The following is a 57287-nucleotide window of genomic DNA, read 5'->3' as shown; positions in this document are numbered from 1 at the left end:
GCGCTGCGGTCGGAGGAGCGGATGCGGCGGTTCGTCGCGGACGCCGGCCACGAGCTGCGCACCCCGCTGACCGCGATCCGCGGTTTCGCCGAGTTCTACCGGCAGGGCGCGGCCCGCGGCCCGGCGGAACTGGACCGGCTGATCGGCCGCATCGAGGAGGCCGCGTCCCGGATGGGGCTGCTCGTGGAGGACCTGCTGCTGCTCGCCCGGCTGGACCGGCAGCGCCCGTTCGAGCGGCGCCCGGTCGATCTGCTCGCCGTCGCGGCCGACTCCGTCCAGGAGGCGAGAGTTCTTGCACCCGAACGCAAGATGGACCTTTCGGTCGAGGGAGGGCTGGCGTACCAGGTGCGGGGGGACGAACCGCGGCTGCGCCAGGTGATCGGCAACCTGCTGAACAACGCGATCGCGCACACCCCGCGGGGCACGCCGGTCGAGGTGCGGCTCGCCCCCGGCACGCTGCGCGGCGCCCCGGCGGCGGTCGTCGCGGTCGCGGACGAGGGGCCCGGCCTCTCCCTTGAGCAGGCAGAACGCGTCTTCGAGCGGTTCTACCGGGCGGACAAGGCCCGCTCCCGCGACTACGGCGGCACCGGCCTCGGCCTCGCGATCGTCGCCGCGATCGTCGCCGCGCACGACGGGCTCGTGGAGGCCGGCTCCGCTCCGGGCGGCGGGGCGACGTTCAGGGTCGTCCTCCCCATGGACGAGGACTAGCGGCATTCAGGAAACGTTCAGGAAAGTGCGCTTAGGTGGTCGTACAGGGCGCGCCCCGGTTTCGACGGAAACCGGGAGCCCGCGCCCTGGCCAGCTTCGCCGCGTGGCCCTTCCACGGGTCACGCGGCCGTTCAGCTCCGCACCCCGATCGCGGGCTTCCGCTTCATCTTGGCCAGCGTCTGCCGCGTCGAGTGCAGGTAGTACTCCCTCGGCAGCGTCCGGACCCGCACCGGCAGCCGCGGATACACCAGGGCCAGCGCGGCGATGAGAAGCCGGAACCGCCGCTCCCGTCCCGCGTCCCACTTCCACCCGTACTGCTCGCGGATCGGCGGCGGCGTCAGCCCCGCCGTGAGCAGCCGGATCGCCATCAGACCGGGTGCGTGCAGCGGCCCGCCGGGCAGCTTCGGGCGCAGCACCCGCGCCGCGATCGCCCGCGACGCGTCGCTGATCTCCAGGCCGTTGAGCATGTCCGCGTAGTACGCGCGGAACTCCCGGTAGGTCCCCGGCATCCGCTCCTCGGGGCAGCCCAGGATGGTCGCGTAGACCTTGCTCTGCCCGTAGAACTCCGCAAGCTCGGCCTCGGTGAACGTCCGGCGGAACAGCAACTGGTAGAACTGCGTCGCCACCGCGAACAGCGTGGACGCGACCCACACCTGCAACTCGGGATCGTTGGCCTCGTAGCCGGGTCCGGTGATGGCCTCATGTCCCTTCGTGACGAGCGCGCTGAGGGTCTCGGCCTCCTCCCGCGTCCCGAACTGCACCGTGTAGAGCCACCCCATCGTGTTGCGCAGGCGCCGGAGCGGATCGTCCGCCGTGTAGCTGTGGTCGTACACGCCCTGCGCCACCTTGGGATGCGCCGTCTGCAGCAGCGAGGCCGCCCCGCCCGCCGCGATGAGCGCGCCCTCCTGCGCGATGACGCGGATGAGGTCGCCGTCCCGGAAGAGTCCTTCGGTCATGCCGATCATTGTAAGTAAGTACTTGCAGTTGTCACCAGTGGGGTGTTAATCGAGCGACAAGATCACACCTGCCTGCGACAATGGGGACATGCCCGGCCAGATCCACGTCCGCGGCTCGGTCTCCATCCCCGAGTCCGAGCTCAGCTGGCGTTTCTCCCGCTCCTCGGGCCCGGGCGGGCAGCACGTCAACACCAGCGCCACCGCCGCCGAACTCTCCTTCGACGTCGCGAACTCCCCGTCCCTCCCCGAACCCCTCCGAGCCCGCGCCCTGGACCGTCTCGCCGGCCGCCTCGTCCGCGGCGTCCTCACGATCCGCGCGGAGGAGTACCGCTCCCAGCAGCGCAACCGGGACGCCGCCCGCACCCGCCTGGCGACGCTCCTCGCCGAGGCGACGGCCCCGCCCCCGAAGAAGCGCATCCCCAAGAAGGTCCCGAGGGGAATCAACGAGCGCCGCCTGGAGAACAAGAAACGCCGCTCCTCGGTCAAACGCCAACGCTCCACCCGCTGGGACTGACCCCCTCCCGAGCCGCCATCGCCCGAACAGGCGCCGGATGGCAGCCGCGTCCGACAGGGTTCCGCGCAGGCAACAAAGCAAAGCTCTATGTGATCACTTGGACACGGAGAGTCCCGACGTGTGGGAGGATGGAGCTTCCCCCCGTCCGGCGGAGGTGCCGGAACTTGAAGGAGAGGTAGCATCCCGTCATGGTGTCGAAGCCCCTGGAACAGGTCACCCTGGCCGACCTGGCCACCAAGGACGACCTCAAGGACCTGGTCACCAAGGACCACCTCAAGCAGGAGTTGGGATCGGCCGTCAATCTGCTGCTGGGCGAGATCGGCAAGATCGCCGCTCGCCAGGAGGAGATGGCCGGGCATCTGGCCCGTCTGGTCGCCAGGTCCGACGGCGTGATGCGGTAGCGACTCCGGCTCTTCGATGCCCCCGGGAATCCTCCCGGGGGCATCGTCGCGCTTGGGCGGACGGCGGAACGGCGCCTCTTAGCAGTCCCCCGTTCCACTTAGGGTTCGCCGCGCACCGTGATCGAAGGGTGGGGGCCGGGGACGCGGACGCCCGTCCGGCCGGGTGGGCGGGACGGGAGGTCCGGGGTCGGGTCAGCTGAAGTACTCGATGAAGGGGGTCTTCTTGTCGGGGTGGGAGGCGGTGCCGACGCTCACGATGGCGGTGGTGCCGGGGCGCGGGTCGGCGTCGGTGGCCTGGACGGTGCCGGTGCGGGCGGGGCCGTTCAGGGTCGTCCAGGACGAGCCGTTGTAGTGCATGTACTGGGTCTTGGTCCCGGTGGTGATCGGGAGCATGACCACACCGCCCCTGGCGTCGGACGACAGGCCGATGCCGGCCGCGTTCAGCGGGGTGCTGACCGTCTTCCAGGTCGAGCCGTTGTAGCGCTGGATCGCGTTGGTGATCTGGGCGTTCTGCCGGACGCGCAGGACGTAGACGTTCGTCGGGGAGTTGGCGACGATGCGGTGCAGGGTGCCCTGGTAGCCGGGGACGCCCAGGGAGCCGGGGACGTCGATCTTCTTCCAGGACGTGCCGTTGAAGTGCATCACCAGGCCGGTCACGGACGTGCCGGTGGCGGACGTGGAGCCGGCGAGCCACACGTCGTTCTTGGCGCGGACGTCCACCGCGGTGATGGACGAGGACGCCGGCAGTGGGACCTTGGTCTCGGCCCACGCGCTGCCCGTCCAGCGGAGGACGGCGCTCAATCCGCCGGAGGCGGCGTCGGCGCCGGCGATGGAGTAGGCGGCGCCGTCGGGGGCGGCGGACACGGCGGTCGGGAAGCCCACCATCGGGTAGGCGACCTGGCTCCACTTGGTGCCGTTCCAGTAGAGGCCGAGGGTGCCGCCCAGGTTGTAGCCGATGATCCATGCCTTGGACCCGCTGGAGACGGCGACGTCGGTCGGGGTGAAGCCGACCGGGCTCTTGTCGGCGGCCCAGGCGGAGCCGGTCCACCGGACGATCTTGGCTTGGGGGCTGAAGAAGGAGCCGGCGGCGCCGACGGCCCATCCGGCGTTCTTCGCGCCGAAGTCGACCCGGTCGAGGCTGCCGTTGTAGCTCAGGGCCGCGCTGGAGATGTTCCTCCAGCCGGCCGCGTTCGCCGGGGCGGCCAGCGCGACCGTCCCGGCGCCGCAGGCCAGGGCGGTGGCGGCCACCAGCGCCGCGTTGCGTCTCATATGCTCCCACTCCCAAGATCACAGCAAGCGTGCGCCAAAGAGTACGGCATTACTTACTTCCGGGTAAGCGGAACCCCCGATCCGGCCGGATCAGGACGCACCAGGCACATGGGTCACAGACGTCAAGACGCCCAGAACCGGGCGGTTCCGGGCGTCCTGCACGGGAGAGGCTATTCGCCCTTCCAGTTCGGCTTGCGCTTCTGGGCGAACGCCGCCGGGCCCTCCTGGGCGTCCTTGGACGTGAAGACGGGCAGGATGATGTCCTGCTGCTTCTTCCACGCCTCCTCGGCCGTCCAGTCGGCGGACTCGACGATGACCCTCTTGGTCGCCGCGAGCGCCAGCGGGGCGTTCTCGGCGACCTTCAGGGCCAGTTCCCTCGCCGCGGCGAGCGCGCCGCCCGGCTCGGCGAGCCGGTTGACGAGCCCCACCTCGGCCATCCGCTCCGCCGGGTACTTGTCGCCGGTGAGGGCGATCTCCATGGCGATGTGGAACGGGATGCGCCGCGGCAGCCGCAGCAGGCCGCCGGCCCCCGCGACGAGGCCGCGCTTCGGCTCGGGCAGCCCGAACTGCGCGTCCCGCGCGGCCACGATCATGTCGCAGGACAGCGCGACCTCGCAGCCGCCGGCCAGGGCGTAGCCCTCGACCGCGGCGATCAGCGGCTTGGCCGCCGGACGCTCGGTGATGCCGGCGAACCCGCGGCCCTCGACGGTCGGGTTGTCACCGGTCAGGAAGCCCTTGAGGTCCATGCCCGCGCAGAACGTCCCGCCGGCGCCGGTGAGGATGCCGATGGACAGGTCCTTGCGGGAGTCGAGTTCGTCCACGGCCGCCGCGAGACCCTTCGCCACCTCGCCGTTGACCGCGTTGCGGGCCTCGGGGCGGTTGATGGTGACGATGAGGACGGCGCCGTCTTCCTCGGTCAGAACAGCTTCGGACATGCGTGCCTCACTTCGGCTGGAAGCGGATGCCGCCGTCGAAGCGGATCGTCTCGCCGTTCATGTAGTCGTTCTCGATCAGGGACTTGACGAGGTGCGCGAACTCCGACGCCTTGCCCATCCGCTTCGGGAACGGGACGGGCGCGGCGAGCTTGGCCTTGAACGCCTCCGCGCCCTCGCCCTCGCCGTAGATCGGGGTGTCGATGATGCCGGGGCAGACGGTGTTGACCCGGACGCCGACCGCGGCGAGGTCGCGCGCGGCGGGCAGCGTCATGCCGATGATGCCGCCCTTGGACGCCGAGTAGGCGACCTGCCCGGTCTGCCCCTCGATGCCGGCGACGGACGCGGTGTTGATCACCACGCCGCGCTGGCCGTCGGCGTCGGCGGGCTCGGTCTTGGCCATGGCGGCGGCGCCGATCCGCATCAGGTTGAAGGTGCCGATGAGGTTGATCCGGATGACGGTCTCGTAGGACGCGAGGTCGTGCGGGCTGCCGTCGCGGTTCACGGTCCGCGACGCCCAGCCGATGCCCGCGCTGTTGACGATGACGCGCAGCGGGGCGCCGGTGTCGACGGCGGCCTGGACGGCGGCCTGCACCTGCTCCTCGTTCGACACGTCCGTCTTGACGAAGACGCCGCCGACCTCGTCGGCGACGGCCTTGCCCTTGTCCTCGTTGAGGTCGGCGACGACCACCTTGGCGCCTTCGGCGGCCAGCGCGCGGACGGTGGCCTCGCCGAGGCCGCTCGCGCCACCGGATACGACGGCGGAAACTCCGTTCAGGTCCATAAGCGACACCTTACGTGAGGGACCGAATGTGGTTCGGGGTGATGCTATCCAGACGGCGTCGCACGCACCGCTCACACCCCGGCGATCACGGGCGCGCGTGGTTACCCATGGGTCACACTAGGGGGCGCGTTTGCCCCTCCCGGCCACGGGCACCCGCCTGCACATGAGCGAGCGACCCGCACAGAGCCAGTCCTACCCCGGCCGGACGGAGGACATGGCACCCGAACCCCGCGACGAGATGCGCGACCACACCGGCAGCGACCTGCTGCAAGGGCGCCGGGCGCTGATCACCGGCGGCGACTCCGGCATCGGGCGCGCCACTGCGGTCGCGTTCGCCAAGGAGGGCGCCGATGTCGCGATCACGTACCTGGAGGAGGACGACGATGCCCGGCACACCGCGTCCCTGGTCGAGGCCGCGGGACGGCGCTGCGTCATGTTCGGCGGCGACATGGCCGAGGAGCGGCACTGCCGCGAGGTCGTCGAGCACACCGTCCGCGACCTCGGCGGGCTGGACGTGCTCGTCCTGCACCACGGCACACAGGAGCCGGTGAAGGACGTCCGGGAGATCGACGACGCGCAGCTCCGCCGGACGTTCGAGGTGAACGTGTTCGCGGTGTTCTGGACGGTCCAGGAGGCCCTCGACCACATGGGGCCGGGCTCGTCCATCATCATCACCGGGTCGATCAACGGGCTGCGCGGCAACAAGACGCTCATCGACTACTCCGCGAGCAAGGGCGCCGTGATGTCCCTCGCGGCGAGTCTCGCCCAGAACCTCATGGACCGGGAGATCCGCGTCAACTGCGTCGCGCCCGGCCCGGTCTGGACACCGCTCATTCCCGCGACGTTCGACGAGGAACGCGTCGAGAGCTTCGGCAAGAACGCACCGATGGGACGTGACGCCGATCCCGACGAGATCGCGCCGTCCTATGTGTTCTTCGCGTCCAACCGCCTGTCCTCCTACTACACCGGCCAGACGCTCGTACCGGCCGGCGGGGAGATACATCCGGGCTGATGGACCTGCAACGTAGCGACCCTGGGAGCCGGGATACGGACGGCAGAGGGCCGGCAAGGGCCTCGTGTATCCGGGGCTCGACGGCCGCCAGTGCCTCTACCGCTCGGCGGCCTGGGTGGTGGGACGGCCGCGAGACCACTCCCCCTCTCGTGATCTCGCGACCGCCCACCGGCATCACGTAGAGCGAACGTCACCAGGCGGAGACGCGTTCCCGGACGCTGCGGCGGAATGTGGCTTCGGGGACGTCCAGGCGGTACAGGGCGTAGGCGTGCTGGATCACCGGCAGCGCCACGTTCCGCACCCGTACCCCGCCGGACGTGAGGCCCTTCTCCGTCCCCTTGTGCGCGTGGCCGTGGACGGCGAGGTCGGCGCCGGCCGCGTCGATCGCCTCGCCCAGCAGGTAGCTGCCGAGGAACGGGTAGATCTCCAGCGGCTCCCCTTCGAGGGTGTCGGCGGACGGCGAGTAGTGCGTGAGGGCGACCGTCACGTCGGCGTCCAGGTCCTGGAGGCAGGCGCCGAGCCGTTCCGCGAAGTCCCTGGTGTGCCGGACGAACGCCTTCATCTCGGGCTCGCCGAAGTCGCTGGCGCAGCGGCCCTCGAACCCGCCGCCGAAGCCCTTGCCGCCCGCGATGCCGAGCCGTGTCCCGGTGCAGTCGAGGACCGTCCCGCCGCCTTCGAGGACGGTCACGCCGGCGTCCCGCAGGACGCCCGTGATCTCCTCCTCGGCACCCGAGTGGTAGTCGTGGTTGCCGAGCACGGCGATCACCGGGACGCCGAGATCGCGCAGCTCACCGGCGGCGATCCGGCCCTCCTCGGCCGTCCCGTGCCGGGTCAGGTCGCCGGCGACCAGGAACACGTCCGCCTGGCCGGCGAGCGCGGACAGCCGCGCCCGGTACGCACCCGCCACCTCCGGCCCCACGTGCAGGTCCCCGGCCGCCGCCACCCGGATCATGAGAGCCGCTCCTCAGCCTCCGGTTCGGCGACCGCGACGACGTGCAGCTCGTTGCAGATCTCGCGGCCCTCGGCGGCGGCGCGGGCGGCCTCCTCGGCCTCCCGGCGCCGCTGCTCGCTCATCACCTCGCCGCGCAGATGGACGACGTCACCACGGACGTCCACGCGGATGCCGAGCTCGTAGGCGTCCGCCGCGAGCCGCTCCTGGATGTGCGCGGCCAGATACTCCGACATGCCGGTCACAGTGCGTCCTCCTCGATCACTCCGAGCCGGGCCAGCAGCGTCAGGAAGGCATGGGCGTACGGGGACTGCGCGGTCTGCGCGGCAACCCGGCGCCAGTCCACCTGTTCCCGCAGGGCCCGGCCGACGTGCAGGAACGCGCTGAAGTCGCAGGCGGTCTCGGTGAACGCCAGCACCCGCATGATGATCAGGTCGGTGGCGGTCAGGACGGGCATGAACACCGCCCCGACCGTCATCTCCTCAGCCCGCCCCAGCAGTTCTCCGTCCACCGGTCGGCCGGACGGGGTGTGGATGAGGTCGATGTAGTGCTCCCCATCGCACACTTTCGCCAGCCAGTTCTCCGGGCTCTCCACATGCGTCATGCCCGCGTCGGCCAGTGCGCCCAAGGCCACCTGGACGTCCCGCTCACGCACCACGAAGTCGACGTCATGGGTGGGTAGGGCCGCGCCATGCGCGTACGCGGCGAATCCGCCCGCGAGCGCGTAGTCGATGCCGGCCTCGCGGAGCGCGGCGGCGGCCCGTTTCAGAGCCGTCAGCAAGCCGTCCACGACGCCGGCCGAGCCGGACCTCGGGAGGCCGGACCCGCGTGTCGGGGTGCTCGGCTCCGTCTGCACGTCCCACGCGTCCCCTGGTCGATTGCGGTCGCGGTGGCGGTACCCGGGGACGCGCGGGTCATGCGGGCGGTGTCCAGGTCATGCGGGCGGTGTGGGGGTCGTGCCGAGGCAGGTCGCGACGGGATCCTCGATCGAGCACCAGCCCGGCTTGCGCACCGGGACGTACCCGGACGGAACGCCCCGGTTCGCGATGATCGACCGGTAGGTGGGGACGGCGTCGGTCGGGCGGCGCGTCAAGGTCGGGTCTGTCAGCACGTCCACCGTGTAGAGGCCGAACCGTGGCCGGTAAATGCCCCACTCGTAGTTGTCGGTGAGGCTCCAGTAGTTGTAGCCCATCATCTTCACGCCGTCGGCCATCGCACGCTGGATCCAGTAGATGTGGTCGCGGAGATTGTCCGAGCGCGTGTAGCCGTCCTTGCGCGGCTTGCCGTTGTCGGTCGCCATGCCGTTCTCGACGATGTACACGGGCAGGTGCGGGAGCCGCCGCTGGTAGTTCTTGAGGACGTAGTACAGCCCCTCCGGCTCCGGGTCCACCTTCCAGGGCTCTCCGGTGAGCATGTGCGCCGAGGTGAAGTTCTGCAGGTTGGCGCCGTAGTAGTAGTCGATGCCGATGAAGTCGAGCTTGTCGGCGGCATCGTTGAACAGGGCCGCGTCGAAGAAGCCGTTGAGGACCGACCCATAGGCGACGTTGCTGGAGACGGGGGCGCCCGGGTCGATCTTGTGGATCATGTCGTAGGCGGACCGGTGGGCCTTGATGAAGGCGTCGCGTATCTGCATCATCTGGCCGGGGTGGGCGGTCATCTCCTTGAAGATGGGGATGGTGGCCTCGTTGAACGTGATCCAGATGACGCCCTGGCCCTTGTAGCGGTTGACGACGAAGCGCGCGTTGCGGAGCCAGTCGTCGCGCGTGCGGGGGTTGCTCCAGCCGCCCTGGTCGACGACCCAGCCGGGATACACCCAGTGGTCGAGGGTGAGCATGGGCCGCATCCCGTTCGCCTTGATGCGGCGCACGAGGTCGTCGTAGTAGGCGAGCGCCTTCGGGTCGCGGTGGCCCCGGCGCGGCTCGACCCGGGCCCACTCGATGGACGTCCGGAAGACGTTCACGCCGAGGCCCTTGGCGAGCTTCAGGTCGGACGGGTAGCGGTGCCGGAAGTCCACGGAGTTGCCGTAGGGGTCCGCCTTGCGGTCGGAGTTCCTCGTCCAGTTGCTATCGGGGAAGTGTCCCTCGCTCTGGAAGCCGGAGGTGGACACGCCCCAGAGAAAACCGGGCGGGAACCTGACGGTCGCGGGCCTCGCCTCGGCGGACGCCCCGGGCGGGGCGGTCAGGGTGAGGACGAGGGTGAGAGCGGTCAGGACGCGGACGATGCGTGCTCTGCTCGACGTGCCGAACACGGGTCTCCCTCCGGGCACCGAACATGAATCTCCTTCAACTACAGGGAGCGCGGCGGTGTCCGCAACGGCCGGGCGTGGCCGGATCCGGTCTCCCTCCGGGCGACTCCAAATGTGCGGCAAATCACAGGTCGGTAAATGAACCACGATGTCCGGGCGGATCTGTGATCCACTTCACAATTCACTGAAGGCGCTTTGAATTGATCCAGGCAGCGCGGTGGACCGCCGTCTCATTCGGACCGCCCGCACCTGATCGAAATAGCTTCGTGATTTGCCAGATTCGACAGGCCCTGGCTAGCTTCCTGCCCGGTTCATGCGGCACAGCAGCCGGCCGGGCGACAGGTCCCGGCAGGAACCGGATAACAGAACACGCACCCCGACGCGCGGCGGCGACGCGCCCGGTCGTCCGAGGACGGCCGGAGCGGACCCCCAGGTCGTTCCCCCGGCCCCGCCCGGAAGCCGCCGTCGAATCGCCGAGTCCGTGCAGCCGAGAGGCACGGAGCCGGAAGCGGCCGAAATTCCACTGCGTTTACGAACAATGACGCTCCGGAAACGGCCGCGCGCATCCAGAACCCCCATGAACGACCGGTGGGTGACGGCTGCCCGGTAGGCATCACCCGCGAGGTCTGGAGTCATTCTGCATACCCCCCGAAACACCCTGAAGACCGGAATCGCCACCGGCGGCCTCATCCTCACCACCACCGCGGCGTCCGGCGCGGGCGTCCTCGCCGCAGGGCCGGTCGAGGCGACGGCCCCGCCGCAGAAGACCGCGGCCCTGTCGGCGGCGGTGCCCGCGGCCGCGACGGTCCCCGCGCAGGTCACCGCGCAGCAGTCCCGGGCCGCCAGGCAGAAGAAGCGCGCGGCCTACGCCGTGAAGTACGCGGCGAAGCAGATCGGCGACCCGTACCGCTACGGCGGGACCGGGCCCTACTACTGGGACTGCTCCGGCCTCGCCGGCGGCGCCTGGCGCAAGGCCGGGGTGAAACTGCCCCGCACCACCCAGCAGATCTACCGCGCGGTCAGGAAGAAGGTCTCCTGGAAGGGCGCCGTGAAGGGCGACCTCCTCTTCTTCTACGGCGGCCGGTCCCACATGGGGATCTACGCCGGGCACGGCTACATGATCCACGCGCCGAGTTCCGGCAAGCGGGTCCAGAAGATCAAGCTGACGAGGTACTACAAGCGCCACTTCAGCGGCGCGGTCCGGCCGGGTCTTTGACCCTGCCGCGAAAAGGCCCCGCACTCGGCCCGGTGCGGGGCCTTTCCCCTGCTCGGCGCCCCCGTTCAGCCCAGTGTCGGGTAGTCGGTGTAGCCGCGGTGGTCGCCGCCGTAGAACGTCGCCCGGTCGGCCTTGTTGTAGGGGCCGCCGGCCCTGATGCGGGCGGGCAGGTCGGGGTTGGCGAGCCACAACTCCCCGAAGGCGATCGCGTCGGCCACCCCGTCCCGCAGCGCCTCGGCCCCGTCCTCCGGCTTCGCGGGGAACGACTCCGGCGTCGGATGCGGGTTCAGGATCAGCGTCCCCGGCCACTCCGCGCGGATCCGCCGCGTCGTCTCCCGGTCGCCCTCCTCCAGGACGTGCAGGTAGGCGAGACCGAGGGGCGCGAGGGCGGCGACCAGCGCCGAGTACAGCTCGGGCGTGTCGCTCTCGCTGACGCCGCTCGCCCTGCCGCCCGGCGACACGCGCAGGCCCACCCGCTCCGGCCCGATCGCGTCCGCCGCCGCCCGGACGGCCTCGACGGCGAACCTGATGCGGTTCCCGGCCGTCCCGCCGTAGGCGTCGGTCCGGACGTTGCTGCCGTCCGCGAGGAACTGCTGGATCAGGTAGCCGTTCGCGCCGTGCAGCTCGACCCCGTCGAACCCGGCCCTGATCGCGTTGCGCGCCGCGCCGCCGAACTCCTCGACCGCCCGCGCGATGTCGTCCAGGGTCATCTCCCGCGGGACGGGATGGTCGAGCATCCCCTCGGGGGTGAACAACTGCTCCCCGGACGCGATCGGCGACGGGCCCAGCGGCAGCCCTCCGTCCGGGTACAGGACGGGGTGGCCGACGCGCCCGGCGTGCATCAGCTGCGCGAAGATCCGCCCGCCCTCGGCGTGCACGGTGCCGGTCACCGTCCGCCACGCCGCCACCTGGTCGTCCGAGTGCAGGCCCGGCGTCAGGATGTACCCCTGGCCCCGGACGCTCGGCTGCGTCCCCTCCGTGATGATCAGCCCGGCACCGGCGCGCTGCCGGTAGTACTCGGCGTGCAGCTCGCCGACGGTGCCGTCCGCGCCGGCCCGGCTGCGGGTCATCGGGGCCATCACCAGGCGGTTGGGCAACTCCAGCTTCCCGGCCGACAGCGGCTCGAACAGTTCCTGCATGACATCCTCCAGACGGCGTTATCGCTGATCAAGAACGTACGAGCCACCGGGCACGGGGCGAATCCGTAGGGTTTCGGTATCCGGCCCCGTAGTTTGGAGCCGTGCTCTACGGGCGGAACGACGAACTGGCGCGGCTCACCTCACTGATCGACGGCGCACGCGACCACCGGCGCAGCGGCGTCCTCGTGCTGCGCGGCGAGGCCGGCATCGGCAAGTCGGCGCTCCTCGCGCAGGCCGCCGGCCGCGTGCCGCGGGTGCTGCGGGCGACCGGGATCGAGGCGGAGTCCGGCATCGCGTTCGCCGGCCTCAACCAGATGCTGTGGCCCGTCCGCGACCGGCTGGACGCGCTCCCGCCCGCGCAGGCGGGCGCGCTGCGCGCCGCGCTCGGCGAGACGTCCGCCGGGCAGGGCCGATTCAGCACCGGCCTCGCCGTGCTGACGCTGCTCGCCGACCTCGCCGAGGACGGCCCCGTCCTCGCCGTCGTCGACGACGCGCACTGGCTCGACACGGCGACCGGCGAGGCGCTGCTGTTCGCGGCGCGGCGGCTGGCCGCCGAGGGCGTCGTCATGCTGTTCGCCGCGCGGGACGAGGCGTTCACCGGCACCGGCCTGCCCGAACTGCGGCTCGGCCGGCTCGACCGGCACGACGCCGAACGGCTCCTCGCGGCGCGCGACCTGCCGCCGCTCGTCCGCGCCCGGGTGCTGCGGGAGGCGGCCGGCAACCCGCTCGCGCTGCAGGAGTTCGCCGCCACCGGGGAACGTCCGCCCGAGGGCACGCCGCTGCCCGTCGCCGACCGCGTCCTCGGGTCGTTCCAGGCGCAGATCGCCCGGCTGCCGGAGAAGGCCCGGCTGATGCTGCTGATCGCGGCGGCGGAGGGGCGCGGCTACATGCCGAGCCTGCTCTCCGCCGCCGCCACGTTCGGCACCGGCCTCGCCGACCTGGGGGCGGCCGAATGCGCCCGGCTGGTGGAGGTCACCGGGCACAGCATCGCGTTCCGGCATCCGCTGATCCGGGCGGCCGCGTACCAGGGCGCGACCGCGGCGCGGCGCGTCGAGGTCCACCGGGCGCTCGCCGAGTCCGCCGACGACCTCGACTGCCGCGCGCGGCACCGCGCCGCCGCCGCCCTGGCCCCGGACGAGGCCGTCGCCACCGAGCTGCAGGAGACCGCCGAACGCGCCCGCTGCCGTGCCGGGCACGCGACGGCCGCCGCGCTCTACCGGCAGGCCGCCGACCTGACGCCCGGCCGGGAGGAGCGCGCCGCCCGGCTCGCCGCCGCCGCGTCGCTGACCCTGGGGGCGGGACGGCTGGACGAGGCCGAGGACCTCGCCGTCCACGCCGAGAAGCTCACCGCGTGCCCGGCCGCGCGGGCGCGGCTGGCCCGCGTCCACGCCGCCGTCGAGTACGAGCGCGGCGATCCGCGCACCGCGGCCCGCATGATCGTCGACCGCGCCGCCGACGCCCCCGCGGACGAGCGCGCGGCGATGCTGCGGACCGGCGCCATGTACGGGTGGACGTCCGGCGAGCTGCCCGCCGTGCTGCGGGCCTCCGAACTCCTGCCGGGCGACCGGACGCTCCGCGGCCTCGCGCTGCTCGCGGACGGCGACCACGCGGGCGGCCTGCCGCTGCTCGCCGAACAGATCACCGCCGCGCGCGACGGCACCGGCGACCGGCTGCGCGCCGCCCAGCTCGCGCTGCTCACCGGCGCGGACGCGGCGGCGCTCGAACTGGCCGCCGCCGAGGCCGCGCACTGCCGCCGACACGGCCTCGTCGGCGAACTGCCGACGATCCTGCAGGTACAGGCGCAGACGCTGATCGCGGTCGGCCGGCACGCGGACGCGGAGGCCGCCGTCGCCGAGGCGATCGCGCTGGCCCGCGACACCGGCCGGCCGCACCGGGAGGGACGCCTCGGCGCCGTCCTGGCCCGCGTCGCGGCGGTCGAGGGCGACGAGGCGCGGCTCCACGAGCTGACCGTCTCCGCCCCGCCGGGACCGGCCGACGGCGCGCTCGCCCTCCTCGACCTGGGTCTCGGCCGCTACGACGACGCCCTGCGCCGCCTGGAGGAGATCGCGCACGGCCCGCACCGGCACGGCAACGTCCTCTACGCCGCAGACCAGGTGGAGGCCGCGGTACGTTCCGGTGAGCCCGCACTCGCGGACACGGCGTTCTCCCGGTTCCGTGCCTGGGCCGAGGCAGGTGAGCAACCATGGGCTCTCGCCGTGGCCCTGCATTGCGAGGCCCTGCTGAACGACAGCGAGGAACCGTACCTCCAGGCCATCCGGCTACACGAGCAGTCGTCACGGCCGTTCGAGCGGGCCCGCACCGAACTCCTCTACGGCGAGTACCTGCGCCGTGCCCGCCGCCGCTCGGACGCCCGCGTCCCGCTCCGCTCGGCGGCGTCCATCTTCGGACGCCTCCACGCCACACCATGGCTGGAACGCGCGCGCGCCGAACTACGGGCCACGGGCGAGTCGGGCACTTCCGCGCCGGCCTCCCCGGACCTCCTCGACCGCCTCACCCCGCAGGAACTCCAGGTCGTCCGCCTGGCGGCGGCGGGCACCAGCAGCCGCGAGATAGCCGCCCAACTCTTCCTGAGCCCGCGCACGGTCGAGTACCACCTCTACAAGGCGTACCCGAAGCTGGGCATCTCGTCCCGCAAGGAACTGTCCCACCTCACCCTGGAACCCGCATGAGCGCGCTATGACAGAGTTCGGGCGAGGAAGTCTTCGGTGAGCCGCCAGGCCCGTTCGGCGGGCTCCGGCTGGTAGAACATCGGCGCCTTCCGGTTGTGGAAGGCGTGGCCGCCGTCCTCTTGGACGTGGATCTCCATGTCGTCCCGTCCGGCCACGGCCTGCTCCACCCTGGCGACGTCCTCCCTGGGGATGTAAGGGTCGGACCCACCGAAGTGGAACTGCGCCGGGCCCTGGATGGCGTCGAACTGGTCCAGCATTCCGGGCACACCAGACCCGTAGAACGACACCAGGGAATCGACCTTGGTCTTCGCCGCCAGCAGATAGGCGAGCGTCCCGCCGAAGCAGAAGCCAAGGACACCGACCTTGCCGACCTCTGGCAGGCCCTTGAGAACCTCCAGCGCGGCCACCGCGTCCTCTACGCCCTTCTCCCAGTCGAACTGGGAGACCATCGACATCCCCTTGGGGACAGCCTCTTCGTCGTGGGCGGTCGTCCAGTTGGGCTGGATGCGCCAGAACATGTCGGGGGCCGCCGCCACGTATCCGAGCGCCACCAGGTCCCCGGCGACCGCCTCCATGTAGTCGCCCACCCCGAAGATCTCCTGGAGGAGCAGGACCCCCGGCCCGCGCTCTCCCCATACGTGCAGGTCGAACTCACCGTCCGGAACAGCAACCTTCTCAACGCGCCTCATATCACCCGATGATCGCGTAAACGGCGCTCGCATGGGCCACGGTCACGGAATCCACGGTCATGTCGATCTCCGCGAACGCCAGCGTCCGTCCCAGCTTCGTCAACTCGACCTCGATCAGCACGTCGCGTCCCGTCACGGGCCGCTGGAAAGACGTGTTGAGCTGCACGGTCGTCATGGGCACGAACCCGCCCTTGGCGCCCGAAACGGCCAGCACCACGGCCGTGTCGGCCGCCGCCATCAGGGCCTGCCCGGACAGCGCGCCGCCCTCCCGGGCCAGCCGGTCGGACCACGGCAGCCGCAGCACCGCCTTCCCGTCCCCCACCTCCTCGGCGACCAGGCCCAGGTCCAGCACCCAGGGCGCGAAATTCTCTTGCAGGATCTCGTCGGGCTTCACCGTCATCCCGACATGATGCACGCTGAAGGCATGCATGAGGAGATCTTCCTGCCCGCCACCTATGCCGCCGGGGTCCCCTACGACACCTTCAAGCGGCTCCGGGCCGAATCCCCGGTCACCTGGATCTCCGAACCCGCCGTGGGCCCCTGGCCCGCCGGCCCCGGCTACTGGGCGGTCTTCCGGCACGCCGACGTCAAGCACGTCCTGCGCTCCCCGGACCTGTTCTCCTCCAACCTCGGCGCCACCCAGATCCGCGACCCCGACACGCCCGAGGACCTCGCGTTCGTCCGCGCGATGATGCTCAACCAGGACCCGCCCGACCACTCCCGCCTCCGCCGCATCGTCGCCGCCGCGTTCACCCCCCGCGCCGTCCGCGCCCTGGAGGAGACGATCGACCACAGGGCGCGCATGCTCATCGCCTCCGCCCTGGACGAGGAGACCGACTTCGTCGAACTGGCCGCCGACCTCCCCGTCTGGACGCTGGCGCACATCATGGGCGTCCCAGACCACGACCGCCGCCTCCTCTACGACTGGGCGTCCCGCGTCATCGGCTACCAGGACGACGAGTACGCCGGCCTCTCCACAGCCGACACCGCCTCGATGACGCCCATGGCCCAGAAGGCGATGAACTACCGTCCGACCACCACCACCCACCCCGACGGACGTCCCGTCAACCCGCGCTCCTACACGGCCCTCGCCGACATGTTCGCCTACGCCCACGCGCTGGCCGCCGAGAAGCGCAAGCACCCGTCCGGCGACATCATGTCCCGCATGCTGGAGGGCGGCCTCACCACCCACGAGTTCGAGAACATGTTCTTCCTCTTCGCCGTCGCCGGGAACGAGACCCTCCGCAACGGCATCCCCGGCGGCCTCCTCACCCTCCTGGAACACCCCGCCGAACTGGCCCGGCTCCGCGCGGACCCGTCCCTCCTCCCGTCCGCCGCCGAGGAGATGCTCCGCTACTGGCCCCCGGTCATGGACTTCCGCCGCACCGCCACGGCCGCCCTCGAACTGTCCGGCCAGAAGATCAACGCCGGTGACAAGGTCGTCGTCTACCACGCCTCCGCGAACCGGGACGAATCCGTCTTCCCGTCCCCCGACCGCTTCGACATCACCCGCACCCCCAACGACCACGTCAGCTTCGGCTTCGGCCCCCACTTCTGCCTGGGCGCCCACCTGGCCCGCACCCAGATGCGCGCCCTCTTCCGCGAGCTCCTCCCCCACCGCATCACCCTCACCGGCACCCCCGTCCGCCTGGCCTCCAACTTCCAGAACGGACTGAAGCACCTCCCCGTCCACCTGACCCCGACCCCCTAACCACGTCGCGAACCCCCCGCCGATCTCGGTACGCTTGCGGGACGGGTCGCTAGCTCAATTGGCAGAGCTCCGGACTTTTAATCCGTAGGTTGTGGGTTCGAGTCCCACGCGACCCACCACCCTGACCGGGGCGAACACCCTTCTTCGGGTACGCCGGAGATCTGGCCTGAGGCCGGCCTGAGGCCATAAACAGCAGGCTGCGGACACGCCCGCCGGCTCCCACGGCCTCCCGCTCCGACCGGCGACCGGGCAACGGCGATCCGGCGTCCGTCCCCTTCCTCGGCACCGGACGCGGTCTAATGCTCAGCTAGCCCTTTCTGCAGAGGACGACGCAGGACCAGGGAGCGGACGCTCTCAATCACGCAACAAACGCTGAGGCGGATCGACCACCAGCACGCGCGGCGGCGGTCGGTGTGCGCGAGCTTGGGGAGCACGCTGGTGTAGGTGTCGGCGATCAGCACGATGCTGGAATGCCCGAGCATCTCCTACACCACCGGCCAGGGGGCGGCCGTGTTCGCGACCGGCACGATGCGCTGGGTCTGCGCCATGCGCGGACCCCTCTGCGGACACGGCGTCACCCAGGCCGGACGCCGGTCCGTCACGCAGGTCACCCAAACGCTCATCCGGGCCATGGCCGCAGGGCCACTCGGACGCGCCCACCCCGTCCCGCCCCAACTACAAGGACACCGTCAATCCACGCTGAGGCGGCGTCACCGGTCGGCCTGGTCGTCCGGCGGGACGGCCGCGGGCCGCCGCGCCGGCGGCTGCCAGGTGGTGCTGGTCGTCCAGATGCCGTAGGCCATGGCGAGCGCGGCGACGAAGATGATCGCCAGCCGCGGCGGGGACGTCCTGATCCGCTCGTGGAACGCGGTGAGCCCGATGATGACGGAGACCAGCGGCTCGCCCAGCGTCATCGCCGTCAGCGGCGACGCCAGCGAACTGTGCTGGAACGCGCTCTGGTTGAGTTGCATCCCGACGATGCCGGCGCCGATGAGCACGTACACCTCCCAGTGCAGCGGGAGCGTGAGCGGACGGGTCGCCAGGATGTTCGTGCAGGTCTTGAGCAGCGCGGCGGTGAACCCGTACAGGACGCCGGTGGCCAGTCCCACGGAGGCGCCCGAGCGCGATCCCCCGGTCGTGTGGTGCGACAGGGCGAGCAGGCCGATCACAGTCACCGCGACGAGCCCGCCGCTGGCGAACCACGCGACGCCGCTCGGATGTTTGATGCCACCCTCCGGGGCGGCGGCGACCAGGAAGGCGGCCAGCCCCGCCGTGGCCAGCGCGGCCCCGCCCAGCTCGCGCCGGTGGGGCCGGCGCCGGTTGAGCGCGGCCTCCATCGGCACCGACAGCGGCAGCCCGCTGACCTGGATGGGCTGGACGAGGACCAGCGCGCCGATCTGCAGCGCGGTGGCGTGCAGGGCGATCCCGACCAGGTCAGTGAGCTGCCCGCCGATCCAGATCGGATGGTGCAGCAGCCGCCACAGCAGCCGCACGTCGAACAGCCCGTGCCGGACCTCGTGGAACGCGGCGTGGTGCTGGAGCGCCGCCGCGAGCACGAATAACACCGCGGCGGCCAGGGCGATCGCGACCGCCAGGACGTTCACTCGAACCGACCGGAGCGTCCGCCGCCCGAAGGACCGGCAGCCTGCTGAACCGATCCGGGCACCCGCCGTGCCCGTGCGTTCATGGCGGCAACCCCCCTCGTCCTCGGAACGGTCGCATCAACAGCGCCATGCCCTGTCCGGCGGACCGCAACGAGGCCGAACGCCTTCCTTCACCGCCCTTGAACGGCACGCGACAATTCACCGGAATGCCCGGCGCAAAGCATTACCGGGAATTTGGTCCTCGACGGTCATCTGCACCGCTGTGGCCATCGCGTTTCCGATGCAAGTGACCGCGAAGCCGCCAGATGACAACGGCGAGGACGACCACACCGACGATCACGATCGCGGTGACCCGCCCGGCAACATGCTCGACCCGGGCATAAGCATGCCCGGCGAAGTATCCGAGCAGCGTGAAGCTCACGCCCCAGACCAGACCTCCGGCGGCGTTGTAGACCAGGAACACCCGGCTGGGCATCCCCGAGGTCCCGGCCAGCGCGGGCATGATCGCGCGGAAGAACGCGACGAACCGTCCGGCGAAGACGGCGGCACCGCCCCTGCGCCGGATCAGGTCGCGGGCGCCGTCCACGCGGTCGCGGTGGCGGCGGAGCGGACGGCTGTCCAGAATCGGCTGCCCGACATGGCGCCCGATCTGGTACCCGACGAAGTCCCCCGCGATCGCCGCCAGGACCACGATCACGGCGAGCCACACGACCGAGATCTTCTGCTGGGCGGCCAGCGCCCCGCCGAGGACGACGGCGGTCTCACCGGGCAGCACGAAGCCGAAGAACAGTGCGTCCTCACAGAACACGAGCCCGGCGACGACCCCATAGACGACCGGCCCGGACAACCCGGCCACCCACGACACGACCGAGGCGAACAAAACTCAACGCCTCCATCCAGATCCCTGAACGCCCGCGGCACTCCGAGCCCACCCGCCGACACCTCGCCTACCGGCCCTTTCCCCTACCCGGCGTCAATACCCCGACCGGCCGGGCCCGCACGAGAAGCCGAACGAGCACTGGCCGGTCAGGCGGGGGATCACCAGGCCAGGGCGTTGGTCGGCCCCTTGAACCAGAACGTCGTCGCGCGGCCGGTGGCGACGCCGACGCGATGAGCACGTCCCTGCCCGTCCACCGCGAGCGGTGACGCCGTCCGGGCCGCCTGTCGTCAACGGAGCTCCCACCAGGTACATGTGGCGGCGCTGGGCCTGGTCATGGCCGGACGGCGTCGTGGTCGCGGAGCATGCGGGACCTACCAGGCGATCAGGCCCAGGTCGGTGCGGTGCATGTCGGGGAGGCGGCGGAAGCGGCCGTCGTCCATGCGGAAGACGGCCCGGTCGTGGCGCGAGCTGACGAGGAGGTGCCTGCCGGTCGCGTCGAGGGCGGTCCGGAAATCCACCGGTGCCGCGGGCGCGATCTGCCGGGCCGTCATGCGGGCGAGCTCGCGGACGGGCGCCTTGCGGGACCCGTCCCTGAGGGGCAGGGTCAGTTCCACGATCGCGACGGACCTGAGCGTCCCGTGGTCGCCGGTGTTCTCCTCGATGGCCGTGATGGTACGCCCGTCCGGGGAGGGCCGGAAGGAGGACAGATTGGCGACGCTCCTCAGGGCGGCACGGGCGTGGACGAGGCTGGTGCCGGCCGTGCGGGTGTCGAACTCGCGCAGGAGGAAGCCTGGGTTCTCCCCCGGGGGGCTCTCCGGAGCGTCGGTAGCGAAGAAGTCGGTAGCGAAGAAGAGGGTGCGACCGTCCGCCGCCCATGCCGGGGATTGCACGTACCCCAGCGAGTCGGCGCTCGGAGGCGGCAGACGCCATCCCCGGCTGGCACCGGACGGGGATTCGACGACCGCCATGTCGTCGCCGCGGCAACCGGTGAGGTTGTTGAAGACGAGCGCGACGCGGCCGCCATCCGCCGTGGCGGCCATCTCCTCCACCCGGGTGCCGAACCCGCCGGGCAGGGTCGTCCTGCTCGCCACGGTCCCGTCGCGGCGCAGGGTCACCTTGTCGATGCGGGTGCGGCAGGGGCCGGTCTCGTCGGCGAGGAAGGCGGTGCGCCGGTCGGCCGAGACGGTGAGCGCGGCGTAGTGCCCGGCGCGGGGCCAGATGTCGGCGATCACGCGTCCGGTCCAGGAGTCGAAGACCCCGACGCCGCCCTTCCGGTGGGTCGCCAGGAAGTACGGGGGGCCTTCGTGCTCGCCGAGCGCGTCCGGGCCGCGCAGGGCGCCGCGGAGAGTGACGGTCACGGCCGCGACCGCGATCATGGTGAGGGCGGCGGCGACCGGCACGAGCCAACGTCCCGCCGGCCGGCGCCGGCGGGCGGCGGGCAGGGTCAGGGGCGGCAGCGACTCGCGCGTCACCTCGCGCGTCTCGGCGGCGGCGGCGTCCTTCAGCAGCCGTTCGACGTTCACAGGGTCTCTCCCAGCATGCGCTCAAGGGCGGTGCGCCCGCGGGACGTGTTGGACCGGACGGTGCCCCGGCTCACCCGCATGATCTGTGCGGTCTCCTCCTCGGACAGTTCAAGGACGAACCGGAGCACCAGCGTCTCCCGCTGCCGGTGCGGCAGGCGGCGCAGCGCATCGAGGATCTCCTTGCCCTGCTCCAGGCCCAGGACCCGGCTCTCCGCCGACGCGACGGGCGGGTCCTGGGCGCCGAGAAGGCGGCGGCCCCGGCGGCGCAGCACCGACCGGCAGTTGTTGAGCACCGACGACCTCAGGTAGGTCAGGGCCTTTCCGGGATCCTTCAGCCGGCCCCACCGCCGGTACAGGCCGAGGAAGGAGTCCTGGACGACGTCCTCGGCCGTCGGCCTGTCGCCGACCATCACCAGGGCCAGCCTGACGAGGTCCAGGGCGTGCGCTTCGTACAACTGCGTCACCGCTCTCTCGGGGGAGGGCACCACCAGGTCCGGGGGGCCGTCCTGGCGGAAGTTGAGGAGGCTCACGGGGAAGAGACGCGTCCGGGGCGCCGATGTTGCACGGGCGGCCGATCTTTTTCCGGGCGGGCCGTCTACCGCTGGAACAGCGACAGCGTGATGCCGCGGACGCGCCAGACACCGGCCTGCCGGAAGTGCCGCTGGAGGACCTCGACCTTCGCGCGGTCCCGCGGGACCAGGGACGGCATGCGCCAGGGCCCCTCCAGCAGCCAGACCCGGGTCGTCGCGGCACCGGTCAGCCGGCGGCCGATCTCGGCAGGGTCGAACTCGGTGCCGCCGAAATTGCCCGCCTGGGCGGGGGTCCGCCGCAGTGCGATGTCGCGCAACCCGCGGAACGCGTCCGGGTACGCCTCGGCGATAGAACGCCGGTCCGCCGTGAGGAAGAGGATCGCGTCACCCGGCCGGGCCTCCCGCTCGACGATCGCCGCGGCCCCGCGGAGGTTGTCCCACCAGTTCTCCGGACGGCGCTGCGCGACGTGCAGCGGTGCCACCAGGACGGCCATCGCGACGAGCGGCACGATCCACGTCCGGCAGGGCATCCGAGCCAGTCCCGCGGCGGCCGGCAGCGCCATGGCGGGGAGGCTGCCGATCACGTAGCGGCTCGTGTAGAAGGGATGGAACTGGGAGACCAGGAGCAGCACCGTCGCGGGCAGCAGCAGCCAGGGCAAGGCCAGGGCCCGCAGGCCGATCGGGCCGCGGCGCCGCGCCGTGATCAGGCCCACCGCCATTGCCGCGCCGAGCAGGTACGCCACGATCGGGGGGCCGGTGAACGCCTCGGCCAGGTAGAGGGCGTCGCGCCATCCCGGGCGTGTCAGCCAGTCCAGGGCGTTGCGCTGGGTCACGGCCAGCGCGATCAGCGGGCTCACCGCGACGACCGCTCCCGCCGCGGCGGCGGACCACCGGCGCAGCATCGTCCTGGCGCGGCGCGTCAGCAGCAGGGTCGCCAGGTGGGCGGGCAGGATGAGCAGTGCGAACAGATGGACCAGCCCCAGCAGGGCGATGCCCGCGCCGTAGGCGGCGTACCGGCGCCGGGAGCCCCGTTCCGCCAGGTCCACGAACAGCACGGTCAGCCACACGGTGAGCGCCGCGACCAGCGAGTAGGACCGGGCCTCGTGCGCGTAGTGGCTGGCGAACGGAGCCCCGGTGCAGATCAGGCCGGCGACCAGCCCGACGGACCCGGACATGATCCTGCGGCCGAGGACGGTGATGCCCGCCGCCGTGGCCGCGAACGCCGCGATCGAGGGGAGCCGCAGCGCGAACTCGCCGGCCCCGAAGACCTGCACGACACAGTGCATGAGCAGGTAGTAGGCGGCGTGGACGGCGTCGATGTGCCGGGCGCACCACAGGATGCCGGGGATCGAGCGGCGGGCGATCTCGGACGTGATCGCCTCGTCACGCCACAGCGGCAGCCGTCCGGCGCCCCAGAGGCCCATCGCCAGCGCCAGCAGGGCGGGCACCGAGGGAAGGAGCCAGGCCCTCCGCTGCCCTCGCCCCGCCTCCCCGCGCCGTCCTGCGTCTTCGGCGGGCGGGCCGGGGTGCTCGGCCGTGGCCGGGCGTTCGCCGGGCAGCAGATCTAGTTTTGAGTTCACGCCAAGAGACGCAGGGAGCCCCGCAATGTTGCATCCCCCGGCGCCCATTTTCGATCGGGCGCGGGCTGTGTGAGGGCGTCCAGATCATTTGCGCCTGTGGAACCGCCTTTTAATCCATCGGCACCGTCGGCGACGCGTTGCTGGAGTCGGCGATCGGCTTGTACAAGACCGAGCCGATCAAACCGCGTGGGCCGTGGAGAACCTGACCGGCGTCGAGCCGGCCACCGCCGAGTACGTGGACTGGTACAACACCACCCGGCTCCACGGTGAGATCGGCCACGTACCACCCGACGAATACGAGGCCCTCTACGACCGCCAGAACCACACAGAACTGCAGGTCACAGCCACAACCTAGAGCCTCTGTCGAACCCCGGGGCGCTTCAGTGCAGCCGACCCGGCCGCGTCGTGGACGGCCGTCCCGTCCTCGGCCTTGCCGCGATGTCGGCCGCAGGTGCCTGTCTGGCCACCTTGTCAGTGATCATGCAGCACCGTCGCTCTGGGGATGGATTCCGAAGACCACTCCTGCGGGCGATACCGCGCGGGCCCGGAACCGTCACCCTGGATCACATGCCGGAGGGGGAAACCGTGGGCTCACCGATCCAAGCGCGCGCGTTGGACGCGGGGATCGGGGCCGTGGTGCTGGTGACCACCACGGCCCCGCTGTTGTCCCAGGAACGATGGTGGTCGGCCGCCGCCGCCGTCATGGCCGCGCTGCCGCTGGCCTGGCGCCGCCGGGCCCCGCTCGGCGTACTGGCCGTGGTCGCCGTCGCGACCACCTGCCTGGTGGTGGCGGACGCCCTGCCGCCACTGGCCTACGGGTGCATGGTCGCGACCTACACCGTGGCGGCGGTGAGCACGCGGAGCCGGCAGGCGGTGGCACTCGGCGCGGGAGTCCCGCTGCTGGCCTTCTCGATCGCCGTCCCCGGCGCGTCGTTCGACGACGCGGGCTACACCGTGATGGCGTTCGTCGCCGCGTGGGCCCTCGGTGCCGGGACCCGCGCACGGCAGGCCGCCGAACACGAACGGCTGCGCCGCTTGGAGGGCGAGCGGCTCGCCGCGCTCGCCCGCGAACGCACCCGGATCGCCCGGGACGTCCACGACATCGTCACCCACGCCGTGGGGCTCATCGTCGTCCAGGCCGAGGCGGGGCCGGTGGCGGCCCGGACCGACCCCGTCCGAGCGGACGCGATCTTCGACACGATCGCCGACACCGGGCGCGAGGCCATCGGGCAGCTGCGCCGTGCCCTGGGCACGCTGCGCTCGGGTGCGGAGACGTGCGAGCCGGCGCCGGGGCTCGGCGCGCTTCCGGCCCTGGTCGAACGGACCAGGCGAGCCGGGATCGACGTCACCCTCGCCGAGCGGGGACGGCCCCGCCCGGTCTCGGCCGACGCCGGGCTGGCGGTCTACCGGGTCGCGCAGGAGGCGCTGGCGAATGTCGTCCGGCACTCGCACGCGACGACCGTCCGGGTCGAGCTCCACTGGACGGACCGGGAGCTCCGCCTGGTCGTCGCCGACGACGGCCGGGGCGGGTCCGCCATGGGCGGCGGTCACGGGCTTGCCGGGATGCGCGAGCGGATGAGCGCCTGCGGCGGGACACTGCGCGCGACCGGCGGCGAACGGGGCTTCGTGGTCCGGGCGGCGCTGCCGCTAGGGTGACCGCGTGCTGCGGGTACTGATCGCCGATGACCAGGATCTGATCCGGGGCGGGTTCGCGATGATCCTCGATGATCAGCCCGGCATGACCGTGGTGGGGGAGGCGGCGACCGGGGCCGAGGCGGTGCGCGCCACGCTGGGCCTGCGCCCCGACGTGGTGCTGATGGACGTGCGGATGCCCGAGATGGATGGCATCGAGGCGACCCGCCGGATCTGTTCCGGCACCGATGCCAAGGTCCTGGTCCTGACCATGTTCGACCTGGACGAGTACGTCTACGACGCGCTGCGCGCCGGTGCGAGCGGCTTCCTGCTCAAGGACATGCGCCGCGGCGAACTGGTGGAGGCCGTGCGGGTGGTCGCCGCCGGGGAGTCGCTGCTGGCCCCGACGGTGACCCGGCGACTCATCGCCGACCTGGTCCGGCGTCCCGCGCACGGGGTTGCGCCGCGGCTGGCCGGCCGGCTGGCGGAGCTGACCGAACGGGAGGTGCAGGCGCTGCGGCTGGTCGCCCGGGGCCTGTCGAACGCCGAGATCGCCGCCACGCTGGTGGTCAGCGACCATACCGTCAAGACGCACGTCAGCCGCGTCCTCGGCAAGCTCGGGTTGCGCGACCGGGTGCAGGCGGTGGTGTTCGCGTACGAGTCGGGCCTGGTGCTGCCCGGCGACGGCCTGGAGGCGTGACCCGCGCGAGTGACGCGCGGAACCGCTCTCACCGGCGACGCGGCCGTCCCGTCCCGTGGCGGAGCATCGAGGCGACCCCCCACCCTCGATCGGAAGGTCGTCCGATGCACCGCAGACGTCCCCGTGTTCTCCTCGCCGTGGCCGCCGCCGCGGCGTCCGCCGCCCTGTTCCACCTTGGTACGGGACTGCATCCGATACCGGTGTTGACCTGGCTGGCGGCGCTGCCGGTCCTGCTGCTGGCCCCGCGTACCGGCGTGGGCCCCGCCGCCGCGGCCGCGTTCGCCGCCTGGCTCGGGGGCCAGACCAACCTGTGGGATTTCTACCAGGGCGAGGACGGCCTGGATCAGCCGGTGCCCCTCGTGGTCGGCATCTTCCTCGGGACGGCCGTGCTGTTCGCCCTGACGGTCCTGCTGGCGCGCGCGCTCATGCTGCGGCGCAGGCCGTTCGCGGCGGCCGTCGCCGTACCCTCCGCGTGGGTCGCGGTGGAGTACGCGATGTCGATGCCGCAAGGGGCGTTCTGGAGCATCGGATACACCCAGGCCGGTGTAGGGCCCGTCCTGCAGATCGCCTCGCTGACCGGGCTCTGGGGGATGACCTTCCTGATCCTGGGGGTCCCCGCGGCCGTGGCGGCGATCACCGCGCCCGGCACCGGACCGCGCGCCCGGGTCCAGCTGGGAGCGGCCGCGGCCCTGCTGGTGGTGGCCGCGCTCGGCTACGGGTTCCTGCGGCCGGCGGCCGAGGGCCCCACGATGAAAGTGGCGCTGATCGCCGGCCCGAGCTGGGATCATCCGATCCCGGTGGAGACCCCCGAGGGGCGCGCGCTGGTCGCCCGCTACGCCGAGCGGGTGCGATCGGTGGCGGCGCGAGGCGCGCAGGTCATCGTCCTGCCGGAGAAGCTCGTCCAGGCCGATGAACGCACCCTGCCCCTGCTCACCGGACCGCTGGCCCGCGCCGCGGCCGGACGCCATGTCGTCACCGGACTGACGCTGGTCCGGAACGGTGTCACGGCCAACGCCGCCCTGGACGTCACGTCGGGGACCGTCTACCGCAAGCACCACCTCATCCCCGTTTTGGAGGAGGGATACTCCGCCGGATCGGAAACGGCCTTCGTGCCCGGTACCCGGTGGGGTCTGATCATCTGCAAGGACCTGGACCATCCCGCCCTGCCCCGCGCGTACCGCGGACAGGAGGCCCGCGTGCTTCTCACTCCGGCCCTGGACTTCGGCCAGGACGCCTGGTGGCACAGCCGCGTCGCCGTGACCCGCGGTGTCGAGAGCGGGCTCACCATCGTCCGCAGCGCCACTCAGGGAGCCCTCACGGTGAGCGACCCGTACGGGAACGTCCGAGCGGAGGCCCGTACCGGCGGCGCCGCGCTGACCGTCCTGACCGCCGAGGTCTCCACTCCCGGCGTCACCACCCTGTATTCCAGGCTCGGGGACTGGTTCGCCTGGCTGTGCCTCGCCCTCACCGCGTGCGTCACGGTCCTGGCCTTGAGGAAACGGGCGGCTGGTCAACTTCCCGCGCCTCGTCGCACTGGTCCCCTGACGCGAGCGGGTCGGTGATGCCGCAGGTACCGAACGCGGTGAACGCCGACCGGACGCGCTGGATCCGTACCTGGTGGCCCGGTTACGGATGAGATCTCGTGGAGACGTCCAGCAACCGGGTTGCGGCGTGGGCGAGAGGGATCGCTTCTTGTTCGATACGGCGGAACGGGGTGGGGCCTGCGGTTGCGATGGTGTCGTAGGCGGTCGCCTCGGCTTCGGTGAGGTGCGGCAGGATCGCCGGGGACGGTTTGATGGGGCGACCGGCCTTGTCGTGGTTCACCCCGTGCTGGGCGTAGCGGTGCAGGTCGGTGGCGTCCATCAGGATCGAGGTGACCGGTTTCGGTGGCGCGTCGTCCGGTGCGGGCTCGGCCAGCGCGGCGCGGAACCGGTCGAGGATCGCGTAGCCGTCCGCGTCGATGTCTCCCCAGTAGACGATGTGGTCCGCAGCGCGGATCCAGGGCACGTCCGCGAGCAGGGCCGCGGCCGCCTTGCCGCCGCCCTCGACCACGATCGTGTCCCGCACCGGGGGGAACCAGAGCCGGGAGTCGCGGTTCTCGACGACGAGGACGATCCGCGGCCGGTAGGCGATGTCGTGCGTGTCGCCGGTGGTCCAGGCGTCATGCCTGCGGCGGCCCGACGCGGCGTGACCGGGGTCGACGTAGGTCAGGTGCAGCACGGCCGGCCGGGGCCGGACCTCGTCCCGGACGTCGCGTCCGGCGACGTCGCGCAGCAACGCGCCATGGGTGTCGAGCCACTTGGTGTGCATGCCGGGGACCGGGAGTTGACGTGCGGTCCATGCGCCCGCGTCCGGGTTCCGGCGCAGCCAGGTCGCCGCACTGAGCAGTACCTCGGTGTCATCGGCTCCGAGCTGGTAGACGGCCCGGACGGTGGCCGGGGTGAGGACCGCGCCCGCGGACCGCAGCGATGATGCGAGCGCCCGGGCGCGGCCGACGTCCACGGTCGGCCGACCGGTTTCGGAGACCAGGGCGACGGCGGCGTCCAGGCCCGCGACAAGCATGGTGGGGTAGTCGTCCGTCACACCTTGGACGGACACCGGCTTGCGGACGATCAGCACGCCTGTGGGGTGCCGGTCGGGGAACTCACGCCAGCGCATGTGCCACTCGTGCCAGGCGGCGTACCCGATCCGCGCCACCGCGCTTCCAGTCGACACGCCGGGGCGGAGCGGGACGGAGAACGTGACCGGGTCTCCGGCGCCGAGGTCGGCGCACACGGCCGCCGCCCACTTCTGGTGGACCTTGCGGCGGAGCGACTCGATCGCGTCGGCCGGGGTGATCAGCCGGGGGGTCATGCGCCGGGAACCGCCACGATGGGTTTCGCCCATGACCGCCCCTCGGTGTTCTTGAGGATCAGGTATTCGGCGTCCACGTGGGGTTCGATCGCGCTGTGCTTGTCGTTGGGGGCGCCGATGACGAGCTGGAAGCCCAGCCCGCGCCATGCGCCGATGGCTCGGCCGGTGAAGTGCGCGTCCGCCTTGATCAGCGCCTCGTCGAGGAAGACGGGGGCGTAGCGTGGCCGTTCGGCGCCCGCGTCGCCCAGCTGGTAGCGCAGCGCGGCGCCGACGATGAACGCGACCAGTTCCTGGGACTCACCGCCCGACTTCTCCCCGATGTGGTCGTAGACCGCGACATGCTCGCCGGCGAGGTCGCATTTCTCCGCGCTGATCCGGACGTGATTGCGCACGTCGACCAGGTCGGCGAAATCAGGCGCGGTGCGGCGGATGTGGTCGATCACCTTGGCCATCCGGTGGTAGGCGCGTTCCCGATCGGCCTCCGTCGCCGCCTTGTCGATGACGGCGCGTACATCGCGCAGCTCCTTGCGGAACCGGGCGCGCACCGCGGAGTGGCTTTCCTGCGGGTCGATGCGCAGCCGGTGGCGGTCGTCGGCGAACGGCAGTTCGGCGAGGATGCGGTTGACCGGGTCGATCCGGTCGCGGATCTCCCGGACCGCGGCGGCGAGTTCGCTGTCCAGGCTGGTCAGGTCGTTGCCGGAGAGTTTGAGCAGGCTGTCGCGCCACTCGGTCTCCAGTTCGTGCAGGCCGCTGGTCTCCAGATCGGTGAGCAGGCGGTCGAAGTCGCGGTAGGAGGCGTCCGGATCGGTGCCGAGGTTCGGGTTCGGCCAGCGCTCGACGAACGTCGAGAACGTCTCGTGCAGCGCCTTGCGTGACCGGGCGATCGTTTCCTCCGCCGACTTCCGGTCGTCGTGCATCCGCTCGGCACCGCGCCGGTGCGCGGCGTCGAACTCCGTCAGCGCCGTCGCCGGGTCGGCGCCGTCCGGGGCGCCGTCGAACAGCCCCGTGAGGTACTCGCGGTGTTCCGGGCTCACCTCGGTGCCGGTCGCCGCGGCGGTGTCGAGCGCCCGCTGGGCGCCGTCCACCTCGTCGACGATCGATTCCCATTCCCCGCCGAGCCGCTCCACCTCCCGCTTCTGTCCGCCGACGCGCTCGGTCAGCCGGGTGATCTGCTTCTTGAGCTCCTCCGACTCCTCCTGCAGCCGGTCGATCTCCGGGTTGCCCGCGCGGACCTCGGTGATGACCTGCTTCCAGCGATCCCGTTCGGCGGCGACCGACTCGGCGTCCACCTGCTCCCAGGACAGTTCGGTCACGGTCTGGTAGGCGGTGCGTCTCTCCTCGAACGAGTTGAGTGCCTGCTCCGCCTTCGTCGCCTGTGCGACGGCGTCATCATGACGTTCGCGGGCGTGGCCGATCCGCCTGTCGAGGTCGGCGAGCAGCCTGGTGTTGCTGAATCCCAGCAGGTTGGCGCGGCCGTGACCGCCGTGCGCTCCCCGGCCGTGTTGCGACGTCTGGCCGGTGATCGTGAGCGCCTTGGGGTACTGCGCCAACAGCCTGGGCGTCTCGACGCAGACGAAGTCGAAACCGCGGACGAGTTCGCTCTTGAGCCAGGCGGTGAACGGCGACGGCCGGTAGTCGAGCCGGCCGGGGAGCGTCTTGTCGTTCAGCCCGATCTCGTCGCGCCTGCCGGTGTGGACGCCTTCGAAATGGATGCGCCGGGCGAGCGGCACCGCGTTGATCGCCTCGCGGAACGAGTTCAGCCGGCCGATGTCGATCAGCATCCGGGTGGCGAACCCGCCGAGCGCCAGGTTGAACGCCTCCCGCCACGGTTCGAACTCCGTGCGCACCTCGATCAGCTCACCGACGAACGGCAGGTCGTCCGGGGTGAGCCCGGCGGCATCGGCCAGCCGGTCGCGGGCGGTGTGCAGGTCCGTGGGGATGTTTCCACGGCGGGCTTTGACCGCCTTGTGCTCGGCGCGCAATTCGGCCAGTTCGCGTTCGGCGGCCTTGCATTCCGCGGTCGCCTCGGCGAACTCGTTCTGGGCGGTCTTCCTGGCCTGGGAGTCGGCCAGCGCCCGGCGCGCCGTGTCGACCAGCACGGCGAAGTCCTCGCCGGTCGACACGGTGACGCCGATGGCGCCCAGGGCCCGGTCCAGCCGCTCCCGTGTGCGTTCGACGTCGGCCAGCCGCCGTTCCACATTACGGATCTCCCGGAGCGCGGTCTCCAGCCGGTCGCCGCCGGACGCGCGCAAGGTGTCGAGCAGCGCGTCCCGCCGGGACTCCGCCACGTCGATCAGCGCGGCCGTCTCCCGCACGTCCCCCTCGGCCCGGCGGCGCCGTCCGGTCAGGTCCTCCTCGGCCGCGCGCAACAGGTCGAGCCGGCGTTCGTGCCGCCACAGCGCCGCGGGGGACGTCGGATCGGTGAACGATCCGACGTCGTCGATCACCCGCAACCGGGCCACCGCGTCATCGATGGTTCTCCGATGGTCGCGGATCGGGGTCAGCGCCCGCACCTGCCGGCGGGCAATGATCATCCGGTCCCGGGTACCGGACAGCTCGTCGAACTGCTGCACCACCTCGTCCGCCGTGGCCAGGGTGGACGGCTCCTCCAGGACCATCGTCTTGTACAGCGCGTCGACGGTGGTGATCTGCTGACCGGCCTGGATCCTGCCGAGCAACCCGACCGCCTTGTGCCCGTCCCCCGCGGCGCCGATGCCCAGCGCGGTGTGCAGCCGGGCGGTGAAGTCCCGGTCGGTGCCGAAGCAGGTCACGCCCGTCGCCTCGACCGCGGCGCGGGCGAGCCTGCTGCCCGCGGGGCCGTCCAGTTCGCGCAGGTCGTAGGCGTCGTCCCGGGTGGCGCGGACCGGGACGACGTCGTCGAGGGTGCGCGCGGACGACGGCACGTACCAGGCCCGGAGCGCGGTGAACACCGCACCGCTCCGGTCGGCCCACGTCATCGCGATCGCCGACCAGGTGTCGCGGCCGTCCCCGCGCAGCACCCGCAGCCTCGTCTCGCCGTCCGTCCGTGACTCGTCGAGCTTCCCGCGGGCGTAGGAGAGGATGTTGCGCTGGTCCTTGCCCCGGGGCCGGCCGACCACCCCGCCGTTGGACGCCCCGTTGAACGGCGTGGTGTGCGGCATCAGCAACGCGATGTAGGAGTCCATCAACGTCGACTTGCCCGACCCGGAACCACCGCTGAACAGGGTCGCGCCGGGAGCGAACCGGATGTGGTGATACCCGTCGTAACCGCCCCAGTTGACCAGCTGCAGATCCCGCGCCACCCACTGCTGACCCCGCGACGCCGCCGGGATCAACCCGAACAACGTGTCGATCATGCTCATGGCGCGACCTCGTTCTGCTCCCGTAGCCACTGGTTCAGTTCGGTGAGCTTCTCGGTGCTCAGCACGACCTCGACCAGCGGCGTGATGCGGTACCGGCCCGTGGACTCCTCCGCGAGCAGGCCCTCGGTGACCAGGCGCTGCACCGCGTTGTGAATCTCGCGCTGGCTGCGGGCGAGGTTGTGGTCGGCTGGATCGAAATAGGTCAGGACGGTCTGTTCCAGCTCTTCGATGTCGACCCGCGCGGACGTCTCGCCGGTGCCGCGTTCCCGCTGGAAGACGGTCCGCAGGTGGACCAGTACCAGGGTCTCGGCCCGGTTGTAGGGGTCGTCCTTCAGCAGGATCGGGACGTCCAGTTCCGCCGAGCGCACCTGCTGTTTGTAGGCGATGCCCCGGTCGTGATCGACCACGAGCCGGACGAACAGGTCGTGCAACCGCGACTCGATGATCTGCTGGTTCTCCAGCAGCGTGCGCCATTGCGCCGGGTTCTTCTCGGCCAGCAGGAACCTGCGTTGCAGCAGCCGTACCAGTACCCGCCGCACGGCCACGTCCAGCGTGCCGGTGTCACCGGCGAACAGTTCGGCCGGGTCGTCCTCCATCGCCACCGGGTCGATGAAGCCGGCCGCCGAGCCGGTCGACCAGCCGTCGTCCGCGCCGTCCGTTTCACTCATCGTGGTTTCCCGGTGTCTCGTCCGCGGCGCGGGCCGGTGCCGGGTTCGCGGCCCGCACGCCGCCGAACGCGAGCCGCCGCCGGGTCTGGTCCGGCCGGACCGTGTCGACCACCGCGACCTCGGCCGTGTCGGTCATTCCGAGGTCATGCGCGATCTCCAGCAGGCCGAGCAGATCCACCGGCCGCCGTATTCGCTCGGCCGCCGCGCGGAAGGCGGCCGCGACGTCGACCTCGTCCGCGTCGCCCGCGAACGCCGCCAGATGTGCGCGCAGTTCGGCGTACTGTGGACCACCCCAGGCCCGGGTGTCCGCGGCTGGCACGTCCTCTGCCTCGTCCCATTCCCGCAGTGGCGTGGGCGGCTGGGGCGGACGCGGGTCGCTCACGGTCTGCCGCAAATGCCTGACGTCGGCCACCGGCAGGCGGCGCAGCGGGGCGACGGCGGTGCCGCGGCGCGACCCGGGCACCCACGTGTGGAATCCGGACATCACGTCCCGCAGCAGCTCGTCCACCTGGCGGTCCCGCATCGGGTCGTGATTGCGCACCTGGGTGGTGATGACGTGCGACGCCTGCCGTTGCGCGGTCAGCACCTCCTTGACGCCCTGCTCGATCCGGCGTGCGATCTCGGCGAGTTCCCGCCGCTGTGGTTCCGGCATCAGCTCGGTGAACCCGTGCCGCAGCACGGTGCGCAGAAGACTCCACAGGTCGTCGATCTGTGCCGGGTCACCGATCAGGCGCAACGCCCCGGCGAACGCGCGGCCCTCCGGTGTCGCGTCCATGATCTGCCGGCCGCGCTCCAGGTACTCGCGCAGCACCTCCCCGGTCGGCCGGACGTCCTGCCGCAGGTCGGCGACGACGTCCCGCTGCATGGCTTTGATCGACTCGGCGACGCGGGCGAAGTCGGCGGGCAACTCCCGTGCCAGATGCAGGACGTTCTCCGCCGCCTCAAGCAACTGGTCGTCATCGACGGTGTCGACGGCGCCGCCCCGTTCGAGCCGGTGAAGTTCCCGCCGACGCTGATCGATCTCCGTCTGGAGGCGCGCCATCCGGGCCATCACGTCCGGGTCCGCGTCCTGCGCAAGCCGCTCGACCGCCTCCAGCAGCGTCCGGACCCGGGACTCCGACACCCTGGTCCGCGCCCCGCCGACCCGCCCGGCCACTTCGAGCGCGCCGACGCCGTGTGCGGACAGCCGGTACACCTCGACGTCGTCGGAGACCTGCCGCACCAGCCAACCCGCGTGCACCCATTGCCTGCACAGGTCACGGGCATTCCCCGCCGGCAGGGGCTGGTCGTCCTCGTCACCGTAGCCCGCGGCCCGCAACTGGTCGAGGGCGTCGGCGACCTCCGCATGGGCCTCCGCCACCGCCACCGTCGACCGCTCCGGCGTGAACATCATCGCCAGCACCGTAACTACGAACGGCGCATAGGTCCGGTGGAGCAGATCGAGCATCGGGTTCTGGAACGCCCGAAGCGCACCCTGATATGCACCCTCCACACCTCGTGTAACCATCGCCGACCAGAGTACGACCTGTGGCCCAACGCCACATATCCAAAGGCCGCAACCAGGGGCCTCATCTACACCTGCCACACACACCCGATGGGGTGATGTGCCCCGCTCGATCAGTCGAGCAGCACCGCTACCTGGGTGCCGCGCAGCACTGCGCCGCACCGGTCGCACAGGAGTCTGACCTTGAGGTCTTGGCCGCAGGCGCGGTGGGTGTAGACGAGGGCGGGGCCTTCGGCGGCGCGGAACCACCGCTGGCCCCAGTCGACGGCGGTCATGATGACGGGGTGGAAGGCGCGCCCCTTCTCGGTCAGCCGGTAGCTGGACCAGGCGGCCCGTTCGCCGCCGGGCGTCTGGACGAACACGCCGAGCTCGCAGAAGACCCGCAGCCGGTCGGAGACGATCGTGGGCGGGGCGCCGAGCCACCGCTCGAAGTCGCGGAACCGGTGGGCGCCCTGGAACGCGGCGCCCAGGAGTGCCGCCGACCAGCGGTTGCCGATCAGAGCCATCGTCTCGGGGAAGAGGCCGGCCTCGCCCGAGGGCTGCGACCTGCGCCGGGTGGTCGCCGCGGGGACCGAGCGGCTCCAGGTGCCGCTCGGTCCGAATCCGCCGCTGATGTCGCCGGCCCGCACCGGCAGCCCGCAGGCCCCGCAGCCGAGGACGGGCATGAACTCACGGCCGCAGCCCCGGTGCACCATCCGCGGCAGCCGCTCGCGGTGGCCGGCCACCCAGGCCGACTCCCAGGCCCAGATCGTCAGCAGTACGGGCCACAGGTCCCGGCCGCGCTTGGTCAGGACGTAGTCGAAACGCCGGGACCGGGCCCGGTGCTCGGCCTTCATGAGCACGCCCATCTCGGTGAGCGCCGCCAGCCTGCGGGTCAGCACCGCGTCGGAGATCGGCAGCGCCTCCTTCCAGTCGACGTAGCGGCGGGCTCCCAGCAGCGCGTACCTGAGGATCAGCAGGTTCCACTCATCGCCGATCAGCCCGAGGGTCAGGCCGACGGCGTTGGTGGTGCCGCGGGGCAGCCGGGTGGGGCGGTCCGGCGGGTGCACCGTGAGCGGGGCCGCGGTCTCGGTGGCGTTTCGCTGACTCAACGAGGAGTTCGCCTTTCACAGGCCGGCCGCGGTCGCCGGCGGGTCCGTGCCGGCCCAGCCGGGGATGGCGGAACCGGGGGCCCAGGTGGCGTGCGTGCCACTGGAGATGCGTTCGGGCAGCAGGACGCGGGCGAGCGGGCCGTCGGCCGGCCGGGCGGCATCGAAGATCAGGCATTCGGAGCGATCTTCGTTCATGTCGCTGGTCAGGGTAACAACATAGCCGTCGTCCTCGGCGGTGGAGCCGACCCTCGGCGCCATGGCGGGCTCGCTGCCGTAGACGCCCTCGGGGAGGTCGTACCGCTCCTCGGCGCCGGTGAGCAGGTCGTGCTTGACCAGCCCGTTGAACAGGAACCAGCCGGCCACGCCGCTCGCGGCGTAGGCGTACCGGTGGCGGCGCCCGGCGTAGGTGTTGTTGAGGACGCCGAACTCGGTGATCGACTCCGACAGCCGTTCCTCCCTGCACCGGCCGGTCCTGAGGTCCAGGCGCCAGCGGTGCAGGCGGGTCTGCATGCGGTCGAGGGCCAGGAAACGGAACATGCGCTGGTAGAAGCCGCCGTCGCCGATGTCCTTGGGCTCGGGATCGCCCTGGAAGAAGCCGTCCAGGACGATCTCGTCGCCTTCCTCGTAGGCGTTGACGAAGTGCAGGACGTAGGTCGGCTCCGCCTCGAACCAGCGGATCTCCGATGCGCCGCCCCGCCGCGGGAGCACGCCGAGCCGGGTCGGCAGGTCGGGCCGGAACCGGGCCGCGTGGTGCCCCTTGGCCAGCAGGTCGGGGTCCCAGAACAGCGGGCAGTCGTTGAGGATCGCGTAGTTCTCGGTGAAGGCCATGTCGTGCGGCAGCCGCGGTCCCGGCAGCGGGACCTCGGTGTAGTGCACGAGGCGGTTCCCGGCGTCCACGACGCCGTAGTGCATGTAGGGGGCGTCCTTGCCGTAGTTGAAGAACAGCAGTTCGCCGGTGTGCCCGTCGGTCTTGGTGTGCGCGGAGACCCCGCAGGAAGGGAACATCCCTCCCCAGTCGGACTTGCCCAGTGTCTCCAGGGTGAGCGGGTCGAGCCGGTACAGGTCACCGCACTGGTAGAAGCTGGTGAGGGCCACCCCGGCATGGACGACCACGTCCGTGCTGGAGGCGTCCTTCATCCGGCCGCGCGCGCCCCAGCCGTCCCGGCGAAGCGACTTGCCGGGGTGCTCGGCGATGCCCGCCCACAGCGGGCCTCCGGCCTCCCGTTCGGCCAGCAGCCCATCGGTCTGGACGAAGCGGTTGCGGTAGAAGGCCCTGCCGTCGCGGAAGCCGACCGCGTGGACCATCCCGTCGCCGTCGAAGGGGTGGTAGCGCTCCAGCGCCGGATGCACGGGGTTCTCGGTGTTGCGCAGGTAGAGGCCGTCCAGGTCGGCGGGGATCTCGCCGACGACTTCGAGGTCGTCGGCCTTCCACTCCGTCGTCTGGGGCCGCCACGGTCCGGTCCGATAGGGGTGGTCGTCGTCTTCGGGGAGGGTCGACAGGACCCGGCCCAAGATCTCCACGTCCATGAGGGGCTCCCTCAGCCGAGTCCGATGACGAAGGTGACGGCGGTCGTCGTGCTGCCGCCGATGTTGAGGGTGGCCACGCGCCGGGCGCCGTCGACCTGGGTGTCGCCCGCGGTGCCCGTGAGCTGCCGGGCGGCGTCGACGAGCATCCGGACGCCGGTCGCGCCGACGGGGTGGCCGACGCCGATGAGCCCGCCGGAGGGGTTCACGGGGATGCGGCCGTCCTTCTCCAGATCGCCGTTCTCCACGGCCTTCCAGCTCTCGCCGGGGGCGGTGATGCCGAAGTGGTCCACGGCCATGTACTCCGACATGGTGAAGCAGTCGTGGGTCTCGATCACGTCGATCTCCGCCACCCCGGCGATCCCGGCGCGGCCGAAGGCGTCGGTCACCGCCTGCCGGACGTGCGGGAGGACGTAGCGGTCGTCCTTGGAGCGCTGGATCTTCTGGTCCAGGGAGAGCCCGACGGTGCGATGCCCCCAGCCCTGGACCCGGGCGACGCGGCTCCGCAGCTCGGGGCGGCGCTCCAGGTAGCGGTCGCTGACCAGGACGATGCCCGCTCCCCCGTCGGTGACCTGGCTGCAGTCGTGTCGGCGCAGCCTGCCCTCGACCAGCGGATTCGCCGTGTCGTCGGCGCTGAAGCTGGCGTCGGTCAGCTCCCAGGCGCGGGTCTGGGCCAGCGGGTTCGCGCGGGCGTTGCGGAAGTTGAGCTCGCCGATCGCGCGCAGGTGCGCGTCGTCGATGCCGTAGCGGCGGTCGTACTCGTCGGTGAGGGCGCTGAACATGTAGGGCCACATGAACGTGGCGTCCTGGCCCTCGTGCCCGACCCAGGCCGCGGCGCCGAGGTGCCGCGCCGCCAGGTCGCCGGAAACGGTCTTCTCCAGCTCCAGGCCCAGCACCAGCGCCACGTCGTAGCGGCCGGACTCCAGGTCCGCCATGGCCGCCAGCGCGGCGATGCCTCCGGACGCGCAGGCGGCCTCGTGCCGGGAGGCGGGCACGCCCCACAGCTCGGGCAGGACGGTGGCGGGCATGCCGCCGAGCTGGCCCTGGCCGGTGAACAGCTGGCCGAAGGCGTTGCCGACGTGGATCACCTCGATGTCGCCGGGTTCCAGCCCGGCGGCCTCCAGCGTCCGGGTGGCGACCTGCTCGGTGAGGTCGGCGAAGTCCAGGCCGGCGCGGGCCCAGTTGCGCGCGAAGTCGCTCTGGTAGCCGCCGAGTACCGATGTTCCCGTGGTCATCTGTCCGCTCCCTTCGGGTGGGGCGACCTGGAGCCCCTCAACCTTTTACTACAGTAGTGAGAGTTAGGCGTCAATGTCAGCTACGCAGCGATGCAGTACAGAGCCATGTTTTCTGAAATCCGAGCCTTGCTCACCATCGACAACTTCACTACATTTATGAGAGTAACTAGCAGGACGGGAGAGGCCGCATGACCGAAGCCCTCGTACTGGACTACGTGCGTACGGCCCGGGGGAAGGGCTCGTCGCGCGGATCCCTGCACGGGATCGGGCCGGTGGACCTCGTCGTGCGGCTCCAGCGGGCCCTCGTCGACAGGACGGGGCTGGACCCCGCGCGCGTCCAGGACGTGATCATCGGGTCGGCCTCCCAGGTCGACGAGCAGGGCGCCGACCTCGCCCGTACCGCGACGCTGCTGGCGGGCTGGGGGCCCGGTGTCCCCGGCGGCACGGTCAACCGGTTCTGCGCCTCGGGGATCGACGCCGTCTCACTGGCCGCGGCCCGCATCCGCGGCGGAGACCTCGGGCTCGTCGTGGCGGGCGGGGTCGAGAGCGTCTCGCGCGTCCCGATGTTCAGCGACCGCGGGCCGCTGTGGCACGACCCGGAGACGATCGCCCGGATCGGATCGGTGCACATGGGCATCGCCGCCGACCTCAACGCCACTCTCGACGGGTGGACCCGCGAGGAGCTGGACGCCTACGGCGTGGAGACCCAGCACAAGGCCGCCGCCGCCTGGGACGCGGGCCGCCACGACGGCTCGGTCGTCCCCGTCGCGTTGCCCGGCGGCGCACTCTTCGCCCGCGACGAGCTGATCCGCCCGGGGACCACCCTGGAAGCCCTGTCCGAATTGCCGCCGGCCTTCGCCGAGCTCGGCGCGCAGGGCCAGGACGCCCTCGCCCTCGCCGCCCACCCCGAGGCCGGGACGATCGAGCATCTGCACACCGTCGGCACGTCCCCCGCCCTCGCCGACGGGGCGGCGCTGCTCCTGCTCGGCGACGCCGACGCGGCCCGCGCCGCCGGGCTGCGCCCCCGCGCCCGCATCGTCGGCTCGGCCACCGTGGCCACCGACCCCGTCATCATGCTCACCGCCGGGCAGCAGGCCGTCGAGGCGGTCATCGCGCGGGCCGGGCTCACTCCGGCCGACATCGACGTCTTCGAGTTCGCCGAGGCGTTCTCGGCGCTGTGCCTGCGGCTGCGCCGCGACCTCGGCGCCGGACCCGACCGGCTCAACCCCAGCGGCGGCACCATCGCCATGGGCCATGCCTTCGGCGCCACCGGGGCCATCATGACCGGCGGCTGTGTCGAGGAACTCGAACGCCGTGAGGGGCGCTACGGCGTCGCCGCGGTCTCGGGAGCCGCGGGCCTCGGCGTCGCCGTCCTCATCGAGCGGATCCCCGCCTGACCGGATCCACCGGTTCGAGCGCGGTGACCGCAGAGAAGGGCTCAGCGGACTTGGAGAACGCCCGCCCCGACCGCGTTGCAGAGAAGAGCGGTCGGACGGCGGCGGGGGTCCCGCCGCCGTGGGCGCCGGTCAGGCGGTCCCGGCGGGACGGCCGAGTTCGGCGAGGTGGACGGCGATGATCTCGCGCATCCGCGCCGGGGTGGTCAGGTGGGGATGGGTCGCGGCGTGGACGGCCAAGCCGTCGACAAGGGCGTGCAGCCGGTCGGTCTCGTACTCCACGGCGGGTTCGGGTACGTCCAGGGAGCGTACGAGGGCGCGGCAGCCCTCGCGCAGGAGGGCGTACCCCTCGCTCTGCAGGGCGCGCAACTTCGGATCGACCATCGCGCGCGCGGTGAAGGCCAGCCATACCCGGTTCTCGACGGCGCGCTCCTCGTCCATCGGCAGCAGTTCGGCCAGCACCAGTTCGGCGCGGCGACGCTGGTCGGGGCCCGGGGGAAGCGTCGCTATCCGTTGCTGGATCCGTTCGATGATCGCGTGCAGGGTGAACGCCAGCAGCTCGGACTGCGTGGCGAAGTAGTGCCGTAGCGACCCCATCGACAGCCCGGCCTCGCTCGCCACGTTGCGGACCGAGGCCCGGTCCAGCCCGTCGCGCAGGATCACCCGCCATACCGCCGCCGCCACGTCCCGTCGCCGTTGCTCACTGTCCACCACTCGAGGCATCCCCCATTTGTAGCACAGTCGTGCTACTATCCCGGAAGTAGCACAGTTGTACTAGTAAACGCCGGACGGAGACCCCCGATGCGCCTTGAACCGTCCTCGCAACACCCGCCCGGGACCGATCCGCCGGCAGCCGGCGGATCGGTCCGCTCGTTGTTCCGCAATCGCGCCGTATGGCTGGCGGCGCTGGGATGGGTATCGGCGAACGCGCTGCTGCTGGTCCTGGCGGACCGGAGGCTCCCGCTCGACCTGCCCGGCACCGCGGAGCGCCCCACGTCCGCCTATCTGGTGGACTTCAATGTCCGGCTCGCCGAGGTCTTCCTCATCATGACCCTGGCCTTCTTCCTCACCCGGCGCCGGCCCAGGCCCGACCTGGCGGCCCGCGCCCCCGAGCGCGCCACGGCGCTCCGTGAGACCTTGCTGCTCATCGCCTACGGTGCCGGCGGGCTCGCCCTCGGCTTCGTGGTGGGGCGGACGTTCGGCTGGCACCCGTTCGGCCTGCACCTGGCCGGCTCGGTGAACGAGACGAACGACCACGTCGCGCGGTCCGAAGCGCTCGCCTGGGCCGGCTACAACCTGGTGGTGTTCGCGATCGTGCCGCTGGCGTACTTCTGGCGCCGCTACCCGGCCCGGGCGCTCAACCTGGTCTCCGCCGACCGGCGCGGCGACCTCCGCCTGATCGTCGTCGTGCTGCTGGTCGAGGGGATCGTGCAGATCGCCGCGCTGCGTCCGGAGATCTTCGACCTCGGCGCCAGGCAGTTGCTGCTGGGCGTGCCGCTCACCTTCATCCTTTACATGGCGGGCACGGTCCTGCCGACGATGGTGTTCATCTACGCGATCCTGATCCCGCGCTTCGTCAAGCTGACCGGCTCCGTCGCGACGACAGTGATCTTCGGCGGGCTGACCTACGCGGCATTGCATGTGTGGGACTCCTGGGCGGAGTACGGCTCCCCCCGGGAGGCGGCCGTCTCGATCGCCTTCCTGCTGCTCACCTACTTCGGCCCCGGCATGGTGAAGGCCTGGCTCACCGTACGCACGGGCAACGCGTGGGTGCACGTCTGGGCCTACCACGCCCTGGCGCCCCACACCCTGGTCGATACACCGCACGTCGCGCACACCTTCGGCATCCACCGATGACCTGGACGGGCAACTCCGATCCCTGGTCAGGCAGGCGACGCCCGTCCGCTCACCTGGTGCGGGTCACTGCTCGGCGCGGGTGAGGAACAGGGACTGTTCGCGTTCGTTGCGGGTGAGTGCGGCGGCGCGCCGGAACTCCTCGCGGGCCTCGTCCAGGCGGCCCAGCCTCTCGAGCAGGTCGCCACGTACGGCGGGCAGTTGCGGATAGGTCCTGAGGGAACGCTCCTCCCGCAGGGCGTCCACGATCTCCAGGCCCCGGGCCGGGCCGTACGCCATGCTCACCGCGACCGCGCGGTTCAGCTCCACCACCGGGGAGGGGGCGAGGTGGGCGAGCACCCGGTACAGGGCGGCCATTCGCTCCCAGTCGGTGTCCTCGGCCGTCGCCGCGCGGGCGTGGCAGGCGGCGATCGCGGCCTGCAGCCCGTACGGGCCGAGCGTGCCGAGTGCTTCGGCGCGGGCGAGGGCCGCCAGCCCCCGCTGGACGAGCAGGCGGTCCCACAGGCTCCGGTCCTGGTCGAGGAGCAGTACGGGCTCCCCGTCCGGGCCCGTCCTGGCACGAATCCGGGACGCCTGGATCTCCATCAGAGCGACCAGGCCGTGCACCTCGGTCTCGTCCGGCATGAGACCGGCCAGGATGCGGCCCAGGCGCAGCGCCTCCTCGCACAGCGCCGGGCGCATCCAGTCACCGCCGGCGGTCGCCGAGTAGCCCTCGTTGAAGATCAGATAGTTGACTTCCAGGACGGACACGAGCCGGGCGGACAGTTCGTCCGGCGCGGGCAGTTCGATCCGCACCCGCTTGTCGGCGAGGGTGCGCTTGGCCCGGAAGATCCGCTGCCCGACGGTCGGCTCCGGGACGAGGAAGGCCCGTGCGATCTCCTGCGTCGTCAGGCCGCCCAGTAGGCGGAGGGTCAGCGCCACCCGCCCCTCGGGCCGCAGCACGGGATGGCAGGCGGTGAACAGCAGCCGCAGCAGGTCGTCGCCGATGTGGTCGTCGAGGGCGTCGTCCACATCGGCCTCGGCCGACTCCTGGCGGAGCTCCAGGTCCCGGCCGATCTCCGCGAGCTTCTCGGCGTACCGGGCGTTGCGGCGGATCAGGTCGATCGCCCTGTGCTTGGCGGTGAGCGTGAGCCATGCGCCCGGGTTGTCCGGCACACCGGTCCGCGGCCACTGCTCCAGTGCGATGACCAGGGCGTCCTGAGCCAGTTCCTCAGCCAGGCCGACATCGTGGACCAGCCTGGCCAGGCCCGCGATCACCCGTGCGGACTCGATCCGCCAGACCGCCTCGACCGTCCGGTGTGAATCGCCACCTGTCATGGCCCGATCAAACCACCCGGGAACCCGCTGCCGCACCCTGCCCGGCACCGCGTACGCCCCCGGCCGGAAACCCGGCCGGGGGCGTCAACTCGGTGAGCCGGTGGAAGCGGTCACGCGGGGGCGGTGAAGTCCTCGGGGCCCATCACGCGCAGCATGTCCGCCTCACCCTCCCAGCCCTTCCAGTGGTCGCGGTGGACCTTCAGGAAGCGGGACGTCCACTCCACGGCCTCCTCCTTGGAGCGGACCTCGAACAAGGCGTAGCTGATCAGCTCCTTGGCCTCGGTGAACGGGCCGTCCATCGCGCTGATCGCACCCCCGGTGAGGGTGATCCGCGTGCCCTCCGAGCTGGGAGCCAGCCCGGCGGTGTCGAGCAGGGCGCCGGACCTGGTCGCCTCCTCCCCGAGCTTGGCGATGGCCTCCATCAGATCGGCGGGCGGCGGGGTGTCGGGCCGGTCGGTGACCCGGAGGATGATCATGTATCGCATGGTGCTCTCCTTCGATGATGTCGTCGGACGAACGGGTGTCGAGGGACGGGTCTCAGCCGCGGCCGGGCGTGGCGCGCCGGTACAGGTGGAGCGACAGGGCCGACATCCAGCCCCAGCTGATCAGGATCCCGGCGATGAAGGTCACGGTGGCCCACGCGGCGCCGCCGCCACCGGCGATCGCGGCAAATGACACCAGGAACAGCACACCGCTGAGCCGGGAGTAGACGGCCCAGCCCCCGCGGCCTTCGGCGGCGAACCGGTGGCCGATGACGAAGCAGGCGGCGACCAGGCAGAGGAAGCCGACGGTGCTGCCGGCGAGGTGGAGCATTCCATGCCAGCTGACCGCCCCCGGCCCCTCCGGCGTTCCCACCGGGAAGCCCATCGCCGGGTCCGCGCGGAAGACCCCCGAGGCGAGCAGGCCCGCGCTGTAACCGCCGACCAGACGGGGGGCCCAGGTCGCACCCCGCCCCGGGGCCAGGGCACGGCGCAGGCCCGCCGCGCAGGCGAGGGTCGTCGCCGCGGCCACCATGAAGTTGGTGATCTGGATCCAGCCGAGGTCGCCGTTGGCCAGCAGGCTCCACGCATGCCGGGTGAGGTCGAAGCCATCGCGGGTCAGCGCCTGGGCGAGCACCACCGCGATGAACACCGGCCCGGCGATGACGCCGTAGCCCAGGAGCGACCTGGTGACGCTGGTCTCCCGGTCGCAGGCGGCCCGGTGCGCGGCCCCCGACGTGGTCCTCGTCCGCTGCTCGATCACGGTCTTCTCCTCGCACGCCCTGGGCCCGGCTCCTGTTGCCCCTCTCGGCCCTCTGACCACACTTCGAACGGGAAGACGCGGATTCGACAGATCGGCTGGATTTTTCTCGGATACTTTTTCCGGCGGGCGTTACCCGTCACGGAACCGGCACACGCCCGGTTTTCAAGGGGCGATGTCCCTGAGCGCGGCCAGGGTGCGCCGGCCGCCCGGATCCGCGTCCACGCTCGCGGGCACGACCGCGATCTCATCGACGCCGGCGGCGGCGTACTCCGCGAGCCGGGTCCGGATCGTGCCGGCGTCCCCGACGAGCCCGACGGAGCCGATGAGCTCGCGCGGGATCGCGGCGAGCAACTCCTTGGGGTGCGGGCGGCCGCGGGCGAAGGCGACGAGGTCCCCGAAGCCCGCCTCGGTGAACATCTCCCCGTAGCCGGGAGCGGCCAGATAGCCGACCACGCCCCGGCGGAGCTGTTCCACCGCGGTCTCCTCCCCGTCCACCGCGGCCACCGCCCAGGCCGTCACCGGCGGGGCCGGCCGGCCGGCCTCGGCCGCGTCCGCGCGCATCTGGCCGACCAGGACGGCCGCCGAGGCGGGGGTGATCAGGTTGAGGACCATGCAGTCGGCGTACCGGGCCGCGGTCTTGACCGCGAAGCGGCCGAACGCGGCGACGGCGATCGATGTCCGCGGTGGGGCGAGCCGCAGACGGTAGCCCTTCGTGCTGACCGTCTGCCCGGCGAAATCCGTTTTTTCTCCCTTGAGCAGCGGTCGCAGGGCCTGGACCGATTCACGCAGCATGGTGGCGGATCGCTCACGGCTACGGCCGTGCCAGTGGCCGACCACCATGGGGCTGGAAGTGCCCACCGCCACATCGACTCCGCGGCCGGACAGGTCGGCCACCGAGGCGACGCCCCGCGCGATGAGCATGGGATCGCGAACCGCGACGGCCAGGGGGCCTATGGTCAGCCGCAGGCCCGCGGTCAGGTCGGCGATCCGGGTGGCCAGGGCGAACGCGTCATAGGTCGCCATCTCCCCGATCCACAGGTGCCGGTATCCCAGTTCGTCGGCGTGCCGTGCGGTCGACAGCGCCTCGGCCGGCGGGCGGTCCTGCCAGAAACCGAGCGAGACGGCCAGCGACGGCGTTTCCGCGGCGCTCACGAGACCCGCTCCAGGACGGCGGCGCTTCCCAGTCCGGCGGCGCCGCTGACGGCGATCACTCCGTAGCGCCCGCCCCGGCGTTCCAGTTCGCCGAGGCAGTTGGCGGCCAGGATCGGGCCGGTGGCGGCGAAGGCGTGCCCCATGGCGATGGTCCCTCCGTTGGGGTTGAACCGGTCATCGTCGATCTTCAGATCACGCTGGAACTTCAGGCAGGTCGCCGCGAACGCCTCGGCGACCTCGAAGACCGCGATGTCGTCCGGGCCGAGCCCGGCCCGCCGCAGCGCGGTCTCGGTCGCCTTCTGCGCGGCGGTCAGCATGACCACGGGATCCACGGCCACGCCGGCGGCCGACAGGATGCGGGCACGCGGCGCCAGCCCCCGCCCGGCTCCCGCCTCCGCCGTCCCGATCAGCGCGAGCGCCGCCGCGTCCGTGAGCGCGGGCGAGGTGCCCGCCGTGTGCAGGTGGGCGATCTCCGCGATCTGCGGATGGCGGCGCCGCACGAGGTCGTCCTGGCCGGAGGCGCCCGGCTCGGCGAAGGCGGGTGGCAGCCGGGTGAGGGATTCCAAGGTGGTCTCGGGCCTGATCGCCTCATCGACGGCGAAGTCCCGGCCGTCGGGCCCCGCGACGGGCACGAGGTCCCGGGCGAAGCGCCCCTCCCGCCAGGCGGCGGCGGCCCGCTGCTGGCTCCGCAGCCCGTAGGCGTCGAGTTCGGCGCGGCCGAACCCCTCGATCGTCGCGATCAGGTCGGCGGCGACGCCCATGGCGACGGAACCGGCCTTCTCCACGGTCTCGGGGTCGGTGAACAGCGGCGCCCGATCGGAGTACACGGGGGTGTGGGAGATCGACTCGACGCCTCCCGCCACGAGGAGCCCGGACGCGCCGGACCGGGCGTGCGCCGCGGCGGTGGTGATGGCGTCTACTCCCGAGGCGCAGAACCGGTTGAGGGTCATTCCCGGTACGGTGTCCCATCCCGCGAGGATCGCCGCCGTCCGGGCGAGGTTGCCTCCCTGGGCCCCGGTCTGGGTGGAGACGCCGAGGAGGACGTCCTCCACGGACGCCGCCGTCAGGCGGTGGCGCCGGCTGAGATGACCGAGCAGGTCGGTGACCAGGCTCAGGGGCGTCCGGTGGGCGAGTCCGCCGCCGGGCCTGGCCTTGCCGCGCCCGGTGCGGATCACGTCGAAGAGGTAGGCGTCGCTCATCGAGCGTCCTGCTCCTGGCGCAGTTGGTCGGCCCTGACCCAGCAGGCGTGGAAGCCCGAGGGGACCCGCTGGGGCAGCAGCACGCGGGCGACGGGCCCGGCGGTGATGTCCTCGGCGTCGAAGATGTCGACTTCGGCGCGGCCGGTGGACTCGTCGTTGACGAAGGTGACCACGTAGCCGTCGGTCTCGCCGGTCGAGCCGTCCCGGGGGGCGAAGGGCGCCTCGGCGCCCCAGCGGCCGGGTCCGAAGAAGTACTCCTGCTTGGTGCCCGTCTGGGAATCGAAGCGCACCAGACCGTCGAACAGCAGGGTGGGCTCGTTCGCCAGGCGCATGTTGTAGGAGTAGCGGTGGGACCTGCCCATGATCCTGGAGTCGATGCTGGGGAACTCGATGTTGCCGTCGTCCAGTGCCCTCTCCTGGGTCCGTCCGGTGGCGAGGTCGAACCGGTATCGGTAGAGCTGGGCGTCCAGGCGCATGTAGGCGAGCATGTTGGACAGCGGGGTGGCGAACGTCGTCTGGTGCTGGGGGTTCTTGACCCGGCAGACGTCCATGACGATCTCGTCGCCCTCCTCCCACGCGTTGATGACGTGGTAGATGTAGCAGGGCTTGGCCTCGAACCAGCGGACGTCGGAGGCTCCGTCGCCGTGCCGGGGGAGCACGGCGAACCGGGAGACGAGCGACTTGTCGTAGAAGATCCGGTACTTCCCCGCGGCGCGCGCCTGCTGGTCCTGGACCAGGGGCAGATCCATCAGGACCGTGTAGTTGGCGGTGATGGCCATGTCGTGCGGCAGGCGGGGGCCGGGGAGCGCCACCTCGGTCACGTGGGTCTGCTTGCCCTCGGCCCCGATGATGCCGTAGCGCAGCGCGGCCTTGTCGGGCCCGTAGTCGAACCACAGGAGTTCGCCGGTGGCCTCATCGACCTTGTTGTGGGCCATCATGTCGCCGGTGAAGGTGTCCAGGAAGTCCTGGGCGCCCAGGGTCTCCAGGGACAGCGGGTCGACGCCGTAGGGCTGCCCGCACAGGTACCAGGTGGCCAGCACCCTGCCCCGGTGCAGGATCACGTCGGTGTTGGCCGAGTCCTTGATGCCCAGGCCGTGGGTGTTGCCCCACGGGTTGTCCTTCGGGTTCTCCATGAGCCCGGTCCACAGGGCCCGGCCTGCCTCGGACTCCTCCTGGAACGCCCGCGTGCGGATGTACCGGTTGCGGTAGCGGGCGCGGCCGTTCTCGAAGTGGACCGCGTGGATCATGCCGTCGCCGTCGAACATGTGGTAGCGGCCCGGAGCCTCGAACTGGCGGTTGGGGCCGTTGCGCAGGTAGACGCCGTTGAGGTCGCGCGGAATCTGCCCGACCACCTCAAGGTCGTCGAGGGTCAGTTCCTCCTTCACGGGGGCGAACACCCCGAGGAGATAAGGGTTCGGCTCGTCGTCGACGACGCGGGCCACGGCGATCGGCTTTTCGGCACTGGACATGGGACCACCCTGAGTCGCTCAAAGAATGGAAGAACTACTATAAACGAAGTCAGCTCACCTGAGGAGGGCCGGGAGCCGCCGGCTCGTTCCTCCCGCCGGCGTCAGCCGGTCGCCACCGGACGGCGGGACTGGGTGATGCGGAACCGGCCCGTGACGAAGGAGTCGTCGGTGAGCGAGGCGTTGCCCGCCGGGTTCAGGCCCGTGACGTGGTAGTCGCTGTAGGCGGCGGAGAAGTTGAGCGGCATCGGCCCGCTCAGATTGCTGGTGAGCGCGGCTCCCGCCAGCGCGTAGGCGGCTTCGGCGCGATCGAGGTACCCCTCGTCGGTGGAGTAGGCGAACGCGGTGATGGCCCCCTGCTCGCGGGCGTCGCGCGTGGCCTGCTCCAGTGCCCGGTCGGCGTCGTCGGCGGTGATGACGAAGGCGACCGGGCCGAACCGCTCCCGGCCGTAGAGGTCATGGTCGGCGATGTCGAGCCGGGCCAGCAGCGGCCCGCTGGTGCGGGCGCCGGGGTACTCCGGGTGCTCATAGGGCGCCGGCTCCAGGACGACCCGGCCCTTCTCCGCCGCCTGGTCCCGGACGCGGTTCAGCAGGTCCAGCGTGTGGGGCGACTGGACCGTCGCCATGACCGCGGCGGCCCGGCGCGGCACCGTCGAGACGGCCTGAACGGCGGCGGCGAGGGCGTCGGCGAACTCGTCGGGCGTCATCTCGCCGTCCGCCGTCCTGATCCCGCCGCGGGGAACATAGATGTTCTGGGGGCTCGTGCACATCTGGGCGGAGAAGAGGCACAGGGATCCGGCTATGGCGCGGAGCTGGGCGTCCGGGTCCGACAGCGATTCGATGAGGACGGAGTTGGCGCCCGAGGTCTCGGTGTAGGCGATGGCCGGGTGGGCGTTGGCCTCCACCCAGGAGCCGAAGGCCGCCGAGCCGGTGAAGTCGACGATGCGGGTGCCGGGGTGGGAGATCAGCCGCTTGGCGACCGGCTCGGCGACGGTGTCCAGGGACAGGCCGACCAGGTCGGGGGAGAAGCCGGCCTCGGCCAGGGTCGTCCGGCAGATCCGCACCGCCTCGGCCATCTGCAGCACCGAGGTGGGGTGCGGCTTGAGGATCACCGGGTTGCCGGTGGCGAGGCTGGCGAAGAGCGCGGGATAGACGTTCCACGCGGGGAAGCTCGCACAGGCGATCACAACGGCGATGCCCCGGGGAACGAGCCGGTAGCGCTTGTCCAGGGTCACCTGATGCGTGCCGAACGCCCGGGACCACACCGCCGAGCGCGGCACTCGCTCCATGGCGGCGTGGGCCAGGGCGATGGCCTCGATGCCCCGGTCGATCGCGTTGGTGCCGCTGCCCGCCCAGCTCATTCCGAAGCTCTGCCCGGCGGTGTGCATCGCCGCGTACGCCAGTTCGAAGTTGCGCAGGTAGAGCTGCTCGCAGATCTCCAGGCACACGTCGACACGGGTCTGCGGGTCGGCCTGCCGCCAGGCGGGCCAGGCACGGTGTGCGGCGGCGAACAGGGCCTCCGGCTCCGCGGCCGGGTAGGAGATGCCGAGCGGAAGCCCCGTGTAGGGCGACACCTCGTCCTGCTGGACCCGCCAGTTCCCCGGGTGCTCCAGGGGGAAGCGGGAGCCGAGGCGATCGGCGAGCCACGCCTTTCCCGCGGCCTTGCCGCTTTCGCCGTTGGGGTGCGAGGCCGTGTCCTCGGGGTAGGCGGTCCAGCTCTCACGGGTACGGCACGCGCGCAGCGCCGCGGTCAGCGTCGAACGGTGCTCGTCCATGGGATCGGTGCTCATCTGCGTTCTCCTTGGGGGTCGTCGAGGGTCTGGTTTCCGGTGACCCCGGATCAGCCGCTCGTGGCCTCTGAACGGCGCCAAGGCCGGTAGGCCGTAGCAGCCCGGCGGCGCGGCGGTGACCGGTGGGACGGCTTGGCGCGGGACGGCGGCGTCCGTCGCCGGCCGGGTCCCGCCGGAGCGGCGTGTCCCCCTTTTGCCCAGGTCACCGATTGACCTCTGACTTTTCTTATCATAGTTTCCCCAGGGGCACGCTCCCTCGGGGAGCAGCACTGGAGGAGGAAACATGGAGGCAGGCGGCAGCCGGCCGGCGGCGTTGCATCCGAGCGAGCGCGTCACCGACTACACCACCCGCGGGTGGTGGACCGACGAGACGATCGGCGACCTGCTGCGCCGCCAGGTCCAGCGGCAGCCGGACGCCATCGCCGTGATCGACCCGCCCGACAAGCGGGACCTCATGGGCGTCGGACCGAACCGCTGGACGTGGACGGACCTCGACGCCGCGGTGGACCGGATCGCGGCGCAACTGCTGCGGCACGGCGTCAAGCCCGGCGACCTGGTCGGCGCGCAGCTGCCCAACTGCACCGAACTGGTGGCCACCTATCTCGCGACGATCAGGATCGGCGCCGTGATCTCACCGCTGCCGGTCCAGTACCGGGAGTACGAGCTCGGCCTGCTCGCCCCGCTGGCGGGCTTCACCGCCTTCATCACCGCCGGCCGCATCGGAGAGCGCGCCACCGCGCAGAGCGCTCTGGAGTCGCTGCGCACCACGGAGTCGCTGCGGCTCCTGCTGGCCTTCGGAGAGGACCTCCCGGACGGGGTCGTCCCGCTGGACGCCGCCCCCGCCGACGCGAGTGACCGGTCCCTCGTCGCCGACCACCTGACCACGTTCCAGGCGGATCCGAACGACTGTGTCACGGTGTGCTGGACATCGGGCACCGAGAGCACCCCCAAGGCCGTCCCCCGCTGCCACTACGACTGGCTCGCCATCTCCCGGCCGACCGTCGAGGGCCCCGAGCTGACCGGCGAGGACGTCATCCTCAATCCCTTCCCCCTGGTCAACATGGCCGCGATCGCCGGCACCCTGCTGCCCTGGCTCAGGTGCGGCACCACCTACGTCCTGCACCACCCCTTCACGCTGCCGACCTATCTGCGGCAGATCGCCGAAGAACGGGTCACCTACACGCTCGCGCCCCCGGCCGTGCTGACGATGCTCCTGCAGAACGAACAGCTGCTCGCGTCCACGGACCTGTCCTCGCTGCGTTCCATCGCCTCCGGGTCGGCGCCTCTGTCGCCGTCCATGGTGCGCGGATGGCAGGACAGGCACGGCATCTCGGTGGTCAATTTCTTCGGTTCCAACGAAGGCGCGTGCCTGCTGGGCGCCCCGGCCGACTTCCCCGACCCCGAGATCCGCGCCCGCTACTTCCCCCGCTACGGCGCGCCGGGGCAGAGCTGGCACGGCGAAGCCTCGAAGTGGATCTCGCTGCGCCTGGTGGACCTGGTCACCGGAAAGGACGTCACCGAACCGGGACGGCCCGGCGAGCTGCGCATCAAGGGCCCCATGGTGTTCGCCGGCTACCTGCCGGGCACCGCGGGCCACGACCCCTTCGACGAGCGGGGCTATCTGCGCACCGGGGACGTGTTCCAGATCGCCGGCGACCGCGACCAGTACCTGCTCTACGTGGACCGCAGCAAGGACCTCATCATCCGCGGCGGGATGAACATCGCCCCCGCCGAGATCGAGGCGCTGCTCACGGCCCATCCCGACGTCGCCGAAGCCGCGGTGGTCGGGTACCCCGACCCCGTGCTCGGGCAGAAGACGTGCGCGATCATCGCATCGGCGCCCGGCGCCCGCCCGGACACCGAGGCCCTGCTGCAGCACCTGCGCGAACTGCGCATCGCCTCGTACAAGCTCCCCGAGCGGTTCGTGTTCGTCGAGGCCCTCCCCCGCAACCCCGTCGGCAAGATCCTCAAGCGGGAACTGAGCAGGCGTCTCGACGCCGGCGAGCTCGACGAGCCCGTCGCGCAGGCATAGCCCCCCGAGAAGGATCGAGTGGCACCGGCGCGGCCGGCGGCGCGATAGGCGCCTCCGGCCCGCCGGTCGCCGGCGACCGGCGCCACCGCCCTGAGAGGGGCCGGTGACAGCACCGCGACAGTCGTGCACGGGCGCCTCCGGGGCCCCGGTCGGGCGAGCCGACCTCAGTACTGCAAGCGAAGTCAAGGAGTAAGGGAGTCGGCGTGGCCGAGGTGCTGGTGCTGGACGCCCAGCGCACCCCGTTCGGTGGGAACAGGGGCGGGCTGTCCGGAGTCAGGGTGGACGATCTGGCCGCCCACCCGCTGCGGGAGCTGATGAAACGCCATGCCGGGCTCGACCCCGCACGCATCGCCGATGTCGTGTACGGGGACACCAACGGCGCCGGGGAGGACAACCGCAACGTGGCGCGCATGGCGGCGCTGCTGGCCGGGCTGCCGGTGACCGTGCCCGGCGTGACGGTGAACCGGCTGTGCGGCTCGGGCGCGGAGGCGATCGTGCAGGCGGGGCGCGCGGTGGCCTGCGGCGACGCCGACCTCATCGTGGCCGGAGGTGTCGAGGGCATGAGCCGCGCCCCCTACGTGCTTCCGCCGATCGACGAGGCGCTGCCCCGGCGGCTGGACCTGACCCCCACCACGGTCGGCTGGCGGATGCCCAACCCGGCCTTCCCCCCGGAGTGGACGGCCTCACTCGGCGGCTCGGTGGACGTCGTCGCCGCCGAGCGGGGCATCGGCCGGGCCAGGCAGGACGAGTGGGCGGCCCGCTCCCACGAACGGGCGCACGCCGCCTGGGAGAAGGGCCTGCACGACGAGGTGGTCGCCCCGCTGGAGGGAGTGGTCAGGGACGAGTCGATCCGCCCGGACAGCACCCCGGCCGCACTCGCCCGGCTTCGCCCCGCCTTCACCCCCGGCGGCACCGTGACCGCCGGCAACGCCTCCCCCATCAACGACGGCGCGATCGCCGTCCTGATGGGCTCCCCCCGGGCGTCCGAAGAACTCGGACTCCCCCCGCTGGCCCGCGTCGTCGCCAGCGCCGTGGTCGCCCTGGAACCCCACCGCTTCGCCGTCGCGCCCGTTCCCGCCGTCCGCGCCGCCCTGCGCAAGGCCGGCCGGGACCTGTCCGACGTGTCGGTGCTGGAGCTCAACGAGGCGTTCGCGGCCATGGTCCTGGCCTGCGTGGACGATCTGGGGTTCCCCGAGGAGAAGGTCAACCCGCACGGGGGCGCCCTCGCCCTCGGCCATCCCCTGGGCGCCTCGGCCGCGCGCATCGTGGTCGACTGCGCCCGGGAGCTGCGCCGAAGAGGCGGTGGCATCGGGGTGGCCGCGGCCTGTATCGGCGTCGGCCTGGGCATCGCCCTCGTCCTGGAGGCGTGAGGTGGACGACGTCTCCCCGCGCCCCACCCCGCCGGACCCGACTCCGGAGAACCTCACCCGGATGACCGAGGGCAGGCTTCCCGGCCTGCTCGGGTTCCGCGTCGTGGAACTCGCCGGCCGCAGCGTCGTGGCCGAACTCGACGTCCGTCCCGACCTTCTGGCGCCCAACGGCTACCTGCACGCCGCGACGGTCGTGGCCCTGGCCGACACCGCCTGCGGCATCGGTTGCCGCCTGGCGCTCCCCGAAGGCGCGAAGGGCTTCACCACCACCCAGGTGACCAGCAACTACGTCGGAACCGCCCGCGAGGGCAGGGTCCGCGCCGTCGCGTCGCTCTCCCACGGCGGGCGGCGCATGCAGATCTGGGACGCCGACGTCACCGACGAGGCCGGCCGCAGGATCGCCATATTCCGCTGCACCCAGCTCATCTTCTGGCCATGACGGACACACGCCCCCAGATGAGAGGGGCGTTACCAGCATTCAGCGTTCATGAGACGCCGCGCGATCTCCCGCCGATGGATCTTGCCGGTCGCGTTCAGCGGCAGATCGGTGACCCGGTGCGCGGACTTGGGGCGCTTGTGCGAAGGGAGCCGGTCACGGCAGTGGGTCAGCAGCTGTGAGGGCTCGATCTCATGGTCTGGCAGGCAGGAGTAGACCGCGGTGATCCGCTGGCCCCAGCGCTCGTCGGGCAGGCCCACGACCGCGGCGGACGCGATGCCGGGAAGGCAGGTGATCGCCTCCTCGACCTCGCGGGGATAGACGTTGTATCCGCCAGTGATGATCATGTCGTTCCGGCGGTCGGTCAGCCAGAGCCTTCCGCCGGGCCCCAGGCGCCCGACGTCGCCGGTGCGCAGGTACCCGTCGATGAAGGACTTTCCGAGGTCGTCGCGATCCGCGGCGTTGAAGTAGCCCGTGGTGACGGGATCTCCCGAGACCAGCACCTCCCCCGTCTCGCCCTCGGGGACGGGCCGGCCGTCCTCGCCCGCCACCCGCAGGTCGACGGCCGGGCAGATCCGGCCCGCGGAGGCCAGGAGTTCCGGCCGCCCGGCCAGACCGCGAGCGTGGTCGTCCTCGTCCAGGACGGTCAGCGGGGGCATCGCCTCGACCAGGCCGTAGTACTGGACGAGGCGGGGCGTCAGCCGTTCACTCGCCCGGCGGATGTGCTCGACGGGCATGGGGGAGCCCGCGTAGGCGAGCATCCGCAGGGAGGACGGCGGGGCGGTCGCGGCGTGCGCCAGCCGGTCCACCATGGTGGGGACGAGGGCGATGTGGGTGACCTGGTACTCGTCGATGGCGTGGAGTATCTGCTCGGCGTCGGCGTGGTCGAGCATGGCCTGAAGCGCGCCCGCCATGAGGAACGGCAGGACGAACAGCCCGCTGGTATGGATGGCCGGCCCGGCGTGCAGGTAGACCGAATCCCGGGCGGGTGGGCCGCCGAGGACTTCGTGGGTCATGGCCAGGGCCGAGGCGATGCGGTTGCGGTGGGTGCGCCGGGCCCCCTTCGGATGGCCGGTCGTCCCGGACGAGTAGGCCAGGCCGGCCAGGTCGTCCACGTGCCCGAGCCTGAGCGGACCGGCGGGCGCGGTGTCGTGAAGCCGGGTCCACGGCTGCCCGGGCCCCTCTCCCAGGACGACGGTCCGCGCGGCGCCCAGTCCGCTGCGCAGCGCTTCGGTCTCCTCGGTGTACCGCCCGTCGTAGATCAGTGCGCCGGCCCCGCAGTCATCGGCCATGCGCTCCCATTCGCGGGGGCCGAGGCGCGGATTGAGCGGCACGCGGACCAGCCCGGCCAGTGCCAGCGCCAGATCCGACTCCACGAGCGCGCAGCCGTTGGGCAGCAGTTCCATGACCCGCTCTCCGGGGCGCAGGCCCAGGGCGAGCAGAGCGCGGGCCAGGCGGTCGGCCCGGTCGACGAGTTCGGTGAAGCTCCGGCCCCCGTCAGGGCCGATCACCGCGGGTCGGTCGCCGAAGCGGGCCGCGGCGCGGCGGGCGAGCAGGCCGATGGTCATGAGTCTCTCCGAACCTCCCGATGCGATGACTTACTACTATAAGCAAAGTCAGCAGGGAAGGGCGCGGAGAGACCGGGCACCGGCCCGATGTCGCTGTCAGCCGGTCGCGGCGGCCCCTTCGACGTCACGCCGGGGCAGCCGCTGGATCAGCCCGCCCGCACCGGCGACGGCGAAGGTCACGGACGTGCGTTCCAGTGCCTTCCCGCACGAGCGGCAGCGCAGGTAAGGCCGGAAGGGCTCACCGCATGCCCGGTGCACGATCCGCAGGTCGGTGCCGGGCGGGCCGGTGTACCAGCGTTGCGCCCAGTCGACGAGGAAGGCGAAGACGTCGAAGAAGGCGATGCCCTTGTCGGTGAGCCGATAGCTCGACCGGCGGCCCTGTCCCCCGCCGGCGGTGAGCACGCCCAGCTCGGTGAAACGGCGCAGCCGGCTGGACAGGACCGAAGGCGCCACACCCAGGCCGGACTGGAGATCAACGAACCGCTGCACTCCCAGCAGCGCCGCGGCGAGCAGGACCGTGCCCCACCGGTCCCCCAGCAGCTCGAAGGTCTCAGGGAAGTACGACAGGGGATCGTCTTCCCCTTTGACGCGCACGGTCTTGCGATGCAAACGCGGCACCGCGACTTGCGCGAACGTCGCGGCACCGCGTTCGGTGACGGTGTCGCGCGCGGTGACGGGGGCCAGTCCGCAGGACGTGCAGCCGATCTCGACATCGGTGCGCTCGCCGCAGGTCTCATGGATCAGTTCGGGCAGCCCGGCCCGGCGCGGCACCCAGGCGCGCTCCCAGGACCAGACCGCCACCAGCAGCGGCCACAGCTCCCTGGCCTGCTCGGTGAGCAGGTACTCGGTGCGGGTGCGGCCTTCCTCCCGGTAGGGAGACGGCGAGAGCAGTCCGCCCGCGACGAGTTCCTTGAGCCGGTTGGCCAGCACGGATTCGGACACCCCCAGCTCGTCCCGCCAGTCGGCGAAACGGCGGACGCGCAGGAGAAAGGCCCGCTGCAGGATCAGCAGGGTCCACTGATCACCGATCGCCAGCAGCGCCTGCCCGATGGCGCTGGGCTGCGCTCCCGGAGCCGCCCGGCCCGCCATGGGATCACCCTTCCCTTCTCCCACCACTCCGCAATGCTACTTCGGACCCTGGTTGCTCCCGGTCCCCAGCCGCACTATGCGATCAGTGCCCGGCCTGGCCCGGCCCGGAGAAGAGGCGGACTGCGCCACGCCTCCGGCGAAAGGCAGTGAACTGTTCACCGCCTTTCGCCGGCCAGAAGCGTCACGAAGATCTGCCTTCCAGGCGTGGGACGTCCATGGGCACTTCACTTATCGGGAGGGCCATCGGGATAATTCTCTTCCTCGCAGTCGAGATCACGTCGGCTTGAAAGACTTCACCGAACCGCGGGCTTCAAAGCGCCATCCTGCGCGGTTGCGGGCCGCGCGTCCCGCTCGCACCTGTCAGACCGCGTGTCCGCCTGTCAGGAAGTGCCTGGCGAACAGGCTGACAACATCGATCTCCTTGTGGACGCGCGGGCAATCCGTGACTGTGGACTCCGCCGCGGGCTTCGTTCCCAATCGCCCGCAATCAGGAGACAAGGATGAAACTTTCCTCATATGCCGCTGCCCTCGCGGTGACCACCCTGCTCACTTCCCTGACCGGAGCATCCGGAATGTCGGCGGCACAGGCGGCCGGCACCAAGGCTCTTCCGAGCGTGAATATGGAAGCCGCAGTGAAGGCGGCCCAGATCGACCCGCGGCGGTCTGACAGCACGCTGACCCCGGGCGCAAAAGCCAGCGTGCTCCTCATTGAGCGGGCGCTGCGCGACCGGCACCTGCTCGACGCGAAGTGGGTGGACGGGTACTTCGGCACCACAACGGTCGCCGCCTACACGAAGTACCAGAAGTCGCTCGGCTACACCGGTGTCGCCGCCAACGGCCTGCCGGGCAAGGCGTCGCTCGCCAAACTCGGCGCCGGGCGCTTCACGGTCACCCGCACCATCGGCCCGGGGACCCGGGTGTCCACCGGCGGGTTCGTCATCAACACCCGCACGCGGAGCATGCTGGCCGAGGCGAAGCGGCTGCTCGGCCGCAACCTCGTGCTGGAGCAGGGCTCGTACAACCCCGGCGGCGACCCCACGTCCGCGGGCACCCACGACGGCGGCGGCGTCGTCGACATCTCGGTCAAGGGGATGAACTCCGCCACCCGCACCGCGACCGCCCGCGCGCTGCGCCAGGTCGGCTTCGCGGCATGGGTGCGCAGCCCCGCCCAAGGCAACTGGCCGTGGCACATCCACGCCGCCGCCATCAGCGACACCGACCTCTCCAGCCAGGCCCAGCACCAGGTCGGCGACTACTACCTCGGCCTGAACGGGCTCGCCGGACGCGGCCGGGACGACGGCCCGAAGGTGACCATCCGCACCTGGGAGGAGTACCAGCGCCGCTGACCCATCCGAACCCCAGGCTTCGCAGACAAGCTTCGCAACCAAAGGGAGACAAGGCATGAGCACGCTCAGCAAGATCCTCACCACGACGACCGCCGCCATCGCGATCGGCGGGGCGGCGGCCGCCCTCGCATCGCCCGCCTCTGCGGCCAGCC

Annotated in this window: 51 protein-coding genes and 1 tRNA gene (1 of these 52 running past the window's edge); 18 read left to right on the top strand and 34 right to left on the bottom strand. The window is 71.6% G+C overall.

Going from position 1 to position 57287, the window contains the following annotated elements; translation table 11 throughout:
• Positions 1 to 708: the end of a sensor histidine kinase gene (locus AF1_RS01715; protein ID WP_084262334.1), read on the top strand. The gene continues 834 nt to the left of window position 1, outside the view; only the last 708 of its 1542 coding nucleotides appear in the window; the start codon falls outside the window, past its left edge; its stop codon occupies positions 706 to 708.
• Between the two features lie 131 nt (positions 709 to 839).
• Here the strand turns inward: AF1_RS01715 and AF1_RS01710 are convergent, their stop codons facing one another.
• The gene (locus AF1_RS01710; RefSeq protein WP_067792833.1) at positions 840 to 1664 is read right to left on the bottom strand and encodes an oxygenase MpaB family protein; all 825 of its coding nucleotides are present in this window, start codon (positions 1662 to 1664) and stop codon (positions 840 to 842) included.
• An 88-nt stretch (positions 1665 to 1752) separates the two neighbouring features.
• Here AF1_RS01710 and arfB point away from each other — a divergent pair, with 88 nt between their 5' ends.
• Together arfB and AF1_RS01700 are read left to right on the top strand one after the other, a co-directional pair.
• On the top strand, positions 1753 to 2178 hold the full coding sequence (gene arfB / locus AF1_RS01705) for an alternative ribosome rescue aminoacyl-tRNA hydrolase ArfB (RefSeq protein WP_067792830.1): 426 nt from the start codon (positions 1753 to 1755) through the stop codon (positions 2176 to 2178).
• 188 nt (positions 2179 to 2366) lie between these two features.
• The gene (locus AF1_RS01700; RefSeq protein ID WP_067792827.1) at positions 2367 to 2579 is read left to right on the top strand and encodes a hypothetical protein; all 213 of its coding nucleotides are present in this window, start codon (positions 2367 to 2369) and stop codon (positions 2577 to 2579) included.
• A gap of 192 nt (positions 2580 to 2771) precedes the next feature.
• Here AF1_RS01700 and AF1_RS01695 read toward each other — a convergent pair whose 3' ends face one another.
• The 3 genes from AF1_RS01695 to AF1_RS01685 form a co-directional block, all read right to left on the bottom strand.
• Positions 2772 to 3848: a hypothetical protein gene (locus tag AF1_RS01695; RefSeq protein ID WP_067792824.1), complete on the bottom strand. Its 1077-nt coding sequence runs from the start codon at positions 3846 to 3848 to the stop codon at positions 2772 to 2774.
• A 170-nt stretch (positions 3849 to 4018) separates the two neighbouring features.
• Positions 4019 to 4783: a crotonase/enoyl-CoA hydratase family protein gene (locus AF1_RS01690; RefSeq protein WP_067792821.1), complete on the bottom strand. Its 765-nt coding sequence runs from the start codon at positions 4781 to 4783 to the stop codon at positions 4019 to 4021.
• A gap of 7 nt (positions 4784 to 4790) precedes the next feature.
• Complete coding sequence (locus tag AF1_RS01685; protein WP_067792818.1) at positions 4791 to 5564, bottom strand: SDR family NAD(P)-dependent oxidoreductase; 774 nt, start codon at positions 5562 to 5564, stop codon at positions 4791 to 4793.
• 163 nt (positions 5565 to 5727) lie between these two features.
• Between AF1_RS01685 and AF1_RS01680 the strand changes: the two genes are divergently transcribed.
• Positions 5728 to 6576, top strand: coding sequence for an SDR family oxidoreductase (locus tag AF1_RS01680; RefSeq protein WP_067792984.1), 849 nt, complete (start codon positions 5728 to 5730; stop codon positions 6574 to 6576).
• 190 nt (positions 6577 to 6766) lie between these two features.
• Here the strand turns inward: AF1_RS01680 and AF1_RS01675 are convergent, their stop codons facing one another.
• From AF1_RS01675 to AF1_RS01660, 4 genes are all read right to left on the bottom strand, one after another.
• Complete coding sequence (locus AF1_RS01675; RefSeq protein WP_067792815.1) at positions 6767 to 7528, bottom strand: metallophosphoesterase family protein; 762 nt, start codon at positions 7526 to 7528, stop codon at positions 6767 to 6769.
• Positions 7525 to 7761 (bottom strand): BON domain-containing protein, encoded by a 237-nt coding sequence (locus AF1_RS01670; RefSeq protein WP_067792981.1) that lies wholly within the window; start codon positions 7759 to 7761, stop codon positions 7525 to 7527. The genes AF1_RS01675 and AF1_RS01670 overlap by 4 nt, the downstream gene beginning before the upstream one ends.
• A gap of 5 nt (positions 7762 to 7766) precedes the next feature.
• Positions 7767 to 8381 (bottom strand): nucleotidyltransferase, encoded by a 615-nt coding sequence (locus tag AF1_RS01665; RefSeq protein WP_207393911.1) that lies wholly within the window; start codon positions 8379 to 8381, stop codon positions 7767 to 7769.
• Between the two features lie 78 nt (positions 8382 to 8459).
• Positions 8460 to 9773 carry a glycoside hydrolase family 1 protein gene (locus AF1_RS01660; RefSeq protein WP_084262333.1) on the bottom strand — a complete coding sequence of 438 codons (1314 nt, stop codon included), beginning with the start codon at positions 9771 to 9773 and terminating at the stop codon, positions 8460 to 8462.
• 784 nt (positions 9774 to 10557) lie between these two features.
• Between AF1_RS01660 and AF1_RS01655 the strand changes: the two genes are divergently transcribed.
• On the top strand, positions 10558 to 10986 hold the full coding sequence (locus AF1_RS01655; RefSeq protein ID WP_242608567.1) for a C40 family peptidase: 429 nt from the start codon (positions 10558 to 10560) through the stop codon (positions 10984 to 10986).
• Positions 10987 to 11051: 65 nt separating this feature from the next.
• Here the strand turns inward: AF1_RS01655 and AF1_RS01650 are convergent, their stop codons facing one another.
• Positions 11052 to 12125: an alkene reductase gene (locus AF1_RS01650; RefSeq protein ID WP_067792813.1), complete on the bottom strand. Its 1074-nt coding sequence runs from the start codon at positions 12123 to 12125 to the stop codon at positions 11052 to 11054.
• Between the two features lie 101 nt (positions 12126 to 12226).
• Here AF1_RS01650 and AF1_RS01645 point away from each other — a divergent pair, with 101 nt between their 5' ends.
• Positions 12227 to 14815, top strand: coding sequence for a helix-turn-helix transcriptional regulator (locus tag AF1_RS01645; protein ID WP_067792810.1), 2589 nt, complete (start codon positions 12227 to 12229; stop codon positions 14813 to 14815).
• Positions 14816 to 14820: 5 nt separating this feature from the next.
• Here the strand turns inward: AF1_RS01645 and AF1_RS01640 are convergent, their stop codons facing one another.
• Together AF1_RS01640 and AF1_RS01635 are read right to left on the bottom strand one after the other, a co-directional pair.
• Positions 14821 to 15504, bottom strand: coding sequence for a dienelactone hydrolase family protein (locus AF1_RS01640; protein WP_067792807.1), 684 nt, complete (start codon positions 15502 to 15504; stop codon positions 14821 to 14823).
• A gap of 1 nt (position 15505) precedes the next feature.
• Positions 15506 to 15904, bottom strand: coding sequence for a PaaI family thioesterase (locus AF1_RS01635; RefSeq protein WP_067792968.1), 399 nt, complete (start codon positions 15902 to 15904; stop codon positions 15506 to 15508).
• A 24-nt stretch (positions 15905 to 15928) separates the two neighbouring features.
• Between AF1_RS01635 and AF1_RS01630 the strand changes: the two genes are divergently transcribed.
• Positions 15929 to 17215: a cytochrome P450 gene (locus AF1_RS01630; protein ID WP_067792804.1), complete on the top strand. Its 1287-nt coding sequence runs from the start codon at positions 15929 to 15931 to the stop codon at positions 17213 to 17215.
• 43 nt (positions 17216 to 17258) lie between these two features.
• Positions 17259 to 17334, top strand: a tRNA-Lys gene (locus AF1_RS01625).
• Positions 17335 to 17511: 177 nt separating this feature from the next.
• Here AF1_RS01625 and AF1_RS35060 read toward each other — a convergent pair.
• The 6 genes from AF1_RS35060 to AF1_RS01595 form a co-directional block, all read right to left on the bottom strand.
• A complete protein-coding gene (locus AF1_RS35060; RefSeq protein ID WP_067792801.1) occupies positions 17512 to 17697 on the bottom strand; it encodes a hypothetical protein in 186 nt (61 codons plus the stop codon).
• Between the two features lie 228 nt (positions 17698 to 17925).
• A complete protein-coding gene (locus AF1_RS01615) occupies positions 17926 to 18819 on the bottom strand; it encodes a DMT family transporter (protein ID WP_067792799.1) in 894 nt (297 codons plus the stop codon).
• A 223-nt stretch (positions 18820 to 19042) separates the two neighbouring features.
• Entirely contained in the window at positions 19043 to 19699 is a 657-nt protein-coding gene (locus tag AF1_RS01610) for a DedA family protein (protein WP_067792796.1), read from the bottom strand.
• A gap of 371 nt (positions 19700 to 20070) precedes the next feature.
• Positions 20071 to 21222 carry a YncE family protein gene (locus tag AF1_RS01605; RefSeq protein ID WP_067792793.1) on the bottom strand — a complete coding sequence of 384 codons (1152 nt, stop codon included), beginning with the start codon at positions 21220 to 21222 and terminating at the stop codon, positions 20071 to 20073.
• A complete protein-coding gene (locus AF1_RS01600; RefSeq protein WP_242608568.1) occupies positions 21219 to 21752 on the bottom strand; it encodes an RNA polymerase sigma factor in 534 nt (177 codons plus the stop codon). Before AF1_RS01600 ends, AF1_RS01605 begins: the two co-directional genes overlap by 4 nt.
• Before the next feature lie 65 nt (positions 21753 to 21817).
• Positions 21818 to 23332, bottom strand: coding sequence for a glycosyltransferase family 39 protein (locus AF1_RS01595; protein ID WP_165488298.1), 1515 nt, complete (start codon positions 23330 to 23332; stop codon positions 21818 to 21820).
• 193 nt (positions 23333 to 23525) lie between these two features.
• Here AF1_RS01595 and AF1_RS35055 point away from each other — a divergent pair, with 193 nt between their 5' ends.
• The 4 genes from AF1_RS35055 (at position 23526) to AF1_RS01580 (ending at position 27226) form a co-directional block, all read left to right on the top strand.
• Complete coding sequence (locus AF1_RS35055) at positions 23526 to 23687, top strand: IS3 family transposase (RefSeq protein WP_165488299.1); 162 nt, start codon at positions 23526 to 23528, stop codon at positions 23685 to 23687.
• A 212-nt stretch (positions 23688 to 23899) separates the two neighbouring features.
• Complete coding sequence (locus AF1_RS01590; protein ID WP_165488300.1) at positions 23900 to 24988, top strand: sensor histidine kinase; 1089 nt, start codon at positions 23900 to 23902, stop codon at positions 24986 to 24988.
• A 4-nt stretch (positions 24989 to 24992) separates the two neighbouring features.
• Positions 24993 to 25664 (top strand): response regulator, encoded by a 672-nt coding sequence (locus tag AF1_RS01585; RefSeq protein ID WP_084262330.1) that lies wholly within the window; start codon positions 24993 to 24995, stop codon positions 25662 to 25664.
• Between the two features lie 104 nt (positions 25665 to 25768).
• Entirely contained in the window at positions 25769 to 27226 is a 1458-nt protein-coding gene (locus AF1_RS01580; protein ID WP_067792785.1) for a nitrilase-related carbon-nitrogen hydrolase, read from the top strand.
• A 64-nt stretch (positions 27227 to 27290) separates the two neighbouring features.
• Here the strand turns inward: AF1_RS01580 and AF1_RS01575 are convergent, their stop codons facing one another.
• From AF1_RS01575 to AF1_RS01545, 7 genes are all read right to left on the bottom strand, one after another.
• Positions 27291 to 28517: a Wadjet anti-phage system protein JetD domain-containing protein gene (locus tag AF1_RS01575; RefSeq protein ID WP_067792782.1), complete on the bottom strand. Its 1227-nt coding sequence runs from the start codon at positions 28515 to 28517 to the stop codon at positions 27291 to 27293.
• Positions 28514 to 31858: an ATP-binding protein gene (locus AF1_RS01570; protein ID WP_067792779.1), complete on the bottom strand. Its 3345-nt coding sequence runs from the start codon at positions 31856 to 31858 to the stop codon at positions 28514 to 28516. The genes AF1_RS01575 and AF1_RS01570 overlap by 4 nt, the downstream gene beginning before the upstream one ends.
• The gene (locus AF1_RS01565; protein ID WP_067792776.1) at positions 31855 to 32526 is read right to left on the bottom strand and encodes a DUF4194 domain-containing protein; all 672 of its coding nucleotides are present in this window, start codon (positions 32524 to 32526) and stop codon (positions 31855 to 31857) included. Before AF1_RS01565 ends, AF1_RS01570 begins: the two co-directional genes overlap by 4 nt.
• On the bottom strand, positions 32519 to 34033 hold the full coding sequence (locus tag AF1_RS01560) for a DUF3375 domain-containing protein (RefSeq protein ID WP_067792773.1): 1515 nt from the start codon (positions 34031 to 34033) through the stop codon (positions 32519 to 32521). The genes AF1_RS01565 and AF1_RS01560 overlap by 8 nt, the downstream gene beginning before the upstream one ends.
• Positions 34034 to 34143: 110 nt before the next feature.
• Positions 34144 to 35121, bottom strand: coding sequence for a winged helix-turn-helix transcriptional regulator (locus AF1_RS01555; RefSeq protein ID WP_242608569.1), 978 nt, complete (start codon positions 35119 to 35121; stop codon positions 34144 to 34146).
• Positions 35122 to 35136: 15 nt separating this feature from the next.
• Positions 35137 to 36648 (bottom strand): carotenoid oxygenase family protein, encoded by a 1512-nt coding sequence (locus AF1_RS01550; RefSeq protein ID WP_067792770.1) that lies wholly within the window; start codon positions 36646 to 36648, stop codon positions 35137 to 35139.
• Between the two features lie 11 nt (positions 36649 to 36659).
• Positions 36660 to 37880 carry an acetyl-CoA acetyltransferase gene (locus AF1_RS01545; protein ID WP_067792767.1) on the bottom strand — a complete coding sequence of 407 codons (1221 nt, stop codon included), beginning with the start codon at positions 37878 to 37880 and terminating at the stop codon, positions 36660 to 36662.
• 188 nt (positions 37881 to 38068) lie between these two features.
• On the opposite strand from AF1_RS01545, the gene AF1_RS01540 reads away from it, so the two are divergent.
• Positions 38069 to 39277, top strand: a complete 1209-nt coding sequence (locus AF1_RS01540; protein WP_067792764.1) for an acetyl-CoA C-acyltransferase — start codon at positions 38069 to 38071, stop codon at positions 39275 to 39277.
• A 129-nt stretch (positions 39278 to 39406) separates the two neighbouring features.
• On the opposite strand, the gene AF1_RS01535 is transcribed toward AF1_RS01540, so the two are convergent.
• Positions 39407 to 39997, bottom strand: a complete 591-nt coding sequence (locus AF1_RS01535) for a TetR/AcrR family transcriptional regulator (protein WP_084262329.1) — start codon at positions 39995 to 39997, stop codon at positions 39407 to 39409.
• Between the two features lie 150 nt (positions 39998 to 40147).
• Here AF1_RS01535 and AF1_RS01530 point away from each other — a divergent pair, with 150 nt between their 5' ends.
• Complete coding sequence (locus AF1_RS01530; RefSeq protein ID WP_207393913.1) at positions 40148 to 41131, top strand: hypothetical protein; 984 nt, start codon at positions 40148 to 40150, stop codon at positions 41129 to 41131.
• Between the two features lie 63 nt (positions 41132 to 41194).
• Here the strand turns inward: AF1_RS01530 and AF1_RS01525 are convergent, their stop codons facing one another.
• From AF1_RS01525 to paaN, 7 genes are all read right to left on the bottom strand, one after another.
• Positions 41195 to 42445 carry an RNA polymerase sigma factor gene (locus AF1_RS01525; RefSeq protein WP_067792756.1) on the bottom strand — a complete coding sequence of 417 codons (1251 nt, stop codon included), beginning with the start codon at positions 42443 to 42445 and terminating at the stop codon, positions 41195 to 41197.
• Between the two features lie 110 nt (positions 42446 to 42555).
• Positions 42556 to 42930, bottom strand: a complete 375-nt coding sequence (locus AF1_RS01520) for a YciI family protein (protein ID WP_067792753.1) — start codon at positions 42928 to 42930, stop codon at positions 42556 to 42558.
• 52 nt (positions 42931 to 42982) lie between these two features.
• Positions 42983 to 43687, bottom strand: a complete 705-nt coding sequence (locus AF1_RS01515) for a DUF998 domain-containing protein (protein WP_242608570.1) — start codon at positions 43685 to 43687, stop codon at positions 42983 to 42985.
• 162 nt (positions 43688 to 43849) lie between these two features.
• Positions 43850 to 44839, bottom strand: coding sequence for an LLM class F420-dependent oxidoreductase (locus AF1_RS01510; protein ID WP_084262328.1), 990 nt, complete (start codon positions 44837 to 44839; stop codon positions 43850 to 43852).
• Positions 44836 to 46038, bottom strand: coding sequence for an acetyl-CoA C-acyltransferase (locus AF1_RS01505; protein WP_067792750.1), 1203 nt, complete (start codon positions 46036 to 46038; stop codon positions 44836 to 44838). The genes AF1_RS01510 and AF1_RS01505 overlap by 4 nt, the downstream gene beginning before the upstream one ends.
• Positions 46035 to 47507: a carotenoid oxygenase family protein gene (locus tag AF1_RS01500; RefSeq protein WP_067792747.1), complete on the bottom strand. Its 1473-nt coding sequence runs from the start codon at positions 47505 to 47507 to the stop codon at positions 46035 to 46037. Before AF1_RS01500 ends, AF1_RS01505 begins: the two co-directional genes overlap by 4 nt.
• Positions 47508 to 47608: 101 nt before the next feature.
• Entirely contained in the window at positions 47609 to 49294 is a 1686-nt protein-coding gene (gene paaN, locus AF1_RS01495) for a phenylacetic acid degradation protein PaaN (RefSeq protein ID WP_207393914.1), read from the bottom strand.
• Between the two features lie 283 nt (positions 49295 to 49577).
• Here paaN and AF1_RS01490 point away from each other — a divergent pair, with 283 nt between their 5' ends.
• From AF1_RS01490 to AF1_RS01480, 3 genes are all read left to right on the top strand, one after another.
• Positions 49578 to 51326, top strand: coding sequence for a class I adenylate-forming enzyme family protein (locus tag AF1_RS01490; RefSeq protein ID WP_067792744.1), 1749 nt, complete (start codon positions 49578 to 49580; stop codon positions 51324 to 51326).
• Between the two features lie 203 nt (positions 51327 to 51529).
• Positions 51530 to 52696 (top strand): thiolase family protein, encoded by a 1167-nt coding sequence (locus AF1_RS01485; RefSeq protein WP_067792741.1) that lies wholly within the window; start codon positions 51530 to 51532, stop codon positions 52694 to 52696.
• Position 52697: 1 nt separating this feature from the next.
• Positions 52698 to 53135 carry a PaaI family thioesterase gene (locus AF1_RS01480; protein ID WP_207393915.1) on the top strand — a complete coding sequence of 146 codons (438 nt, stop codon included), beginning with the start codon at positions 52698 to 52700 and terminating at the stop codon, positions 53133 to 53135.
• Between the two features lie 29 nt (positions 53136 to 53164).
• Here AF1_RS01480 and AF1_RS01475 read toward each other — a convergent pair whose 3' ends face one another.
• Positions 53165 to 54700 carry a class I adenylate-forming enzyme family protein gene (locus AF1_RS01475; protein ID WP_067792738.1) on the bottom strand — a complete coding sequence of 512 codons (1536 nt, stop codon included), beginning with the start codon at positions 54698 to 54700 and terminating at the stop codon, positions 53165 to 53167.
• A gap of 96 nt (positions 54701 to 54796) precedes the next feature.
• On the bottom strand, positions 54797 to 55789 hold the full coding sequence (locus AF1_RS01470) for a winged helix-turn-helix transcriptional regulator (RefSeq protein WP_067792735.1): 993 nt from the start codon (positions 55787 to 55789) through the stop codon (positions 54797 to 54799).
• A gap of 632 nt (positions 55790 to 56421) precedes the next feature.
• Here AF1_RS01470 and AF1_RS01465 point away from each other — a divergent pair.
• A complete protein-coding gene (locus tag AF1_RS01465) occupies positions 56422 to 57135 on the top strand; it encodes a peptidoglycan-binding domain-containing protein (protein ID WP_255218768.1) in 714 nt (237 codons plus the stop codon).
• Positions 57136 to 57287: the final 152 nt, after the last annotated feature.

The sequence above is a fragment of the Actinomadura formosensis NBRC 14204 genome (assembly GCF_001552155.1).
GTDB classification, from domain to species: domain Bacteria; phylum Actinomycetota; class Actinomycetes; order Streptosporangiales; family Streptosporangiaceae; genus Spirillospora; species Spirillospora formosensis.
This window is presented reverse-complemented; position numbering and strand designations above follow the sequence as displayed.

Bases quoted from the DNA above. Each gene is read 5' to 3' on its own strand.
- AF1_RS01475 (WP_067792738.1), bottom strand. From the start codon at position 54,700: ATGACCATCGGCCTGCTCGCCCGCCGCGCCGCGGCCCGCTTCGGCGAC.
- AF1_RS01675 (WP_067792815.1), bottom strand. From the start codon at position 7,528: ATGATCCGGGTGGCGGCGGCCGGGGACCTGCACGTGGGGCCGGAGGTG.
- AF1_RS01635 (WP_067792968.1), bottom strand. From the start codon at position 15,904: ATGACGGTGAAGCCCGACGAGATCCTGCAAGAGAATTTCGCGCCCTGG.
- AF1_RS01670 (WP_067792981.1), bottom strand. From the start codon at position 7,761: ATGTCGGAGTATCTGGCCGCGCACATCCAGGAGCGGCTCGCGGCGGAC.
- paaN (WP_207393914.1), bottom strand. From the start codon at position 49,294: ATGAGCACCGATCCCATGGACGAGCACCGTTCGACGCTGACCGCGGCG.
- AF1_RS01685 (WP_067792818.1), bottom strand. From the start codon at position 5,564: ATGGACCTGAACGGAGTTTCCGCCGTCGTATCCGGTGGCGCGAGCGGC.
- AF1_RS01550 (WP_067792770.1), bottom strand. From the start codon at position 36,648: ATGGACGTGGAGATCTTGGGCCGGGTCCTGTCGACCCTCCCCGAAGAC.
- AF1_RS35060 (WP_067792801.1), bottom strand. From the start codon at position 17,697: ATGCTCGGGCATTCCAGCATCGTGCTGATCGCCGACACCTACACCAGC.
- AF1_RS01490 (WP_067792744.1), top strand. From the start codon at position 49,578: ATGGAGGCAGGCGGCAGCCGGCCGGCGGCGTTGCATCCGAGCGAGCGC.
- AF1_RS01565 (WP_067792776.1), bottom strand. From the start codon at position 32,526: ATGAGTGAAACGGACGGCGCGGACGACGGCTGGTCGACCGGCTCGGCG.
- AF1_RS01700 (WP_067792827.1), top strand. From the start codon at position 2,367: ATGGTGTCGAAGCCCCTGGAACAGGTCACCCTGGCCGACCTGGCCACC.
- AF1_RS01640 (WP_067792807.1), bottom strand. From the start codon at position 15,504: ATGAGGCGCGTTGAGAAGGTTGCTGTTCCGGACGGTGAGTTCGACCTG.
- AF1_RS01545 (WP_067792767.1), bottom strand. From the start codon at position 37,880: ATGACCACGGGAACATCGGTACTCGGCGGCTACCAGAGCGACTTCGCG.
- AF1_RS01570 (WP_067792779.1), bottom strand. From the start codon at position 31,858: ATGAGCATGATCGACACGTTGTTCGGGTTGATCCCGGCGGCGTCGCGG.
- AF1_RS01630 (WP_067792804.1), top strand. From the start codon at position 15,929: ATGCATGAGGAGATCTTCCTGCCCGCCACCTATGCCGCCGGGGTCCCC.
- AF1_RS01520 (WP_067792753.1), bottom strand. From the start codon at position 42,930: ATGCGATACATGATCATCCTCCGGGTCACCGACCGGCCCGACACCCCG.
- AF1_RS01590 (WP_165488300.1), top strand. From the start codon at position 23,900: ATGCCGGAGGGGGAAACCGTGGGCTCACCGATCCAAGCGCGCGCGTTG.
- AF1_RS01560 (WP_067792773.1), bottom strand. From the start codon at position 34,033: ATGGTTACACGAGGTGTGGAGGGTGCATATCAGGGTGCGCTTCGGGCG.
- AF1_RS01525 (WP_067792756.1), bottom strand. From the start codon at position 42,445: ATGACAGGTGGCGATTCACACCGGACGGTCGAGGCGGTCTGGCGGATC.
- AF1_RS01500 (WP_067792747.1), bottom strand. From the start codon at position 47,507: ATGTCCAGTGCCGAAAAGCCGATCGCCGTGGCCCGCGTCGTCGACGAC.
- AF1_RS01580 (WP_067792785.1), top strand. From the start codon at position 25,769: ATGCACCGCAGACGTCCCCGTGTTCTCCTCGCCGTGGCCGCCGCCGCG.
- AF1_RS01695 (WP_067792824.1), bottom strand. From the start codon at position 3,848: ATGAGACGCAACGCGGCGCTGGTGGCCGCCACCGCCCTGGCCTGCGGC.
- arfB (WP_067792830.1), top strand. From the start codon at position 1,753: ATGCCCGGCCAGATCCACGTCCGCGGCTCGGTCTCCATCCCCGAGTCC.
- AF1_RS01690 (WP_067792821.1), bottom strand. From the start codon at position 4,783: ATGTCCGAAGCTGTTCTGACCGAGGAAGACGGCGCCGTCCTCATCGTC.
- AF1_RS01535 (WP_084262329.1), bottom strand. From the start codon at position 39,997: ATGCCTCGAGTGGTGGACAGTGAGCAACGGCGACGGGACGTGGCGGCG.
- AF1_RS01470 (WP_067792735.1), bottom strand. From the start codon at position 55,789: ATGGCGGGCCGGGCGGCTCCGGGAGCGCAGCCCAGCGCCATCGGGCAG.
- AF1_RS01540 (WP_067792764.1), top strand. From the start codon at position 38,069: ATGACCGAAGCCCTCGTACTGGACTACGTGCGTACGGCCCGGGGGAAG.
- AF1_RS01680 (WP_067792984.1), top strand. From the start codon at position 5,728: ATGAGCGAGCGACCCGCACAGAGCCAGTCCTACCCCGGCCGGACGGAG.
- AF1_RS01710 (WP_067792833.1), bottom strand. From the start codon at position 1,664: ATGACCGAAGGACTCTTCCGGGACGGCGACCTCATCCGCGTCATCGCG.
- AF1_RS01575 (WP_067792782.1), bottom strand. From the start codon at position 28,517: ATGACCCCCCGGCTGATCACCCCGGCCGACGCGATCGAGTCGCTCCGC.
- AF1_RS01650 (WP_067792813.1), bottom strand. From the start codon at position 12,125: ATGCAGGAACTGTTCGAGCCGCTGTCGGCCGGGAAGCTGGAGTTGCCC.
- AF1_RS01505 (WP_067792750.1), bottom strand. From the start codon at position 46,038: ATGAGCGACGCCTACCTCTTCGACGTGATCCGCACCGGGCGCGGCAAG.